Origin of the sequence: Pseudoalteromonas sp. Z9A5 (assembly GCF_011378875.1) — a bacterium.
In the GTDB taxonomy this organism is placed as follows: Bacteria; Pseudomonadota; Gammaproteobacteria; order Enterobacterales; family Alteromonadaceae; genus Pseudoalteromonas.
In genome coordinates this window covers 1-57671 of the sequence record NZ_WTLC01000023.1, presented here as the reverse complement: position 1 = coordinate 57671, position 57671 = coordinate 1, and the positions used below count along the sequence as shown (strand labels likewise).

50 protein-coding genes and 1 pseudogene are annotated in these 57671 nt (G+C 38.2%); 23 read left to right on the top strand and 28 right to left on the bottom strand.

The window, feature by feature from the left end; genetic code table 11:
* Positions 1-76: 76 nt before the first annotated feature.
* The 9 genes from ribBA to GQR56_RS12925 all read right to left on the bottom strand — a co-directional run bounded on the left by ribBA (position 77) and on the right by GQR56_RS12925 (position 10359).
* The gene (ribBA, locus tag GQR56_RS12965) at positions 77-1189 is read right to left on the bottom strand and encodes a bifunctional 3,4-dihydroxy-2-butanone-4-phosphate synthase/GTP cyclohydrolase II (protein ID WP_024612225.1); all 1113 of its coding nucleotides are present in this window, start codon (positions 1187-1189) and stop codon (positions 77-79) included.
* A gap of 29 nt (positions 1190-1218) precedes the next feature.
* On the bottom strand, positions 1219-1872 hold the full coding sequence (locus GQR56_RS12960; RefSeq protein ID WP_024612224.1) for a riboflavin synthase: 654 nt from the start codon (positions 1870-1872) through the stop codon (positions 1219-1221).
* Positions 1873-1889: 17 nt separating this feature from the next.
* On the bottom strand, positions 1890-3026 hold the full coding sequence (gene ribD, locus GQR56_RS12955; protein ID WP_166112161.1) for a bifunctional diaminohydroxyphosphoribosylaminopyrimidine deaminase/5-amino-6-(5-phosphoribosylamino)uracil reductase RibD: 1137 nt from the start codon (positions 3024-3026) through the stop codon (positions 1890-1892).
* A 2-nt stretch (positions 3027-3028) separates the two neighbouring features.
* On the bottom strand, positions 3029-3478 hold the full coding sequence (gene nrdR, locus GQR56_RS12950; RefSeq protein ID WP_002961761.1) for a transcriptional regulator NrdR: 450 nt from the start codon (positions 3476-3478) through the stop codon (positions 3029-3031).
* Positions 3479-3582: 104 nt separating this feature from the next.
* Positions 3583-4839, bottom strand: coding sequence for a serine hydroxymethyltransferase (gene glyA / locus GQR56_RS12945; RefSeq protein ID WP_024612222.1), 1257 nt, complete (start codon positions 4837-4839; stop codon positions 3583-3585).
* Positions 4840-5108: 269 nt separating this feature from the next.
* Positions 5109-6392: a threonine synthase gene (gene thrC, locus GQR56_RS12940; protein WP_166112158.1), complete on the bottom strand. Its 1284-nt coding sequence runs from the start codon at positions 6390-6392 to the stop codon at positions 5109-5111.
* An 11-nt stretch (positions 6393-6403) separates the two neighbouring features.
* On the bottom strand, positions 6404-7339 hold the full coding sequence (thrB, locus tag GQR56_RS12935; RefSeq protein WP_166112155.1) for a homoserine kinase: 936 nt from the start codon (positions 7337-7339) through the stop codon (positions 6404-6406).
* Between the two features lie 9 nt (positions 7340-7348).
* Positions 7349-9766 (bottom strand): bifunctional aspartate kinase/homoserine dehydrogenase I, encoded by a 2418-nt coding sequence (gene thrA / locus GQR56_RS12930; protein WP_166112152.1) that lies wholly within the window; start codon positions 9764-9766, stop codon positions 7349-7351.
* Positions 9767-9993: 227 nt separating this feature from the next.
* Positions 9994-10359, bottom strand: a complete 366-nt coding sequence (locus GQR56_RS12925; protein ID WP_197113554.1) for a response regulator — start codon at positions 10357-10359, stop codon at positions 9994-9996.
* A gap of 289 nt (positions 10360-10648) precedes the next feature.
* On the opposite strand from GQR56_RS12925, the gene GQR56_RS12920 reads away from it, so the two are divergent.
* Positions 10649-12415, top strand: a complete 1767-nt coding sequence (locus GQR56_RS12920; protein WP_166112149.1) for an ATP-binding protein — start codon at positions 10649-10651, stop codon at positions 12413-12415.
* Between the two features lie 80 nt (positions 12416-12495).
* Positions 12496-13413 (top strand): recombination-associated protein RdgC, encoded by a 918-nt coding sequence (rdgC, locus tag GQR56_RS12915; protein WP_166112146.1) that lies wholly within the window; start codon positions 12496-12498, stop codon positions 13411-13413.
* Between the two features lie 72 nt (positions 13414-13485).
* Here rdgC and GQR56_RS12910 read toward each other — a convergent pair whose 3' ends face one another.
* The gene (locus tag GQR56_RS12910; protein ID WP_166112143.1) at positions 13486-14325 is read right to left on the bottom strand and encodes an HDOD domain-containing protein; all 840 of its coding nucleotides are present in this window, start codon (positions 14323-14325) and stop codon (positions 13486-13488) included.
* A 298-nt stretch (positions 14326-14623) separates the two neighbouring features.
* Between GQR56_RS12910 and GQR56_RS12905 the strand changes: the two genes are divergently transcribed.
* Positions 14624-16333, top strand: a complete 1710-nt coding sequence (locus GQR56_RS12905) for a Zn-dependent hydrolase (protein WP_166112140.1) — start codon at positions 14624-14626, stop codon at positions 16331-16333.
* A gap of 41 nt (positions 16334-16374) precedes the next feature.
* Here the strand turns inward: GQR56_RS12905 and GQR56_RS12900 are convergent, their stop codons facing one another.
* Positions 16375-16779: an HIT family protein gene (locus tag GQR56_RS12900; protein WP_166112137.1), complete on the bottom strand. Its 405-nt coding sequence runs from the start codon at positions 16777-16779 to the stop codon at positions 16375-16377.
* A 111-nt stretch (positions 16780-16890) separates the two neighbouring features.
* Between GQR56_RS12900 and GQR56_RS12895 the strand changes: the two genes are divergently transcribed.
* Positions 16891-19116, top strand: a complete 2226-nt coding sequence (locus GQR56_RS12895; protein WP_166112134.1) for a S9 family peptidase — start codon at positions 16891-16893, stop codon at positions 19114-19116.
* Positions 19117-19262: 146 nt separating this feature from the next.
* Entirely contained in the window at positions 19263-20900 is a 1638-nt protein-coding gene (locus GQR56_RS12890; protein ID WP_166112131.1) for a methyl-accepting chemotaxis protein, read from the top strand.
* An 88-nt stretch (positions 20901-20988) separates the two neighbouring features.
* Here GQR56_RS12890 and GQR56_RS12885 read toward each other — a convergent pair whose 3' ends face one another.
* Complete coding sequence (locus GQR56_RS12885) at positions 20989-22524, bottom strand: leucyl aminopeptidase family protein (protein ID WP_166112128.1); 1536 nt, start codon at positions 22522-22524, stop codon at positions 20989-20991.
* 142 nt (positions 22525-22666) lie between these two features.
* Positions 22667-23719, bottom strand: a complete 1053-nt coding sequence (dinB, locus tag GQR56_RS12880; protein ID WP_166112125.1) for a DNA polymerase IV — start codon at positions 23717-23719, stop codon at positions 22667-22669.
* Positions 23720-24122: 403 nt separating this feature from the next.
* Here dinB and GQR56_RS12875 point away from each other — a divergent pair, with 403 nt between their 5' ends.
* From GQR56_RS12875 to GQR56_RS12865, 3 genes are all read left to right on the top strand, one after another.
* Positions 24123-24554, top strand: coding sequence for a thioesterase family protein (locus GQR56_RS12875; RefSeq protein WP_024612367.1), 432 nt, complete (start codon positions 24123-24125; stop codon positions 24552-24554).
* 12 nt (positions 24555-24566) lie between these two features.
* Entirely contained in the window at positions 24567-25619 is a 1053-nt protein-coding gene (locus GQR56_RS12870; protein WP_166112122.1) for an aldo/keto reductase, read from the top strand.
* Between the two features lie 129 nt (positions 25620-25748).
* On the top strand, positions 25749-26666 hold the full coding sequence (locus GQR56_RS12865) for an ABC transporter substrate-binding protein (RefSeq protein ID WP_166112119.1): 918 nt from the start codon (positions 25749-25751) through the stop codon (positions 26664-26666).
* On the opposite strand, the gene GQR56_RS12860 is transcribed toward GQR56_RS12865, so the two are convergent.
* The 6 genes from GQR56_RS12860 to GQR56_RS12835 all read right to left on the bottom strand — a co-directional run bounded on the left by GQR56_RS12860 (position 26623) and on the right by GQR56_RS12835 (position 33146).
* Positions 26623-27237 (bottom strand): fumarylacetoacetate hydrolase family protein, encoded by a 615-nt coding sequence (locus GQR56_RS12860; RefSeq protein ID WP_024612364.1) that lies wholly within the window; start codon positions 27235-27237, stop codon positions 26623-26625. The genes GQR56_RS12865 and GQR56_RS12860 overlap by 44 nt on opposite strands.
* 381 nt (positions 27238-27618) lie before the next feature.
* A complete protein-coding gene (locus GQR56_RS12855) occupies positions 27619-29586 on the bottom strand; it encodes a hybrid sensor histidine kinase/response regulator (protein WP_166112116.1) in 1968 nt (655 codons plus the stop codon).
* 10 nt (positions 29587-29596) lie between these two features.
* Entirely contained in the window at positions 29597-30058 is a 462-nt protein-coding gene (locus tag GQR56_RS12850; RefSeq protein WP_024612362.1) for a response regulator, read from the bottom strand.
* The gene (locus GQR56_RS12845; protein WP_024612361.1) at positions 30059-31543 is read right to left on the bottom strand and encodes a sensor histidine kinase; all 1485 of its coding nucleotides are present in this window, start codon (positions 31541-31543) and stop codon (positions 30059-30061) included. It lies immediately after the preceding gene.
* A 38-nt stretch (positions 31544-31581) separates the two neighbouring features.
* Positions 31582-31791 carry a hypothetical protein gene (locus tag GQR56_RS12840; RefSeq protein WP_024612360.1) on the bottom strand — a complete coding sequence of 70 codons (210 nt, stop codon included), beginning with the start codon at positions 31789-31791 and terminating at the stop codon, positions 31582-31584.
* Positions 31792-31805: 14 nt separating this feature from the next.
* Positions 31806-33146: a sigma-54 dependent transcriptional regulator gene (locus GQR56_RS12835; RefSeq protein WP_166112113.1), complete on the bottom strand. Its 1341-nt coding sequence runs from the start codon at positions 33144-33146 to the stop codon at positions 31806-31808.
* Between the two features lie 234 nt (positions 33147-33380).
* On the opposite strand from GQR56_RS12835, the gene GQR56_RS12830 reads away from it, so the two are divergent.
* The 3 genes and pseudogenes from GQR56_RS12830 to GQR56_RS12820 all read left to right on the top strand — a co-directional run bounded on the left by GQR56_RS12830 (position 33381) and on the right by GQR56_RS12820 (position 37472).
* Complete coding sequence (locus tag GQR56_RS12830; protein ID WP_166112110.1) at positions 33381-33896, top strand: NUDIX hydrolase; 516 nt, start codon at positions 33381-33383, stop codon at positions 33894-33896.
* A 220-nt stretch (positions 33897-34116) separates the two neighbouring features.
* Positions 34117-35493, top strand: coding sequence for an NAD-dependent succinate-semialdehyde dehydrogenase (locus GQR56_RS12825; RefSeq protein WP_166112107.1), 1377 nt, complete (start codon positions 34117-34119; stop codon positions 35491-35493).
* Between the two features lie 804 nt (positions 35494-36297).
* A pseudogene (locus tag GQR56_RS12820) lies at positions 36298-37472 on the top strand (IS3 family transposase).
* A 287-nt stretch (positions 37473-37759) separates the two neighbouring features.
* Here the strand turns inward: GQR56_RS12820 and GQR56_RS12815 are convergent.
* The 4 genes from GQR56_RS12815 to GQR56_RS12800 all read right to left on the bottom strand — a co-directional run bounded on the left by GQR56_RS12815 (position 37760) and on the right by GQR56_RS12800 (position 40705).
* A complete protein-coding gene (locus tag GQR56_RS12815) occupies positions 37760-38473 on the bottom strand; it encodes a hypothetical protein (protein ID WP_166112104.1) in 714 nt (237 codons plus the stop codon).
* Between the two features lie 435 nt (positions 38474-38908).
* Complete coding sequence (locus GQR56_RS12810) at positions 38909-39988, bottom strand: endonuclease/exonuclease/phosphatase family protein (protein WP_166112101.1); 1080 nt, start codon at positions 39986-39988, stop codon at positions 38909-38911.
* 23 nt (positions 39989-40011) lie between these two features.
* Positions 40012-40380, bottom strand: coding sequence for a hypothetical protein (locus GQR56_RS12805; RefSeq protein WP_024612354.1), 369 nt, complete (start codon positions 40378-40380; stop codon positions 40012-40014).
* Positions 40381-40456: 76 nt separating this feature from the next.
* Entirely contained in the window at positions 40457-40705 is a 249-nt protein-coding gene (locus tag GQR56_RS12800) for a TIGR03643 family protein (RefSeq protein ID WP_024612353.1), read from the bottom strand.
* Positions 40706-40827: 122 nt separating this feature from the next.
* Here GQR56_RS12800 and GQR56_RS12795 point away from each other — a divergent pair, with 122 nt between their 5' ends.
* From GQR56_RS12795 to GQR56_RS12785, 3 genes are all read left to right on the top strand, one after another.
* Positions 40828-41526: a transporter substrate-binding domain-containing protein gene (locus GQR56_RS12795; protein ID WP_166112098.1), complete on the top strand. Its 699-nt coding sequence runs from the start codon at positions 40828-40830 to the stop codon at positions 41524-41526.
* 33 nt (positions 41527-41559) lie between these two features.
* Positions 41560-42216: a YoaK family protein gene (locus tag GQR56_RS12790; protein ID WP_166112095.1), complete on the top strand. Its 657-nt coding sequence runs from the start codon at positions 41560-41562 to the stop codon at positions 42214-42216.
* A 74-nt stretch (positions 42217-42290) separates the two neighbouring features.
* Complete coding sequence (locus GQR56_RS12785) at positions 42291-44351, top strand: TonB-dependent receptor (protein ID WP_166112092.1); 2061 nt, start codon at positions 42291-42293, stop codon at positions 44349-44351.
* A 7-nt stretch (positions 44352-44358) separates the two neighbouring features.
* Here the strand turns inward: GQR56_RS12785 and GQR56_RS12780 are convergent, their stop codons facing one another.
* Entirely contained in the window at positions 44359-45162 is an 804-nt protein-coding gene (locus tag GQR56_RS12780) for a helix-turn-helix transcriptional regulator (protein WP_166112090.1), read from the bottom strand.
* Positions 45163-45267: 105 nt separating this feature from the next.
* Between GQR56_RS12780 and GQR56_RS12775 the strand changes: the two genes are divergently transcribed.
* A complete protein-coding gene (locus GQR56_RS12775) occupies positions 45268-46473 on the top strand; it encodes an MFS transporter (protein WP_166112087.1) in 1206 nt (401 codons plus the stop codon).
* On the opposite strand, the gene GQR56_RS12770 is transcribed toward GQR56_RS12775, so the two are convergent.
* The 4 genes from GQR56_RS12770 to GQR56_RS12755 all read right to left on the bottom strand — a co-directional run bounded on the left by GQR56_RS12770 (position 46453) and on the right by GQR56_RS12755 (position 49232).
* The gene (locus tag GQR56_RS12770) at positions 46453-46674 is read right to left on the bottom strand and encodes a hypothetical protein (RefSeq protein WP_024612348.1); all 222 of its coding nucleotides are present in this window, start codon (positions 46672-46674) and stop codon (positions 46453-46455) included. The two genes, GQR56_RS12775 and GQR56_RS12770, sit on opposite strands and share 21 nt — an antisense overlap.
* 78 nt (positions 46675-46752) lie before the next feature.
* Positions 46753-47199 carry a Rid family detoxifying hydrolase gene (locus tag GQR56_RS12765; protein WP_024612347.1) on the bottom strand — a complete coding sequence of 149 codons (447 nt, stop codon included), beginning with the start codon at positions 47197-47199 and terminating at the stop codon, positions 46753-46755.
* A 13-nt stretch (positions 47200-47212) separates the two neighbouring features.
* Entirely contained in the window at positions 47213-47626 is a 414-nt protein-coding gene (locus GQR56_RS12760; protein ID WP_024612346.1) for a GFA family protein, read from the bottom strand.
* A 307-nt stretch (positions 47627-47933) separates the two neighbouring features.
* Complete coding sequence (locus tag GQR56_RS12755) at positions 47934-49232, bottom strand: M20 family metallopeptidase (protein WP_166112084.1); 1299 nt, start codon at positions 49230-49232, stop codon at positions 47934-47936.
* A gap of 203 nt (positions 49233-49435) precedes the next feature.
* On the opposite strand from GQR56_RS12755, the gene GQR56_RS12750 reads away from it, so the two are divergent.
* The 8 genes from GQR56_RS12750 (at position 49436) to GQR56_RS12715 (ending at position 57516) form a co-directional block, all read left to right on the top strand.
* Positions 49436-49855, top strand: a complete 420-nt coding sequence (locus tag GQR56_RS12750) for a hypothetical protein (protein WP_166112081.1) — start codon at positions 49436-49438, stop codon at positions 49853-49855.
* Positions 49856-50227: 372 nt separating this feature from the next.
* Positions 50228-51217 carry a 3-oxoacyl-[acyl-carrier-protein] synthase III C-terminal domain-containing protein gene (locus GQR56_RS12745; RefSeq protein ID WP_166112079.1) on the top strand — a complete coding sequence of 330 codons (990 nt, stop codon included), beginning with the start codon at positions 50228-50230 and terminating at the stop codon, positions 51215-51217.
* Positions 51217-52191 carry an NAD-dependent epimerase/dehydratase family protein gene (locus GQR56_RS12740; RefSeq protein WP_166112076.1) on the top strand — a complete coding sequence of 325 codons (975 nt, stop codon included), beginning with the start codon at positions 51217-51219 and terminating at the stop codon, positions 52189-52191. The genes GQR56_RS12745 and GQR56_RS12740 overlap by 1 nt, the downstream gene beginning before the upstream one ends.
* On the top strand, positions 52184-53017 hold the full coding sequence (locus GQR56_RS12735; RefSeq protein WP_166112073.1) for an MBL fold metallo-hydrolase: 834 nt from the start codon (positions 52184-52186) through the stop codon (positions 53015-53017). The genes GQR56_RS12740 and GQR56_RS12735 overlap by 8 nt, the downstream gene beginning before the upstream one ends.
* Positions 53001-54287 (top strand): F390 synthetase-related protein, encoded by a 1287-nt coding sequence (locus GQR56_RS12730; RefSeq protein ID WP_166112070.1) that lies wholly within the window; start codon positions 53001-53003, stop codon positions 54285-54287. The genes GQR56_RS12735 and GQR56_RS12730 overlap by 17 nt, the downstream gene beginning before the upstream one ends.
* Positions 54280-55434 (top strand): ATP-grasp domain-containing protein, encoded by a 1155-nt coding sequence (locus GQR56_RS12725; RefSeq protein ID WP_166112067.1) that lies wholly within the window; start codon positions 54280-54282, stop codon positions 55432-55434. Before GQR56_RS12730 ends, GQR56_RS12725 begins: the two co-directional genes overlap by 8 nt.
* Positions 55424-56536, top strand: a complete 1113-nt coding sequence (locus tag GQR56_RS12720; RefSeq protein ID WP_166112064.1) for a hypothetical protein — start codon at positions 55424-55426, stop codon at positions 56534-56536. The genes GQR56_RS12725 and GQR56_RS12720 overlap by 11 nt, the downstream gene beginning before the upstream one ends.
* On the top strand, positions 56533-57516 hold the full coding sequence (locus GQR56_RS12715) for a Rieske 2Fe-2S domain-containing protein (RefSeq protein WP_166112061.1): 984 nt from the start codon (positions 56533-56535) through the stop codon (positions 57514-57516). Before GQR56_RS12720 ends, GQR56_RS12715 begins: the two co-directional genes overlap by 4 nt.
* Positions 57517-57671 lie beyond the last annotated feature (155 nt).

The following is a 57671-nucleotide window of genomic DNA, read 5'->3' as shown; positions in this document are numbered from 1 at the left end:
GCGGTTGCGATTGCGCAAAAATTGCTGCGCATCATACCATAAAAATAAAATAATAGACTAGTTAAAAGCAGAGCGCTTATTGCGGCTCAACGTAATCAACAACTTCTAAATGAAAGCCCGAAAGCGCATGGTACTTTTTAGGGCGACTCATTAATCGCATTTGTTTAATTCCAAGATCTGCAAGTATTTGCGAACCAACACCAACCGTACGAGAGGTACCTTTGAATTTACGTGGCGTAACATCTTCGCCAGCATCTGCGGCTGCAAATGCTTTTACAGTAGCTTCTAATTCTTCAGTGCTTTCTTGCTTACCTAAAATAACTAAAGCGCCTTCATTTTTAGCAATATAAGCCATTGCCTCAGAAAGCCCCCAACTACGGTCAGCACTTCTGTCTGAAAGCAAAATATCGTTAAAAGTACTCTGCAAATGTACGCGTACATTGGTAGGTTCTTGATCTTTAACTTCGCCTTTAAGCAGTACGTAATGTAATTGGCCGTCAATTGTGTCTTTGTAAGTAACTAAATCAAATTCACCATGAACAGTAGGCAACTTACATTTTGCAACTTGCTCAATAGTTGTTTCGTTGAGATTTCGGTATTCGATTAAATCAGCGATAGTACCAATTTTAATATCGTGCTGTTTTGCAAAAACTTCTAAATCAGGACGACGTGCCATGGTGCCATCGGCATTAAGTATTTCAACAATAACAGATGATGCTTCAAGCCCAGCTAAACGAGCCAAATCACAGCCGGCTTCAGTATGCCCAGCACGAGTTAATACTCCGCCTGGTTGCGCCATGATAGGAAAAATATGACCAGGCTGAACAATATCACTTGGTATTGCACCTTTAGCTATAGCAGCTTGCACTGTACGCGCTCTATCTGCAGCAGAAATACCGGTTGTAACACCTTTAGATGCTTCAATCGACATTGTAAAGTTAGTTGAAAAAGCAGCACCATTATTTTTAACCATTAGCGGTAAATCAAGTTGCTCACAACGCTCTTGCGTCATGGTTAAACAAATTAAACCACGACCATGAGTAGCCATAAAGTTAATCGCTTGTGCACTAATATGCTCAGCTGCAATAATTAAATCGCCTTCATTTTCTCTATCTTCATCGTCCATTAAAATAACCATTTTACCGGCTTTAATATCATCGATGATTTCTTGTGCGCTGTGTAAATTCATAAATTTGCTCGTGTAAGTTATCAGTTTCGTTATTTAATAAAACCCGCTTTAGCGAGTAAGCTCATCGAAATATCAGAGCCAGTAGGTTGCTCTGCACCTTTTATAAGGCGCTCTAAATAACGTGCAATTTGATCGACTTCTAAATTAACCTGAGTACCTACTTTAAAATGAGCAATCGTAGTTTGCTCACTAGTGTGTGGGACAATTGTTAATTTGAATTTATTACCTTCTACAGCATTTACTGTCAGGCTTATACCATCAATACATACCGAACCTTTGTACGGAATGTATTTCATTAAATTTTCGTCGGTTGTAAGCCAATATTCTGTAGCTCGCGCATTAGGAGTAATAGCTGTAATAGTTGCTATGCCATCAACATGACCAGATACAAGATGACCGCCCAAACGCGAAACCGGTTGCATGGCTTTTTCAAGATTAACCGTTTGCCCTAAAGCGTAGTGAGAAAAACCCGTTAAACCAATCGTCTCATTTGATAAATCAGCACTAAAACCATCTATGTGCTTATCAACCACCGTTAAGCAAACACCATTGGTTGCAATACTGTCGCCTAGCTTTACGTCTTTCATATCAAGGTCAGTACTTTGAATACGAATGGCTAAGTCGCCTTGTTTTTTTTGTAATAAAGCAATTTTACCTGTGGCTTCTATTATTCCAGTAAACATAGCACTACTCTTTTTTATTAAGTGGTTTTAATGAGTTTTTTTACCGCTGTAATACGCAAATCATCGCCAATACGCGCACACTCATTAAATGTTAAATCGATTGTATTTTGCATACTCATCAATTCAGGAAAATTTACTAAACCTTTTGCATCATGACCCATGAGTTTAGGCGCTAAATAAAAAACAAACTCATCTATTAAATCAAGCTCTGTCATTTTACCAGCAAGTGTTGCGCCAGCCTCAAGCCACACATTATTAAACTGTAGCTGACCAAGTTTTTGTAAAACAGCCAACAAGTCAACCTTACCGTTACTTTCACTCACTTGTATATGCTTTACAAAGTGCGGCCACTGTAGTGATTTATCAAGCTTAGTTGTAAATATTATTACATCGCTTTGAATTTTAAATAAAGCTAGGTTAGGCGTTAAACGGTTACGAGAGTCAATTATAACACGCACGGGCTGGCGAAGCGGTAAATCAGTGGGAAGTGCATTCGGTAATTCGCTTAATCGTACATTGAGTTTAGCATCGTCTACTAATACGGTATCAGCTCCGGTTAAAATAGCGCAGCTTTGCGCTCGATATAATTGTACGTCTTGGCGAGCAGCGGGACCGGTTATCCATTTACTTTGCCCATTTTTAAGCGCTGTTTTACCGTCAATACTTGCTGCCATTTTGCAGGTCACATAAGGTAAACCTTGCTCCATTCGCTTAAAAAAGCCAACGTTAAGTGCGCGAGCTTGTGATTCTAGTAACCCGTGAGCAACCTCAATACCAGCATCAGCTAATATTTTAAGACCCTTGCCTGCAACTTGTGGGTTTGTATCAACCATAGCGGCAATTACTTTTACCACGCCCGCCTTTTTTAAACCTTCAGCGCACGGCGGCGTACGCCCATAATGACTACAAGGCTCAAGCGTTACATAGGCAGTTGCGCCTTTTGCATTATTGCCAGCTATTGCCAGTGCATTTACTTCAGCATGACCTTGGCCAGCTAATTGATGAAAACCCTCACCAATTATTTGATTGTTTTTAACTAATACACAGCCAACATTAGGATTAGGCGTTGTAGTAAATCGACCTTTTTTGGCAAGCTCTATGGCGCGTGCCATATACATTTCGTCATGTTCGGTAAAAGTAGTTTGGCTTTGCATTGTTACTCCCCTAAGCGGGCAATTTCTTCGCCAAATTCACGTATGTCTTCAAACGAGCGATAAACAGAGGCAAATCTTACGTACGCTACTTTATCAAGCTTTTTGAGCGCTTCCATAATGCATTCACCAACCAAATGGCTTGAAATTTCTCGCTCACCCGTTGCGCGTAGTTGCGATTTTATTATATTCACTACTTCGTCTACTTGCTCGGTGCTCACTGGGCGTTTTTCGAGCGCACGGTTTAATCCATTTAAAAGTTTATCTTCGTTAAATGGTTCGCGGCTGCCGTCTTGTTTAATAACACGAGGCATAACCAATTCAGCGCCTTCAAATGTAGTAAAGCGCTCGTGGCAGTCGTTACACTCACGACGCCTGCGAACTTGATGGCCTCCGCCAACAAGGCGTGAGTCAATAACTTTAGTATCTTTTGCGGTACAAAATGGACAATGCATAACTCGGTACTTCCGTTTTAAAACAAAAAAGACCGCTAAATAGCGGTCTTTTATCTTAGCAAAAAACTAAGCTTATGTGATCTAAATTACTGCTGCTTATGCAATTAAGCGTAAACAGGTAATTTTGCACAAATTGCTTTTACTTTTTCTTTAACTTGCGCCTGTACAGATTCATCTGAGATGTTATCTAGTACGTCACAAATCCAGCCAGCAAGCTCTTTTGATTCTACTTCTGTAAAACCACGACGAGTTATTGCAGGTGAACCAATACGCAAACCAGATGTAACAAACGGTGAGCGAGGATCGTTAGGCACTGAGTTTTTATTAACGGTGATGTTAGCGTTGCCTAGGGCAGCGTCTGCATCTTTACCGGTGATATCTTTATCGATTAAATCAAGTAAAAATAAGTGGTTTTCAGTTTTATCAGATACGATTTTGTAGCCACGTTCTTGCATAACTGCAACCATTGCTTTTGCGTTTTTAACAACTTGTGTTTGGTATACTTTAAACTCTGGTTGAAGCGCTTCTTTAAATGCCACTGCCTTTGCTGCAATAACATGACATAAAGGACCACCTTGACCACCAGGGAACACAGCACTGTTAAGCTTTTTATAAATAGCTTCGTCGCCACATGCAGAAATAATTAAACCACCACGAGGACCAGCAAGTGTTTTATGCGTAGTTGTAGTAACAACATGAGCATGAGGTACTGGGCTTGGGTAAACGCCTGCCGCAATTAAACCAGCAACGTGAGCCATATCAACAAACAGGTAAGCACCGATTTTGTCAGCAATTTCACGGAACTTAGCCCAATCAACAATACCTGAGTACGCTGAAAAACCACCAATGATCATTTTTGGTTTATGCTCAAGTGCTAATGCTTCAACTTGTGCGTAATCAATTTCACCCGTTGCTTCATCTAGTCCGTATTGGATTGCATTGTAAAGCTTGCCAGAGAAACTTACGTGAGAACCGTGAGTTAAATGACCGCCATGAGCTAAGCTCATACCTAGTACAGTATCGCCAGCATCTAATAATGCTAGAAAAACAGCAGCATTTGCTTGCGAACCAGCGTGTGGTTGTACGTTAGCGTAGTCAGAACCAAATAATTCGTTAGCACGGTCAATTGCTAATTGCTCAACAACATCTACATGCTCACAACCGCCATAGTAACGCTTACCTGGGTAACCTTCTGCGTATTTGTTAGTAAGCTGTGAGCCCTGTGCTTCTAGTACGCGTGGGCTACAGTAGTTTTCAGATGCAATTAGTTCAATGTGCTCTTCTTGGCGAGCAGTTTCTTTAGTGATTGCGTCAAATAACTCTGGATCAAAATCCGAAATATTCATGCTACGTTCTAACATTGGGGTCTCCTAGGGCAACGTGTATGGTGTTTTTTAGAGGCTTTATTGTACGCTTTAAACGACTCTTTGCCTACGCTCTTAAGTTGAGGATATTTAAACAGGGATTGAAACTATTTCACAGCTCTTTTAAGATGATATTTTTTAATAAATACATAATTATTTTAAATGCATTTTATTTTCTACATTTAATTAACTAATGAAAGCCCTTCTTTTTTATAATTAAAACTCATAAAAAAAGCGGCCTAAACCGCTTAACTTTCTATCTTGTATTAACCTAACTTAGCGAGCATTTCAGTGCGTAACGCGTCGTAATCGGCGTTTATATCACTTGCTAAGCATGGTTTTGCTAATGCATCGCTAAGTGGTTTTGGCATATCTAACTCAATGTTTAAAATACCTTCTACGCTCTCTTTAAACTTAGCAGGATGAGCTGTCGCTAAAAATATACCAGCGGCACCAGGTGCTCGGTTTTCAACAAGACCTTGGTAAGCAATCGCGGTATGAGGTTCTGCCACATAGCCAGTTTGTTGAATTTTTTTCATCACGGCTTGCGTGTCTTGCTCGTTTACGCTGGTTGAATAAAAATTATCGTAGCTAAACCAGTTATTATCTAACATTGTTTGCACACGCGGCCAGTTGTTTGGCTTACTCACATCCATTGCATTTGAAAGCGATTCAAGCGTTGCGTTTGGCGTCCAGTTTTTATCAAGCATAAAGCGCGGCACAGTATCGTTTTGGTTTGTTGTTGCACTTAATTTGCCAACAGGTAAACCAATAACAGCACCAATCATTGCGGCGCATACATTACCAAAATTACCACTAGGTACTGATATATGTGCCGTTGCGCGTTTTTCTTTTGGTAGCTGTGCAATTGCCTCAAAGTAATAACAAACCTGAGCAACTAAACGGCTAATATTAATTGAGTTAGCTGAGTTAAGCCCAAGTGTTGATTTAACTTCTTCATCTAAAAAGGCATTTTTAACAAGCTCTTGGCAATCATCAAAGCTGCCCTCAACTGCATAACAATGAATATTATTACCTAGCGTAGTAAATAGCTTTTGCTGAGCAAGTGAAATCTTGCCTTTAGGATATAAAATTACTACGTCGATATTTGGTTTATTGTAAAAAGCATGCGCTACAGCTGCACCAGTATCGCCTGATGTTGCTGTTAAAATAGTTACTTTTTCATCTTTATTAAATTGCGTTAAACACTCAGCCATAAAGCGACCGCCAAAGTCTTTAAACGCAAGTGTAGGACCATGAAACAGCTCTAAACAATATGTGTTCTCTTCAACTTCCACCAGCTTAACTGGAAAGTTAAACGCGTTTTTAACCATTTGTGCCACGGTGTCACTTGGTAGCTCATTACCAATTAGGTGGGATAATATTTTGCCACTGCGCGTAACGAAGTCCATATCAAGCAATGCATCAACATCTGTTAATGGGGCTAGTGACTCTGGAAAAAACACACCTTGGTTACGACCCAAACCTGTTTTTACGGCTTCAACGAACGACACTTTTTGTGAGCTATCTTTTAAATTATGTAATTGCATGACTACCTATCCTATAAAACTGTTAATTGACGCGTGCCGTCGTTATCTAACTTACAAATGTGGCAAAAGCCTTGCTCGTTAATATAATTTGCTTCTAACCATTGTGCGCATTGCTGTGCAGCTTCAAGTGTTTTACACACAGTAAATAAGGTTGGTCCTGCGCCCGAAATACTCACTATTTCTGCGCCTAACGCTGGCAAGCTTGCTTTTGCTTCGCTAAAACCATTAATAAGTGGTGCACGGTAAGGTTCTGCTATTTCATCTTTCATTATGCTTAGCGCATCGTCAAAACGGCTAGTTAACAGTAAGCTGCTAAATGCTGATAAGCGCTGAGCAAATTCAACGCTTGCATGCATGCTCAATTCTTTAGGTAAAACAGAACGCGCTTTTGCTGTATTTAGCGAAAAACCAGGAAACGCAGCTACGTAATACCAGTTTTCATCAACCGGCAGTGCAATCGATTTATCAGGAATTAAATCACCTGTTAGCTGCAAACCACCTAAATAACATGGCGTGATGTTATCGTAATGACGACCGCCGCTTACTACAGCTTCAAAGTCAGCCATAAGCTCAATTAGCTCAACCTGGCTTAAATTAGTTTGTGCAAACTTATCAAGGGCAGCAAAAGTAGCCACGACCGAACATGCGCTAGATCCAAGCCCTGAGCCAATTGGTAAATTCTTTTTAAGCTCGAGCTTTACGCATGGCATGTTAGGCGCAACATGCGCTCTAAAATGTACTAAACACTGGTACGCTAAATTCTCATTAGGATCACTTGGTAACTTATGAGCGTATTCGCCTGTGCAAATAAATTCATCGCTTGATGCTGCGCTCACAACAGCTACATCGCCTAATAAACTGCCATCAATTGGCGCAAGCGCTGCGCCAAGGGCATCAAAACCCACTGCAAAATTACCAATAGACGCCGGAGCATATACTTCAATCATAGTCTGCTCCTAACGCGATAGCGTTTTTAAAATATCAGCAAACACACCCGCTGCTGTTACTTCAGAGCCAGCGCCATAACCACGAATTACAAACGGACGTGGTTGGTAATATTGGCTTAAAATAGCAAGTGCATTTTCACCATCGCGAATGACACTAAGCGCATGTTTTGCATCTACTGCTTCAATACCTACTTTACAATGACCTTCTTTAATTGTGCCTACATAGCGAAGTACTTTGCCTTCACTCGTAGCACTTTGAATAAGCTTGTTAAAATCAGCATCTAGGCTTGGTAGCTTTGCCATAAACTCATCAACGCTGTCTCCCTGTGCAAAACCTGGTGGTAATACAGACTCAACTTCAATATCGCTAAGCTCTAGTTGCATACCCGATTCACGGGCAATGATCAGTAACTTACGCGCTACATCGGTACCCGATAAGTCATCACGAGGGTCTGGCTCTGTAAAGCCGCTTTCTTTGGCTTTAATAGTTGCCTCAGAAAGTGATAAACCATCTTGTAATGCGCCAAACATGTACGAAAGAGAGCCTGATAAAATACCGCTAAACTCAAGCAACTCATCGCCAGCACCAAATAATGACTGCAAGTTATCGATTACTGGTAAGCCAGCACCTACGTTTGTCTCGTATAAAAACTTGCGGTTATTTCTTTGTGTTGCTGCAATTAAATCTTGGTAATAAGTATATGAGCTTGTTGTTGCCTTTTTATTGGCAGCCACAACATGAAAACCTGCATTTAAAAAATCTACATATTGCGCAGCTAGTGCATCTGACGATGTACAATCAACAAGTACGGGATTCACTAAATGATTTTGCTTAACAAACTGCTCTACTAATTTTAAATCAAATGCTTGCTCAGATGAGCCTAACTTTTGCTGCCAATCACTAAAAGCAATACCTTCACTATCTAGGTGTAATTGGCGAGAATTAGCAACGCCATACAAATTAAGTTTAATATTACGCTTTTCAAGCCAAGCTTGTTGACGCTCAAGCTGATTAATAAGCTCTTGACCAACTAAACCGCAACCTAGTAAAAACACATCAATTGATGGAACATGTGTGAAAAAGTTTTCGTGGCATACTTTTACCGCACCATTACACCTTTCACCATCAATTACAGCTGAAATAGCACTTTCGGTAGAGTCTTGTGCAATTGCGACAATGTTAACCTGTGCTTGTGCAAGGGATGCGAAAAACTTAGCAGCTAAACCTCTATGCGCACGCATATTGTCGCCAACTAAAGTAACAATAGCTAAATTACGTTGCACTTGTACCGGCTCAATTAATCCTGCCTTCGACTCAAGCTCAAACGCTGTTTGTAGTGCATCTAGCGCTAATGCTAAATCACTTTCATGTACACAAAAGCTGATGCTAAATTCACACGATGACTGCGTAATCAAAACAATAGAAACATTATCGTGCGCAAGTGCGTTAAATACCTTAGAAGCCATACCTACTTTGCCCTTCATGCCAGGGCCCGAAACTGTCAGCATAGCAAGGTCTTGTAAGCTCGAAAGGGCTTTTACAGGGTCGTTCGACGGGTAGTCATTACCAATTAACGAGCCTTGTGCATCTGGGTTATGTGTATTCTTAATTTCGCAAGGTACGCCCGCTTTAGCACACGGTAAAATTGTTTTAGGATGAAGTACTTTAGCGCCAAAGTAAGAAAGCTCCATTGCTTCTTTATAAGATAAAAAATCTACCTTTGTCGCTTTTTTAATATAACGGGGATCAGCGCTATATACGCCATCAACGTCTGTCCAAATTTGGCAAATTTCAGCTTCTAAACATGCAGCAGCAATTGCTGCCGAGTAATCAGAACCGTTACGACCAAGTGTTGTAAGCTCGCCCTTGTCATTACTAGCTGTAAAACCAGGCATAATATATATAGTGGCTGGATTTTCTTTTAACATAGCTTGAAAGCGCACTTTGCTTGCTACTAAGTCTGCTTCGGCATCAATATAACCACCTGTTGATGCAATACAGCTTGTTGCTTCTAAGTACTTAGCGTTATGTGAGCTTAATAAACGCTGCATAAGCGAGACACTTACACGCTCACCAAAACTAATTATAAAAGCACGAACCTGCTCTGGGCAGCACTTAATTAATGCAACACCATCAAGTTTATTTTTAAGTTCAGTAAAGTTTGGCCAGTTTTCAATAGTACCGTGATCTTTTTCTACAGCTGCTTTTAGTTCTTCGCATCTACTCACTAAAGCTTGCCATAACTCACTAAAGTCATGCCCTTGCTCAGCTTCACTTGCTAGAGCAACTAATGAATCGGTCATACCGCCTGGTGCTGAAAGTACTAATAGTACTTCGTCTTTTAATTGTGCTTTAACTAACTGAGCTACTTGTTGTAGGCATGTAAAGTCGGCAAGCGATGACCCACCAAATTTTAAAACGCGCATTGTTTATGTTCCTCATCCCATAAAACGAAAAAGGCCTGTGTTCTAAGTGAACACAGGCCTTTAAATTTGTTGCACCGACCTATGCCACTATCCAGTAAGAATGGTGGTTGTAATAATAATGGTCAGTACGCGATTAATTGTTTTCATAGGTTAAGACTGCCTCAACAAAGGCTATGCTGTCAACCCTAAATTAAAAGATAAAACAGCCTTTTTAAACATGAAAAAACCTAATGAATGCCAAATTTATGCAAAACATCACTTAAACTAGTTTTATCTATAGGTTTATTTATGAAGTCTATAGCACCTAATTGAGTAACTCTGTGTTTCATTTTATCTTGTATATCAGCAGAAATAACGAGTACAAAGCATTCAATTTTTTGCGCTTTTATATGTTCAAGTACCTCAACGCCATCTACTTCTGGCATAGTTAAATCTAGGCATAATAAATCAAAGTTATTAGTTTTAAATAGCTCAATAGCTTGGGCGCCATTTACAGCTTGCTGAATGTTCGCATCGACACATTGCTGCAAGCATCTAATTACTTGCTTACGCGCAACGGCAGAGTCGTCACACACTAAAATAGAAAAAGTCATAATGTTTACTACTAAATGAGCATAATTAAAGCTGTTAAGAAATAGCCATCCATAGCGACTTGTTCTATTCTACCACGGTACCTATATACGTAACAAAGCATCTAAGAATTTTCTGAGTAAAAAGAATTCTCTTAAATTCACAAGTTTGCCAAAGTACAAATTTAAACTCATTTGAGATTAAAATAACGCTTAAAATAAAATGTTTTTTATTTATTTTTAAGCATTTATTGACTAACTTTTATGTAACTAAGCAATCTTGTACTAAAACCAAAGGAACCATAAGCCACTTATGTTACAACAAAGCCTTTCTAAAAAGTTGCTGACCAGTGTTTTATCGGTCTATTTCTTGCTAACCTTTGTGGTCACTTGCGGGCAAGTCCTTGCTGAATATGTAAATACAAAAGACTATATTAGAGATGAATTAGCCACCTTACAAAAAACTTTTAGTCGTAGTTTAACCAGAGCCATTTGGGAGCTAAACACCAAGCAAACTATCACCACGGCAGAAGGTCTATTAGCTATCCCTATGATTGAAGGCATAATAGTGCGCGACGATAGCGGCGAAATAATCTCGCAGCTTGGGCGTTCTCTCGACATACATAAGTTGTACAGCCAACAATTAGTACAAGAAGAAGTTATTTTAGAAGATTCTAAGTCAGGTTTATTTGGATATACCTTTCCGCTTATATTCGAATTTTCGGGTAGAGCAACACAAGTTGGCGACGTTACTTTATTTTCTAGTCGAGAAGTCGTATTTAGTCGCATTATGGTTTCAATCTATTTTTTGATTGGTAATGCGATGATAAAAACAACATTTTTGATTATTTTGTTTTTAATGGCGTTCAGAAAATTACTTACCGATCCCCTATCTCAATTTATAGAACAAATAGAAAATCTTGAATTAGACGAACTTGAAGGTCAGCACATAGAAATAGAAACAGAAGAGCATAACGAGCTCAAAGTAATGGAGGAGTCATTTAACAATCTGATAGATAAAGTTGTTCAATACCGCCTAGAGCTTGAGCATGCGCAAAAGCAGCTAATAATAAGTAACGAAAAACTAGATCAACATAATGTTCAATTAGAGCAAGACGTAGCTCGTAAAACATCAAATTTAAGCCAAGCAATGATGGATTTACAACAACAAAAATATGAATTAGAAAAACAAAAAATTGTATTAACTGATGAAGTCGATCTTCGTCGCAGTACCGAGCAAGAGCTACTAACAAAACAAACCGAGTTACAACGTTACGTAGATGAATTAAGCCTTGCACAAGAGCGCCTACTCGGCACTGAAAAAATGGCCGCATTAGGTGGGCTAGTTGCAGGAATAACTCACGATATAAATACACCAATAGGTATTGGCGTTACCGCAATCTCATTTTTACAAGAGCGTTTAAATCAACTTGAAGCTGCCTATAAAGAAAAAACCCTGTCGCCTAAAGCCCTCGAAAATTTTATTAATGATGCTCAACAAAGTACTAGTTTACTAACAACAAACCTTGATAGAGCCTCAGAGTTAATTGCCAGTTTTAAGCAAATAGCAGTTGATCAAGCAAGCGAAGCCATAAGAACCATTAATTTTAAAGATTATGTAAACGAGGTTATTCGCTCACTTCATCCACAACTAAAAAAAACAGCCCATACTATTAAATTAGAATGCCCTGATGATCTTGTTTTAAATTTGCCTGCGGGTGCAATAAGCCAAATTTTTACTAACTTAATTATGAACTCACTTATTCATGGTTTTGAAGGCAAAAATAACGGCATTATGGATATTAAAATAACCAGTGACGAAACAAACCTAACCATTGATTACAAAGATAATGGTAATGGAGTGACAAATGAGCAGCTTAAAAAGTTGTTTGATCCGTTTTTTACTACCAAACGAGATCAAGGCGGAAGCGGACTTGGCACACACATAATGCTCAATTTAGTTAAACAAACTTTAAGCGGATCTATAGATGCAAGTAGCGAAGCTGGTAAGGGTTTACGTTACTATATTAAATTTCCAAAAAACATGCCTAAACCACTGCCTATTTTTAATCAAAATTAAACAGCCAGTAACAAATCAGTCATTTCGAGATACTGATTTTATTGTTATGATTGGATAAATTTTCAAATGGATCAATCCCCATGTGGTTTAGTAACCTTATTTGTTACCGCTTTAAGCAAGACGTTTCGTATACTCAAGAAGATTTCGATAAAGCATTAGAGCAAGACTTGTTTCGTCCATGTACAGGTCAAGAATTATCGACATTTGGCTGGACAAAAGCATTTGGAAAACACGGCGACACATTATCGCACTTTTCACAAAAAAGTATTTTAGTGTGTGCTAAGCGTGAAGAAAAAGTATTACCTGCTTCTGTTATTAATGAACTTGTTGCTGAAAAAGTTGATTTAATTGAAGCAGAAGAAAATCGTCCAGTTAAGAAAAAAGAAAAAGACGAATTAAAAGAAAACATTCTTCATGCTCTACTTCCACAAGCGTTTAAAAAATCTAGTTTACAATTTGCGTTTATCGACCAAGAAAACGGTTGGGTTGTAGTAAACAGTGGCAGCTTTAATAAAGCAGAAGAGTTACTTGCCCTACTTCGTAAATCACTGGGTACATTACCTGTAGTACCTGCATTTGCAAATTACGACCTTGATGTATTTTTAACAGATTGGTTAACTAACTTCAGCACACCTGAAGGCTTTGCAATAGGCTCAGATGCCGAACTTGAAGAAGCAGACGACAGTGGCGCACAAGTTAAACTCAAAGGTCATGACTTATCATGTGACGAAGTGAAATCGCATCTTGAAAGTGGTAAACGTGTAACTAAACTTGCACTTGATTGGCAAGAGCGCGTTAAGTTCATGCTGCAAAATGATGGCTCTATTAAACGTTTAAGCTATTCAGAAACGTTAAAAGAAGAAAATGCTGATATCCCAAAAGAAGATATGGCAGTAAAACTAGATGCAGACTTTATTCTCTCTTCAGAAGAAATTAAACAATTACTTGAAGAGTTAACGTCTGGCTTAGGTGATGCAGACGATTTAGTAAAACCTTAAAGTTAAAACTATTTTAAGTATAAAAAAAGCACGATTCACTCGTGCTTTTTTATGCTTAAAATTTAAGAGAACTTAACTAAACATATCTTTCACATCAACTAACATATCGTTGTACTCATCACTAGAGAACAACTGCATAGACGGAATAACACCTTTATCTATGTATACCTGTAATGCAGCTGATTTATCAGATACCTGTAATGTCCCCTCTAAAATAGCGCCAATGCGGATAAAGTCTACATAGCCAATTTGAGCTGGTTTATAACTCGGATCCGCCCAACTAAGTGCCACATCAGAAAACTCGTCAGGAAATTCCCATGCACGCATAATAGAAAAACCTATTTTACCGCTAAGCTTTTGAATTGCATGAGCTAGAAAGCTAGGATTAGCAAACACCTCAGGGTGACGTTCAGCTTCAGTCAAAATAGGTAATACACCAATATTATAAACAAGTGCAGCGAGGGTAATAGCATCGCGATTTAACGACGTATGCTTGTTATTTTTTAAATAAAATTCCATCAACGATATAGAATGACTCGCAACGGTCAGCGTTTTTTGCCACGCTTTGCCCATATACCCTTTAATGAGCTCATTATTTGAAACAAACAATTGCTCCATAGCCATAGCCGTTGCAATATTTTTAATTTGGCGCAAGCCAATACGTGTAACCGCCTGATGTAAATTAGATACTTTTACAGAGCGTCCCATTATTGCGCTATTAGCTACTTTGATCATACGAGCTGATAAAGCGGGATCTTGTGAGATAACGTCCGACATTTGCATTAAATTCACATCAGGGTTATCAGCAGCATAACGTACCTTAATAGCAACCTCAGGTAACGTTGGTAAAACCAGTGTATCGTTATTTATTCTATCGACTAAAATCGTTAAAAGTGCATTTTCTGTAGACATAAAGCTGTCATCCTTTTGTTCTTAGGTTGCAATGCAAATGCAAACCACGACAATTAATTTTTGATATTAGTAATACAATTAGTATTGTCTAACTTACCGCTAAAGTTAAGGAAATTATAGAGATTTATTTTTTATTCACGCTATTTTATCCCGACCATTTGCCTTACAACGCCTAACACTTGCTATTTACCATTCAGTTTTGGTTTAATGCAGTCACAATAAGGAAGCGTTTGTGCATTTTTAGCTACTTTGTTAGCACGTACAAAATATTAAACTTACTTTTTTAACAGGCAAAATAATGATCTTAAATAAAATTAGCCAAGCAATTATGCTCTCTGGTGTCGTTTTTCTTAGTGCATGCTCAGAGCAAGCTCCCTCTTCTACCGACAACACAACAGCAAAAACCGAGCAATCTTCAAAAGCAGAAAATAAGCAAATGGGTCCACAACTCATAAATGCTGACCAGCAACGTTTAGATATTTATACCGACTTTAGTTTACAAAGTGATTTGTCGCATTTAAGTGATAATCAAAAAGCCATGATTGTTAAACTTATTGATGCTTCAAAAGTAATGGATGAGTTATTTTGGAAACAATCATTTGGTGAAAGTAAAAGTGCATTTTTAGCAAAGTTAAACGATGAAAAAGTTCGTACATTTGCCGATATTAACTATGGTCCATGGGATCGTTTAAATGGTGATGAAGCTTTTTTATCTGGTTATAAAGAAAAACCACTTGGTGCGCAGTTTTACCCTGCAGACATCACTAAAGAAGAATTAAACAATGCCGACGTTGAAGACAAAACAGGTCTTTACTCTGTTATTAAACGTGATGAGCAAGGCAAACTTTACAGCGTACCTTACTCTAAAGAGTATGCCACTGAACTTGCAAAAGCAGCCGACTTGCTACGCGAAGCAAGTAAGCTTGCTGACGACAAAGAATTTGCAAGCTATCTAAACCTTCGTGCTGATGCACTGCAAAAAGATGATTTTCAAGTATCTGATTTTGCATGGATGGATATGAAGAATAACCCTATTGATGTGGTTATTGGTCCTATTGAGACTTACGAAGACCAGTTGTTTGGTTACCGTGCTGCTTATGAGTCTTATGTATTAATTAAAGATCTAAAATGGAGCGAACGCCTAGCTAAATTTGCAGCATTTTTACCTGAGCTTCAAAAAGATTTACCTGTTGATGCTAAGTATAAACAGGAAGTACCTGGCTCTGACGCCGACTTAAACGCTTATGATGTTGTTTATTACGCAGGTCACTCTAACGCTGGTAGTAAAACAATAGCGATTAACTTGCCAAACGATGAGCAAGTACAACTAGAAAAAGGTACTCGCCGCCTACAACTTAAAAATGCAATGCGTGCTAAGTTTGACAAAATTTTAGTACCAATTGCTGATCAGCTGATTGTACCTGAACAACGTAAGCATATTACTTTCAATGCATTTTTTGCTAACACCATGTTTCACGAAGTGGCTCACGGTCTAGGTATTAAAAATACCATTACAGGTAAAGGTACCGTTCGCCAATCTCTACAAGAACACGCAAGTGCACTTGAGGAAGGCAAAGCCGATATACTTGGTTTATATATGGTTGAACAGTTGCTTAAAAAAGGCGAGATTACTGAAGGTACACTTGAAGATTACTACACAACCTTTATGGCTGGTATTTTCCGCTCAGTACGTTTTGGTGCATCAAGCGCACATGGTCAAGCAAACATGATTCGCTTTAACTTTTTTGCACAAGAAGGCGCATTTTCTAAAAATGAAGCTGGTTTATATCGCGTTAATATGGAAAAAATGAGCATTGCAATGGCTAAGCTTTCTCGCTTAATTTTAACCTTACAAGGTGATGGCGATTACGAAAAAGTAGACCAGCTAATTGCAACTCATGGCGACATTAAAGAAGAACTTGCTAAAGACTTAGAAAAACTAAGCAAAGCAAATATTCCTGTAGATGTAACGTTTAAGCAAGGTAAAGAAGTACTAGGGCTTAAATAAGCTTAGTTAAACTTAGCTAAACCCTAAAAAAGCGTTGCAGTTTAAAACTGTAGCGCTTTTTTTAACTCTGTAATTTGTAACTCTGTATACGGAACTGCTGGATACTTACCCCAAACTGGCGCAGGCCAGGCAGCATCAGTCGTAAAACGTGCTATATGATGAATATGTAATTGCGGTACCATGTTCCCCAAAGCAGCAATGTTTAACTTATCAGGCTTAAATACATTCATAATCAACTTGCTTAGCTTTGCAGACTCTTTTAAATACACAATTTGATCACCCTCAGATAAATCAATAATCTCTTTTAAGGCAGGTTGCCTTGGTACTAATACAAACCACGGATACTGACTATCGTTCAACAAAAGTACTTTACACAGCGACCAATCGGCAAGGTCTATACAGTCGCGTTTAAGCTCTGGGGCTAATTCGAATTCAGGGTTAGTCATTATAATGTCCTGCTTAGTCTTTAATAATTGACACTTTATAGCATTTAGTTGCAGTTGCACACGCTTGGCTTTACCATTCAAAGTAATATTTATAAAAGCGAAGGCAATCTTGTGCTAAAAAAAATAAAACACCTTTCACTTGCCCTGCCATTAATAGTTGGCGCTATTAGTGCTCAAGCAAAACCTTTATCGCTGGAGCGTATTTTTGACGATCCTAGCCTGTCGGGTAAGTCGCCGGTACAACTTAAATTTTCGCCGGATGGCAGCCGAGTAACTTATTTACAAGGTAAAAATGATGACTACAACCGCTACGATTTATGGGAATACAATTTAAAAGATAAAAAAAATCGTATTCTGGTTGATTCAGCTAAATTATTTTCAGGCCCAGAAAATCTATCTGATGAAGAAAAAGCACGCCGTGAACGCCAACGTATTTTTGGTAAAGGCATACTTGAATACAAATGGTCTAAAGATGGTAAAGCGCTTTTATTTCCACTTAACGGCGACCTTTATTATTACGAACTAACATCAGGTAAAAGTAAAAAACTAACCGACACTGAAACATTTGAAACCGATGCACGTTTTTCACCTAAAGGTAACTATGTATCGTTTATTCGAGAGCAAAACCTTTATGCTTTAGAGCTTGAATCAGGCAAAGAAATTCAGCTTAGCAAAGACGGTGGCGGCGTTATTAAAAACGGCATGGCCGAGTTTGTTGCTCAAGAAGAAATGAGCCGCATGACTGGCTATTGGTGGTCAGGTGACGAATCTAAAATTGCTTACACTCGTGTTGACGAAACCCCAGTAAAAGAAGCCATACGTAACGAAATTTACGCTGATGAAGTAAAACTATTTAATCAACGTTACCCATTTACAGGTACCGATAATGTCAAAATTCAACTTGGCGTAGTAAAACTAAACGATCAACAAGTAGATTGGATTGATTTAGGTAAAGACGAAGATATTTATATTGCCCGCGCTAAGTGGTTAAAAGATAGCGATACACTGTCGTACCAGTGGCAAAACCGCTCGCAACATAAACTAGAACTTCGTTTTTATAACAGCGAGTCAAAAACGCAAAAGGTAGCACTTACCGAAAACAGCGATACGTGGATTAACCTACACTTTGATCTTGAGTTTTTAAAAGACAAAAAACACTTTGTATGGGCATCTGAACGCGACGGTTTTAAACACTTATACCTATATCGCACAAATGGTCAGCTTGTTCGCCAAATTACAGCTGGTGATTGGACTGTTGATAGCTTAAAAGGCATTGATGAGAAAAAAGGCGTTGTGTACTTTGCTGGTCGTAAAGATACCCCTCTTGAAAGCCACCTATACAGCGCTCCTTTATTCAAAAAGGGCGAAACAAAACGTATTACCGAAAAAGGTCAGTACCATAATGTTGTAATAGCAAAAGACAGCAAAACCTTTATCGATAATAGCTCGTCTGACAATAAACCAAATTCAGCAGCACTTCGCAAAATAAATGGCGAATTTATTACGTGGCTTGAAGAAAACAAGCTAGACAGTAATCACCCGCTTACACCTTATTTAAGTGACTTAACAAAACCAGAGTACGGCACAATTAAAGCCGAAGATGGTCAAGTTATGCATTATCGCCTATTTAAACCAAGCAACGTAACTGATGGCAAAAAACACCCTGTTATTGTTAACGTATACGGTGGTCCGCATGCACAACGAGTAACGAATAGCTGGCGTAGTAAAAACTTGTATTTTCAGTACATGGCGCAACAAGGTTACGTGATTTTTCAACTCGACAACCGTGGTTCTTATAACCGTGGTAAAAAGTTTGAAGATGCTATTTACAAGCACTTAGGTGTGGTTGAAGTGGGAGATCAAATTAAAGGCGTAGAGTTTTTACGTACTCTTGATTTTGTAGACCCACAACGCATTGGTGTTTATGGTCATAGTTACGGCGGCTACATGGCACTTATGACCATGTTTAAAGCGGGTGATTACTTTCAAGCAGGCGTGTCAGGTGCACCTGTAACCGATTGGGCACTATACGATACACATTATACTGAGCGTTATTTAGGTCACCCTGATACAAATGCTAAGGGCTATGAAGACAGTGCTGTTTTTCCTTACGCAGATGGCTTAAAAGGTCCATTAATGATTTACCATGGCATGGCAGACGACAACGTGTTGTTTACTCATTCCACTAAATTATTTAAGCAGCTTCAAGATAATGAGAAACAGTTTGAAATGATGACCTACCCAGGCTCTAAACACAGCTTACGTGGTAAACAAGTACAAACGCACTTACATCAAACAATTACTAACTTCTTTAATCGTCATTTTGATGTTAAATAGTTAAACAAGTTTAAAAAGTAGACTAAAGGCTGATTGATAAATCAGCCTTTTTTTTGCCTTAATGGTTATTGAGCCTAGATTAAATATACTTTTTAGCTACGCTTATTCTATGCACCTATCAGTGCAAACTTATAAAGGATAAATGTATGCCCAACCTTCGTCGTTTTAGTATTTTTCAACGGTTTGCCATTTTGGTGGGGATTGTTATTTTTGGTTTGATTGTATTAAGTATTTCTAGCTTAAATCATCAATATGACGCACTCAAAAATGAACAATATATAAAAACACAAAATGTAGTAGAAACTGCCTACAGTATAATCACCCACTTTCATGAGCTTGAACAAAACCAAACTCTTACCCAACAACAAGCGCAATCACAAGCAATGCAAGCTATTCGCGCACTCAGATACGACAATACTAATTACTTTTGGATTAATAACTACCAACCAGAAATGATAATGCACCCCATAAAACCGGCACTTGAAGGGAAAGATTTAACCAATAATAAAGACCCAGACGGTAAAGTATTGTTTGTTGATATGGTAAATATTGTCAAAAGTTCTGGTGAAGGTTTTATACCGTATAAATGGCCAAAACCCGGAAAAGATAAGCCAGTCGATAAAATTGCGTTTGTTAAAGGATTTAACCAATGGCAATGGATTATTGGATCTGGTGTTTACCTCGATTCGATTGATACCGCATTTGAAGAACAGCGAAATTTAATAATTATTAATGCCGTTGTAATGATATTTGCCATTATTTTATTTAGTTACTTTATAGGCAAAAGTATTGTCGCTCCTACACGGCTTGCTGCCGATATGATGAAAGATATATCGCAAGGTGAAGGTGATTTAACACGTAGTTTAAATGAAGAAGGAAATGACGAAATTTCAGAGCTCTCTCATTCATTTAACTCTTTTATATCAAAAATGCGTGAATCTTTAGTTCATGTATCGCAAAGTGCAACTGATGTGGGTGAACATGCATATACAGTTGATGAATCAAGTAAAACGAGTCACTCATACATTGAACTACAAAACGACAGTTCAACACAAGTAGCAGCCGCTATGGAACAAATGACCCATCAAATACATGACGTAAGCCGCAATGCAGAAGCCGCTGAGCAAGCAGCAAACGATGCAGCTAAAAATGCATCTACTGGCAAAAATGTAGTCGCTAAAACCATTACCGCAATAGAAACGCTCTCTAGCAATATAGAAACGGTGAGCCGTGTAACCGAAGACCTAGCAAACGAAAGTCACAATATTGGTTCAGTACTTGATGTTATTAGGAGTATTTCGGAACAAACCAATTTGCTCGCATTAAACGCAGCAATTGAAGCGGCACGTGCGGGCGAACATGGTCGTGGTTTTGCTGTAGTTGCCGATGAAGTCCGTACTTTAGCAAGCCGTACAGGGCAAAGTACTGATGAAATTCAAGCTATGATAACCAAACTTCAAGAAGGTGCGAAAGCGGCTGTAGAGGCTGTTAAATCAAGCCAAGCACTTTCTATTTCTACAGTAGATCAAGCCTCATTAGCTAATACCTCTCTTAATGAAATTGAAAGACTCGTATCAATAATCACAGAGATGAATAGCCAAATAGCTCGCGCTACAGAACAACAAACTCAAGCCGCCGATGAGGTTAATTTACGAATAAACGATTTGTCGCATTCAACCGAAAAGTCGCTAGATAATACCAAGCAGTTAACTAGTGCGAGCGATAAACTAAAACAAAGTAGTGTGCAGCTATCAAGTGTTGTTAATCGATTTAAACTAGATTAAGCGATAACTTATTGAGTATTCATTAAAAAGCCCCAAATTATGACTTATAATTTGGGGCTTTCATTTTAAAGCGATAACTTATTAAGTATTACAAACAATAACGTGCAAACAAGCTAGTTACAGACGCAGCAGTTGGCTTACCATGTTGCCAATCACCACCTTCAACACCGCTACCTGCAATATCCATATGAACATATGGTAAAGGTTGCGCAGAGTCGTTACCGTGCTTATCTAGCCCGCCTACAATAGCCATAAACGCCATTGGGAACTGATGCCCACGGGCTGTAACTGCAGATGCGGCATTATTACTAGAAAGTACATCGTCAGCTAACGTACGCGGTTTAATAAAGTCATAATCTTCACGGCGTGAACGCGATACTTCTGCGCCATCTGCCCATAAATCGCCGCAATCGGCTATTTGACGTGAAACACCTGCACTACGAGCTGGACCATTTTCAACGTATGCACCGTAAGGACCCATTGCACGAGCAGCGTGCCCCGTTAATGTAGCAACAGTAAATAACGTTGGATTGATTTCGCCTTTAGCTAAATCTTTCATTTCGCTAAGTAAGTCGCCCATAGCTAAACGCCCTTCTGCATCAGTATTACCAATGCGTACACGTACACCCTCGCGGCTAGTGATTATTTCATCTGGTACAAAACAATCAGAACCAATAGAGTTACGAACAACGGCTAAGTACGATACTACTTTTACGCCTTTAGGCTGATAATCTGCAACGGCTTTCATAAACCCTGCAACAGATGCTGCGCCACCTTTATCGCGGCTCATACCTGCCATGTGTCCGCCAACTTTTAAATCTGCACCGCCGGTGTCATATACAAGACCCTTACCTACAAACATAAGCGTACGAGTAATTTCGCCCTCTGGTACATATTCAAGCTTAACAACACGTGGATGATGACGCTCAACTGCATAAGATGCACGAGCAACAATACTTAACATTGGATAATTTTTATCAATAGCTGCAATATCGTCAATTACGTCAACCGCAATTTTTGAGCCTTTAAATAAATCAACGCAGTAATCTGCAAAGCGAGGCGGAGCCATACGCTCAGGCTCAGTACCACATAAGTCACGTGCAGCATATTGACCCGCAGCAATTGCATTAACGGCTTTAATTGTTTGATCACTAGCTCCAACTAAACCAATATTTATTACTGGTTCAATTCCTTCACCATGAAACTCGCGCGCTTCTAATGGTTGCCATAAAGCCTGACAAGCGCCTAAATAAGCAACTTCTAGAGCGTGTTGGTAACGGCTATCGCCATTAAGATTTGGTAAAAATATTGCAGGGTTAACACTGCCCGATGCTTTCGCTTCATTAATTGCTAGTTTAGCGGCATCAAAGTAACGACGTACGTCGTCGTAATCTCTGTTTAACGGACCTGTTGGAGCAAGTATTACACGCTTGTTTTCAATTACTAATAAAGTAACTTGCTTACCAATGCGAGAGTCTACTTTTGATAGTGCTAGAACAGCATCGCGTAATGGGTTATTTGGTAATTGAGAAAAATCATCACTGATAATGATCAATGCATCATGAGATGTGCATTCAAGGCTAGTACTTACTGGCTGAGCCAGCACAGCTTTTGGATATGCCATAAATAAAGGTCCTGTTAAAAAACATAAGCCTCTATTATCGTCGATTTAAATATTGAAGACCAGTAAGCTGCAACGACTTTGCCATTTAAGATATTGCTAACACCTTACTTTATTGGCAACTTAAAGTTACAACTTTACTTAACTAATCAAGAATACTGAGTTGTTGGTTTTGTTCTGGTTTATTTTTAATACCAACGCCAATCCCTAATAATCGTACTGGTTGCTGGAGCCCTCGCTGGTGGGCTTTTGTAAGCAATTGAGCAAAAATTTCAGTATTTAATTGATGATATGCCTGATCCGCAGAGGTCACTACAAAGTTTGCAAACTTTACCTTAACACTCAGTTTATTAATTCGGTTTTCTAATTGCTGCTTATTCAAACGTATTGTTAATTCGTCTAGTAATTTAGGAAGCTGATCAAGGCATTCTTGTAAGCTATTTTTATTATACTCATAGGTATGCTCAACACTTAGCGACTTTCTAATTCGGTTAGTAGACACCTGACCAACATACTCACCAGCACATTTTTGATAAAGCGACACACCAAAATTACCCACATGTTGCTGCATCCAGTTTACGCCTTTTTCGCGTATATCTTTACCGGTATATAACCCTTTTAAGTTGAGTTTTTCGAGCGTAACTTTACCCACTCCCGGAATTTTACCTAATGGTAACTGTGCTAAAAAGTCATCTACTTCATTGGGTAACACAACAAATTGACCATTGGGTTTATTTTCATCACTGGCTATTTTTGCAATAAACTTAATAGGCGCAATGCCTGCTGATGCAGTAAGCCCCGTTGCATTATAAATATCAGCACGAATTTGTTGAGCTATAAGTGTGGCACTGCCTTTACAAACGGTACTGTCTGTTACATCAAGATAGGCTTCGTCAAGAGAGTGAGGTTCAATTAAGTCTGTGTAACGGTTAAATACTTCACGTATTTGATTTGAGGCTTCTTTATAAACAGCCATACGCCCAGGTACAATAACTAAATCGGGGCACAGTTGTTTGGCATGATAATTCGACATAGCCGATCGCACACCATATTCTCTTGCAATATAGTTCGCCGTGGAAAGAACCCCACGACGACTATTCCCCCCAATTGCCAGTGGAACACTTGCAAGCTTAGGGTTATCGCGCATTTCTACGGCTGCATAAAAGCAATCCATATCTATGTGAATAAACTTTTTCATCACCACAATAACAACTGTTTATTTATACAGCCATTATTATGTAATCACTTTTAATTAGCAAGTATCTGCGCAATGAACTAATTATTTAATCACTTGTGTTTTATTAGAACAGTGCATCCAAAAGGCAAACTCTGTTAAAAAACCTATCACAAGTAACGTAACTGCGCCCGGTGCATTACCCATCGCAAAGCAGGTAAAAGACGCAATAAAAATCAAAGAAGCCAAAGCCCAACTAATTATATTTTGCAATGTGTGTGTCCTATTGTGTACTACAGTGTGTAATTTAACTCTAGTCTCAAAATTAATTTCATTCAACTAAAATTATTAAAACGACGATTGATATCTTGAGGTAGTTACTTCATATTGATAATCTAAGTACTTTAAAACTAAGAGCTATAAGTGCATGCAAGCGTTTAAAGAACAGCACCCTATTCATACCGATATAACCGTAGCTTGGGCAGATATGGATGCCCTTCAACACGTAAATAATGTCGTTTATTTACGTTATTTTGAAATAGCCCGAATCGACTTTTTAAATAAAATAAACTTATTTGATACCATTAGCCCAAATAGTACTGGTCCTGTTATAAGCGAAAATAACATTCGTTATAAGCGCCCAGTTACTTTTCCAGATACGCTTACTGTAGGCGTTACAATTACAGATATTAAAACCGATCGCTTTGTGATGAATTACACCGTATTTAGTCACGCACAAAATGCCGTAACTACAACCGGCAACTCAAAAGTGGTTATGTTTGATTTTACAACAGGGAAAAAAGCCCCTATTTCAGAACCTCTTTTATCAGCTTTAATTAGCTATGCTCAAGACGACTAATAAGGAACTTTCATGCAATACAGTCCACTAGGTAGCAGTGGTATTAATGTTTCTCGAGTATGTTTAGGCAGCATGACATGGGGTAAGCAAAATACACAAAGCGATGCTGATGAACAAATAACTTATGCTCTTGCCCAAGGCGTAAATTTTATTGATACAGCCGAAATGTACGCTGTGCCACCGTCTCCTGAAACTTATGGTAAAACAGAGCTAATTATTGGCGATTGGTTATCACGAAATAAGCAAAAACGTAGTGAGATCGTACTCGCGACTAAAATTGCTGGTAACGGTTTATCGTGGGTTCGTGATGGCGGCAATATTACTCGCCAAACAGTTATCGAAGCAGTCGATAGTTCTCTAAAGCGTCTACAAACTGATTATATTGATTTATACCAATTACATTGGCCAAACCGCTCTACTCCACACTTTGGTAGGCAATGGCCCGGTACGCTCAAATTTACTGATGTAAATACACAAGAGCAACAAGCCAGCATGCTTGATACTTTAGAAGGTTTAAATGACTGCGTAAAAGCAGGAAAAATTAAGCATTGTGGTTTGTCTGACGATACACCATGGGGTATAAGCCAGTTTTTAAGCTTAGCCAAAGAGCACGATTTGCCGCGCATGGTGTCTATTCAAAACGAATTTAGCTTAGCCCACGCTAAAGATTGGCCATATTTAATTGAGCAATGTGTTCATGAGGATATAGCTTATTTACCGTGGTCACCTTTAGCTGCTGGTTTATTGACGGGTAAATATTTAAACGGTGCCCGACCAGAAGGCTCTCGCTGGACCTTTATGCAGCGTAACGGTATTTTTAGAGATACACCAAACGCAGAGCAAGCAACAAAGCAATATGTAGAGCTTGCTCGTGAAAATAATATTACCCCAGCACAGCTTGCGCTAGCGTGGTGTAATCAGGTTGATGGGGTTACTTCTTCAATTATTGGGGCAACATCTATAGCTCAATTAAAGGAAGACATAGACGCATTTAGCATAACGTTGAGCGACAAAATTTTAGCCGATATAAATGCTATTTTTAGAAACTTTCCGATGCCATATTAAATTCGTACTTCGTTAATAGGTAGTGCTATTATGGCTACTTATTAACAATAAACTTTTTGTAAAAATTTATTCGCTAAACGACTAACGCTATACTTTAATTAACTTTTGTTATGTTAAGAGTCATTGACTATGCCAAAAAACGGATACTTTGTACTTTCATTATTTATAACATATAACGTATGCGCTTCTGAGCAAGAAAAACAGCCTTTACAAGAAATCATTTGGCTACAAAGCCATACTGCCCCATTTCATATTGCTAAAAGTGAGCGCTCACCACAAGGTGGCTTATGCGACAACTTAACAGAGCAACTTATAAATAATATCCCTGGGGTAAAACATACTCGTTTAGCAGTTCCGCAAGCGCGAATTCATAAATATTTAGCTGAAGGTAAAAATATCTGCTTGCCGTGTACTCTTTATAAAAACCACTCTAATCAGATGTTTAAATACTCAAACCCAACAGCTGTGTACCCGCCGTTTTCTGTTATTACAACAAAAGCACTTAAGCCTATACTTACTAAAAAGTACGGTAACCCTATTCATTTAATTAGTTTATTAACTGATCAGAACTATATTTATGGTCAAGCTGCAACTAGAAGGTTTTCACCAAACATAAATACAATTATTAATAATAGAGTTCTGCATATTAACGCACCTTTAAATTTGAGTAACGAAAACCAAACAATGACTACGCAGCTAAATTACGGTTTTTTAGATTATGTAATTGATTACCCATTTATGATTAACTATTTTAAACAACAAAATAAGTTTAATAACCTTGTAAGCATACCAATCGAAGAAAATTACAATACAGTTATTCAAGGTGCTGTGGGTTGCGCAGTTAATGCACCTAATAACTTTGCCGAACAAGCTATAAATAAAATTAACTTCGCATTAAAAAATAAAATATTACAATCTTATGAATATCAACATACTCAATATGACTGGCTAAACAACGGTACTAATAACTTTAGACAGCACTATAGTGACTATGTATTAAATTTTAATTCGCACACCACTGCTGCTCAAGCAAGCATTGTTCGTTAGTGTAAAGTGCTACTTTAAAAATACAATCAGCAGTCACCTCACCTACTCCAGCAGGCGTACCTGTCATAATAATATCGCCATCTTCTAAGCTCATAAATTCACTAATTTCTTGCAAAATTGATTCAGGCTTATAAAGCATAAAATGAGAATCGCCTTGCTGAATGACTTCATTATTAATTTTAAGTTCGAACTTAAAGTGCTGCATTTCATCAGTTAATTCTACAAAGTCACTTAAAATAACAGAGCCGTCAAACGCTTTAGCTCGCTCCCATGGCAGCCCTTTATTTTTTAATTTACTTTGTACGGTACGTTTAGTTAAATCTAAACCTAGCCCAACCCCAACAAATTTTTTATTTTTAACGACAAAACATAACTCAGTTTCATAATGCAGCGTATCGCCGTTATGAGCTGCAAATAACGTATCCGTAATCGCGCTGTTTGGTTTGTTAAATAACACCATTTGGTCTGGCGTTTCGTTGTTTAGCTCTGCAATGTGTGCGGTATAGTTACGACCAACACACACTACTTTTGATGGTGTTAATTTTTCAGATACTAACTTTATTGAATGCATATAAATAACGTCTCAGTTAATAGGACCTGTTGACCTTTCAGGATTAAAATTTGTTCAATCTAGGGCCTATTTAATCGCGGCGCGATGTTTGTAACCTAGTGGGCTCGATAACTGCTCCTGCGTTATTCTACTGACTTACATCCATGTAAGAATAAGTAAAAACCGAGCAAAGCTTCCGCGTCCTGCTCACGCCCCTTACCGACATCAATGTAGGCAACAAAGAGTAAATAGTCCCTGGGCAGAACCCTTCGGGCAGCGCATGTCTTGCCTTTATGCTACGTTATTGCCTATTTATGGGGAATAACCACACTACACAGGCTCTGCCTTAACCTAAATACCAAACATACTGCTGCAAATTTAACCTCGAAAGATAAACAGGTCCTAGCTAATAAGCGTTTCAAGTAAGCTCAAATTAATAGGTTTAAGTAAAACTCGGTCAATATTTAAATCTTTTATTTGCCTAGGATCGGGTTCGGCACCACTTACGATCACCAAACGTAGATCTGGATAACGCTCATTGACTTTTTGCCCTAAGTCAATGCCGCTCCCATCGGGTAAATGCATATCTAGTAATACTTTATTAAATTGTTGGTCGTGATTGAGTATTTGCAAACACTGCGCGCAACTCGATGCTATCACCGTTTCAACACCTAAACTCTCTAAAAGTAACTGTGTAATTTGCGCTGCATCGTGATCGTCTTCTACGAGTAAAAAGCGCTGTTTTTTCTCAGTTAAACCCTTAGTACTGTTTATATCTTTGGCCTGTGGTGCATACTCTGGTGCGACTAAGTAATCTTGTAAACACTGATATAAAGCAGCACTATCTACAGGCTTTGGAATAACATCGTTAAAACCAAGTGCAGCTAGTTCCTCATGTATGCCTTTCATAGTAGCGGCAGTAAGCGCGATTATTGGACCTTTATAACCCATTTTCCTGAGCTCTATAGTCGCTTCTTTACCACCCATTACAGGCATATGAATATCGATAAAAATAATATCGTAAGGCGCTTTATATGCATCTGCAATTCGTACTTTTTCAAGTGCTTGTTGACCGTGCTCAGCGTAATCTACTCGCGCGCCACAGGTACTGATCATATGACCAACTAGCATGCGTAAATCACGTAAATCATCAACAACCAATACTCGCCCGTGTACTTTGCAAGGAGCCAATTTATTTTGTAACTGCGGAGCACTACTAAAATTAAGTACTTGTCGCTCTACTTCGCTAATATCACCCGGGTAAACCGAAATAGTAAACGTAGAGCCTTTACCAACTTCAGAGTGCAAACTAATATCACCGCGCATACGCGCTAAAAGCTCAGCACATATTGCTAAACCAAGACCAGCTCCACCTACAGAGCGTGATTCTACATCAGCTATTTGCTCAAACGGTTTAAATATCAGTTCTTGTTTTTCAGGGGCTATACCCATTCCTGAATCTTTAATACTAAAAAACAGCATTTCGGTGTCATCAACCCACTGCGTCCACGCATTAACAACAATTTCGCCTTTATCGGTAAACTTAACCGCATTATTTATTAAATTTATTAAAATTTGGCGAACTCTTGTTGCATCAAGTCGTGCAACTAAAGGCAATGGCTGATGTGATTCAAATCGCAACGTAAGCCCCTTATCAAGCACCGATACGCGCATTAACGTGTATACATCGGCAAGCATGCTATCAAGGTTAACTTCGCTTAGAGTCAGCTCTAGTTTATCGGCTGCTATTTTAGATAAATCGAGCACATCGTTTAATAGGCTCAATAAGTGTTTACCGTTTCGATAAATAACACCCAATTCATTTTCTGCTTGCTGACTAAAGTCGCTCTGCATCAATAGTTCGGTGTAACCTAAAATAGACGATAGAGGGGTTCTTAATTCATGGCTCAAATGGGCTAAAAAGCGGTCTTTTGAACGGTTTTCTGCTTCGGCTTTTAAACGCTCTACTCGCTCACCTTCAACATCTTTACGCGCCAAAGCATAGCGAATAGCACGCGCAAAGCGGCTAGAGCTCATTTCTGTTTTTATTAAGTAATCTACTGCACCGGCATCAAGCGCTGCCGAGTCTAACTCGTCGTTTGACTGCCCGGTAAGCATAATAATTGGGCCGCTAAAGCCATTAGCAATGGCTTCTTTTAATACATCTAAACCATTAGATGCACCCAAGCGGTAATCGAGCAGGCAAATGTCATGCTCATTTTTACTAAGCGTTGCAATTGCCTGCTCTGGAGAGCTTATCCATTGAATGTTAAACGTGTGTGAATCCAATTGGTCCAAATAGTCGCAGGTGAGTATGTAATCATCTTCATCATCTTCTACAAGCAGCAACTGAGTCACTTTATCTAACATAAAATCTCCATTAATCGTTAAATGTTGTCGGTAGCTCTACAAACTCTACCCAATATTTTCCTAGGGTTTTCATCAAATCAACCAAACCGTCAAATGTTACTGGTTTGGTTATGTAAGATGCTGCACCTAAGTTATACCCTTTAACCATGTCTTCTTCTTGCTTAGACGTAGTTAAAATAACAACCGGAATACCCTTTAAGTTAGGGTTTGCTTTAATTGCTTCAAGCGCCTCTCGACCATCCATTCTTGGCATGTTTAAATCAAGCAATATCAAGCCTGGTCGTGGCGATACAGTTTTGTCTTCAAACTTACCTCTACGCTCTAAGTATTCAAGTAACTCGACGCCGTCTTCAACAAAATGAAGTTCGTTAAGTACACGGCTTTCGGCAAGGGCATCTTGTGTTAACAAACGATCATCTTCATCATCGTCTGCCATTAAAATAGTAATAGGTTTTACTTTTGAATAGGGCATTTAAGCCTCTCCTTGCAATGTGAAAAGCGCAGCTTCCACAGGTAGTTTTATAATGAAGGTTGCACCTTCACCGTCTGTACTTTTTGCTGTAATTGTTCCGCCATGACGCTCCACTATACGCCTACAAACAGAAAGACCAATACCAGTGCCTTTATATTGTGAACGACCGTGCAAACGTTGAAACGGTACAAATATTTTATCGGCGTAGTCTTGTGAAAAGCCAATGCCGTTATCTGTTATCGTAATAACTTGAAAACTTAAATGTGCATTATGATCAGCACTAAAAATATCTTCATCCTGATAACTAATTTTTATATGTGGGCTTATATCTGGGCGTCTAAATTTAACCGCATTAGACAACAAATTTAAAAACAGTTGCTGCATTTGGCTTTTATCAGCCTGAATAACCGGTAGGTCTTCTACGTCAATTTGTGCATCAGACTCTTTTATCGCTATTTCTAAATCACTTAATATATCGGCTACCACTTCGTTTAAATTTGTGTCATCAAAGTCTTTGCCGCGTGTTGTAATACGCGAAAACTCTAATAAATCATTTATTAAATTAGACATACGTTGCGCTGCATTTTTCATGCGCCCAATGTAATCAATCCCCTTTTCACCTAGCTCATCTTTAAACATGGTTTCGAGGCGATCACTAAATGCCTGAATTTTTCTAAGGGGTTCTTGTAAATCATGGCTCGCCACAAAAGCAAATTCTTCTAGCTCTCGGTTACTTCGGCTCAGCTCATCAGAGTACAACGTTAGCTCTTGCGTACGTTCAGACACTTTAATTGCTAACGTCTCGTTTTGTTTTTCAAGCTCAAAACGATACTGTGCAGCGTTTCTTAAATTAAGGCGCGTCATCACAAACATGCCAATAATAAGCAAAGCGCTTGTGATTGCAGTGATAGCAAACGTAATTTTAGCTTCGTTTTTTATATTAGCTAATTTAGAAAAATGACTTACTTTAAAGAGTAACTCACGGTCTTGAACTTCATTAACATGCTCAAGAATTTGCTTATAAAGCTCTCGTCCCTTGTGCGTATTGAGTACATAAAGTGCTCGTCGCTCTTTATCATCTAAAGCAAGATTAACCGTTTGTTTTAGCTCTTTAATTTTACTCTCTACAAGCACTAACAGCTCGGCAATACGCTCTGCTTGACCGTCGATTTCAGAATGAAGCGACTTAACATGATTTGTTTGAGCCTCAATTTGCCCAATAGCATCATAATAAGGCGTTAAATAATCAGTCTCTTCTGTTAATAAGTAACCGCGCTGACCCGACTCAGCCTGCACTATTGATAAATGCAGTTGCTCAATTGCTGTAGTCAGCATATTAGTGTTGTCTAAACTCTTTTGGGTTTGCGTTAAACCTTGAATGGTGTTCAATGCTAAAAATGCGTTCCCCACAATAATACTCAACACAACAACTATAAAAGCTGCCCAAGTAATATTCGCTTTACTTTGCTGTTTTTGCTTGCTCATTTAGCTTCCCGAATTAAAGTTTATACAACACTTACTATTTATTGAGAGTCTGATATTTTTTGTAAACTTGCACTGCACTGCTGGCAGTTATTAATTATTTTATTGAGCGCATCTAACGCTTTTTCTTTTGGCATATCATTTTCAAGTACCAACTTAATAAGCTCTGCATTCATCGATATACGATTAAGCGGCGCTCTTGCATCGTGTACTAATTTATTTAGTTGCTCTGTTTGGTTTTCAGATGTCATACCCTTCCTTAGATCTATTTATATTCGCCAATACCGCCGTATGCATTAAGGCGGTTATAAAGTGTTTTAGTACTAATACCCAACATTTGCGCAGCGAGTGTTTTATTACCTTGCACTTTATCAAGCGTTGCATGAATAAGTTCTTTTTCAACTTCTTCAATGGTTTGCCCTGCCGACACAGGCTTATCTGCGGTTTGATTATTAACACGCGAAAAAGGCGACTCTAAATTATCAGGTAAAATAATGTCGCTGGTTTGCGGGTCACTCATAATAAATGCTCGGTGTATTGCGTGGCGAATTTCGCGCACATTGCCCGGCCACTCATAGCCTTGAAGCTCTTTAAGTTGCGCTGGTGTCCAACTAAATGCAGTGCCATTTTCGTCATTAAGCTGATCTAAAAACGCTTTAGCTAGTAAAGGAATATCTTCTTTCCTGTCGCGAAGTGGCGGTATATCAATAGGAAAAACAGCCAGCCTAAAGTAAATATCTTCACGAATAATATTATTTTGCGCTAAATCGATAAGTGAGCGGTTAGTTGCTGAAATAACGCGGCAGTTAGTGGCTATTTCTCTGTTACCACCTACGCGTGTTACTTTTTTAGTTTCAAGCACTCGCAGTAAATTTGGCTGCATATCAATTGGCATTTCGGTTACTTCATCTAAAAATAAAGTGCCGTTATTTGATTGCTCAAATACACCTTCTTTGCGTGCAATAGCGCCCGTAAAGGCACCTTTTTCATGACCAAATAATTCACTACCAATTAGCTCTTTTGAAAGCGCACCACAGTTACTTGCAACTAGTGGTCCTTCGCATTGGCTTGCATTATGAATAGCCTGAGCCACCACTTCTTTACCCGCACCACTTTCACCCATAAGCATTACGTTAGCATTTGTTTTAGCTACGCGTTCAATCATGTTGTAAAGCTTATGCATTACTTCTGATTCACCAATTAAGCCACCAAAGTGGCGCGTAATTCCGCTCGACTTGGCTTTTTTAACTGCTTTTTTAGGACCGTTTAAAACTAGCTCTAAGTCTTCGCGTTGTAACGGTTTTAATAAATGCCCTACATTTGGCTCACACATTTCAGCTAAAATACCTTTAACTGAAGGATGACCCGATATAAGTGTAATTTTTGGAGATTGCCCAATCGTTTTTAAATGATCGAGTAAATGTAAACCACTACCATCCGGTAACATAAAATCAAGCAACACATGGTCAAAGGTATTATTCTCAAACCATTGGTGTGCTTCTTTTAAACTGGTAGCGGTGTTTATATTGTGGCCGAGGAATTCGACTATGTGGCAAACAACGTCACTAAACTCAACGTCATCGTCTACTAAAAGTATATTTAACATGATAAATCCCTATGCTTTTTTGTTATTCTACGCATCATAAATACTAATTTAAAGGCACACTCAGAATCTAATTATTTAAATTAACTGAAGTGGTTAAATACTTCTGATATTACCAACCTAATATTTACGTATGCTTAAAAAAATCGATCATAAAATATAAAAAATAATTGAAATCGTTTTTATTTATAGAACGGTAGCTACTGCTATTATTAAAAACTCAATAAAGGAGACTAAATGAAGCAATTAAAAACCTTAGTTCATTCAGGTATTAATATTGATCAAGGTAGTCAATTTACACGCTTAACAGCTCGCGCCATTGTAATTAAAAATAACAAAATATTATTAATGTACACAAACCGTTATGAAGACTACAGCTTGCCTGGTGGTGGAGTAGATGAAGGTGAAAGCATTGAACAAGGTTTAATACGTGAACTCAATGAGGAAACCGGCGCACAACAAATAAATGTAATTAAAGCCTTTGGGCTCTATGAAGAGTATCGTCCTTGGTATAAAGATGACTTTGACATTATTCACATTAAATCGTATTGCTATATATGCAATATTGCTGACGAGTTTGGCAAAGCACAATTAGAGCATTACGAGCAACAAAATGGCATGACCGCTAAATGGGTTAATATTAACGATGCAATTGCACATAACGAACGCACGCTGGCAAACAGCGAAAAACAAGGGCTCTCTATTTTACGAGAAACCTACTTACTAAAGCGCATTGCCGACGAGCTAATATAAAACTAACTATTGCTGTACCTTGCGGGTGTTGTAAATTTTGCAACACTCAGAAAATTTTACTGCATTAAACACTTCATGCCTTATATTAAAAAGTAACCCACCAGCAAAAAATATAAAATTAACCAACAAAATCAATATAATAAAAACAAAAAGCAGTAATTTAAAAAACTGGCTTTAGCCTTGCACCCTTTCAAACCACTAAATTTGTAAGGAGATAGAAATGAGTAACACAGTTAAAACGATTAATCCAACAACTGAGAAAACCATTGAAACCTATACACTACTTTCTCAAAAAGAAGCTGAGCAGGTAATTGAAAAATCTCACGAAACATATTTAAAATGGCGCTTAACGTCATTTACCGAACGTGCAAAATATCTTAATAAATTAGCTTCACTTTTTGAAGAACAAAAAGAAGCTATCGCAAAACTCATGACCGAAGAAATGGGTAAAGTGTACAAACAAGGTTTTCAAGAAGTTGAGTTGTGCGCTAACATTTGTCGTTACACTGCTGAAAACGGTCCACAAGTACTTGCTGACGAAGAACGCGATATGGATGGTGGGCGAGCAATCATTAGCTACCAACCAACAGGCGTACTATTAGGCATTCAGCCGTGGAACTTCCCGCTTTATCAAGTGATTCGCTACAGTGCAGCCAACATCATGGCTGGTAACACTACCGTATTAAAGCATGCTGGTAACGTATTTGGCATGGCTGAAAAAATTGAAGCGCTATTTAAACAAGCCGGTTTCCCAGAGTACTGTTTCAGCAACTTACTCATCGACGGTAAAACCGCCAGCTCACTCATTGCGCACAAAGCAATTAGCGGCGTAACCTTTACGGGTAGTGATGCCACAGGTAAAAAAGTAGCTGCAGAAGCGGGTAAACACGCTAAAAAAACAGTGTTAGAACTGGGTAGCAACGATGCATACTTAGTACTTGATGACGCAGACTTAGAGCTTGCAGTTAAAACCTGTGTAACAGGTCGTATGATCAATAACGGCGAAACGTGTGTTTCAGCTAAACGTTACGTAGTGGTTGAGTCACTTTATGATGAGTTCAAAGCGCAAATAAAAGAGCAATTTGAAGCCATGAAAATGGGCGACCCAATGGCAGACGAGACTGACTTAGGTCCGATGGCACGTAAAGATTTACGCGACGGCATTCACGACCAAGTTATGGAATCGGTTAAAGCAGGTGCAAACATAGTAACGGGTGGCGAAATACCACAGCAAACAGGTTACTACTACCCACCAACGCTACTCGATAACTTATCACCGGGTATGCCAGCCTACGACGACGAATTATTTGGTCCAGTTGCTTCACTTATTAAAGCGAAAGACAACGATGATGCAATGCGTATCGCCAACGACTCTCGCTACGGTTTGGGCGGTGGTATTTTCTCAAAAGATGAGAAAAAAGCCATTGAGCTTGCTAAAAAGTATTTCGACACCGGCATGATCAACATTAACGGCTACGGTTTAGCACAACCTAACTTACCGTTTGGTGGCGTTAAAGGCAGTGGCTACGGACGAGAACACGGCGGCTTTGGTATGCGCGAATTTGTTAATGTTAAAAGCATTATGATCGCCAGCTAATTTAGCTGCATAAATGAAATAAGTGTTTTAAATAGATGTTTTTAATACGTGTTTAAAATACAAAATTACTAAGCCTAAAAGTGGGTAACCGCTTTTAGGCTTTTTTATTACTTTTAAAAAGTAATTTTCAGGAGGCAGTACTTAGTTTTTAGTAAGAGATAGTACCGAGTTTTGGATATATTCGTAGGTGCGATTTTACATCGCGCTTTTAAAAATTAAATATCCTTCAAAATAAAAAGTTACAAACTAACCATTACTACTTCATTAAATTTTAATAATTTAAAACTCAATTCACAATTTAGCTTATTTAATAAAAATGTAAGCACGCTACTTTTATCGCTATTTTAAATTGCGCTTACAAACCTGTTAAGCCGTGTATTTAAAGACATAAATAGAGTGAGCACTATTACAGAAAACATCACAAATATAATGCTTAAACAGAGCGAGACCAAGTACGATTAAACCCAGAGCTAACTATGAATATGTAGAAGCTAATACCTGAAACCTGACAGACAAAAATGAGCGATAAGCAGACGGTCGGGTAAACTCGTTTTTGGACAGAAATGCGTTTCGAAAAACCTACTATTAGTAATTGATGAATTAACTTAAGTATGGAAAAGTCAAATCACTCTTCATGCATACCATTCTTAGCTTGGAGTTAGCAGGTTGTGTGGGCGAGCTTAGATTATTGTGGTTCCTACCACATTACGATCAGATATACTTACCCTGTAGTGGTAGAGTAATTTTGGTCACCCATTAAGAAAGAAATGTTATGCTATTTGCATACAAATTTGGGTGAAAAAAATGACAAAATTAAACCGTGCAACGTACTCCGCTGCAATCAAATTAGAAACGGCTCAACTTGTAGTTGACCAAGGTTATACACAAGAAGAAGCAGCCAAAGCGATGGGTGTTGGTAAATCAACCGTAAATAAATGGGTTGCTCAATTAAAGCAAGAACGTAATGGCCAGTCACCATTGGCTTCACCAATGGCACCCGAACAAATTGAAATCCGTGAACTTAAAAAGCAAATCCAACGCATTGAATTAGAAAAGGATATATTAAAAAAGGCTACGGTGAATTCAATAGGTCAATGCAACACCTTATAATTGAGAAATTAAATCAACGAGAGCGTTACCCAATTAGTGTGCTATGTAGTGTATTTAATGTGCATCGTAGCAGCTATAAATACTGGGCTATACGCGATAAAACGCCAACGCCAGAGCAAGTAAGGTTAGAGGCTGAAGTTAAAGCAATACATACAATGAGTGGGGGCTCAGCAGGTGCGAGGACAATCGCGGCAATCGCAACGAATAACGATTTTGAATTAAGCCGTTATCGTGCTGCTAAGCTAATGATTAAATTAAAGCAAGAAAGCTGCCAAGTACCTCAACATTCATATAAACGCGGCGGTAATGAACATCTTGAAATCCCAAACCTGCTTGATAGGCAGTTCGATGTTGTTTAACCGAATACCGTGTGGTGCGGTGATGTGACGTATATTTGGACAGGCAATCGCTGGGCTTATTTAGCGGTCGTTATTGATTTATTTGCCCGCAAAGTGGTTGGTTGGGCAATGTCATTGTCGCCGGATTCTAACTTAACGCTAAAAGCGCTTGAATTAGCTTACGAAAGCAGAGGCAGACCAAGTGGATTGATGTTTCACTCAGACCAAGGAAGCCATTATACGAGCTTAAAGTATCGCCAACGTTTATGGCGTTATAAAATTACGCAAAGTATGAGCAGGCGTGGAAACTGTTGGGATAATGCGCCAATGGAGCGATTTTTTAGAAGCTTTAAAACAGAATGGATGCCAAAGGTTGGGTACGAAAATTTTATAGACGCTAAATATAGCGTTAGTGATTATATCAACGGATATTACAACAATGTTAGACCGCATCATTATAATGCTGGTTTAGCGCCAAATGAATCTGAGATTAGATACAAAGACTCTAAAACTGTGGCCAAATTTTATTGACCACTACAATCTAAGTTTATTCCAGTGTAACAACAACTCATATTTTAGTCGATATTAGTCAATAGGTTAGTGAATGGTGGCTAGAAACACTATCTAACAATTCATGGAGGACTGAGGGCTAAGCTCACGTCGATATTCTTGTAAACTCTCACATCACAAGACACCACAACGATTAGAAAAAGCATTCGTAAAGTGCAAAGAAAAAGTGTACTAGCACACAATGGGGCAAAGGTGAGCCAGCTAGGAAGCAGCTGACTCTAAACTGGACTAATTAAGTTAGTTAGCATTTAGCTATAGTTGTCATGATAACCATCAATTGCTGGGCAATACTGTATATCATCTCCGAGGTCTAACGCTAAATTTCTTTCATCATCGATGTGGTTATTTACATATTTTCCATCGATGAAAAAGAATTCACGGTAGCAAGAGCCAAATTTAGATCCTATGCGTTCTTTTGCAATTTTATTAGCGTCTTCAATAGTCCAAGGGTTGTTTTTGTTTCGCAAGAACTCAACACAGATGTATCCCCACTCGTGTAATCTTGAACCGTAACCTATATCCAAGTTACGGTGCTTAACTTCAGCGAAACTTAGTATCCTTGCACCTATATCAGTTGCAAAACCTTTATCGAGATACTCGGTCTTAAAGTTACGTCTAATAAGTTTGGGAGTCGTGCCTTCATACTCTAACTCATTGACCATTAGATCATCATCAAATGTCACCAATAGAGAGCTGTACTGATTCGGATTAAGCTGCGTACCTCTATTGCCTTGAGCCATCGCGAATTCTTTATTAACACCATCCATACCTTTATTTGCATTAACTATGTTAGCTTTGTGGTTGTTAGCTTTTTTAGAATGCTGTAATAGTGCATAGTAATTTGGAAAACCAGCTTCTTTTGCAGCTAATTCAAGTGCTTGGGTATGCTTAATATCTGAATCAACTTGAATTTTTTTAGCTCGTTTTTTGATATTTGAAATGAAAGATTTAGTAATATTCATGTTCTTAGATCCCTAGACGAAAAGCTAAGTAAATCCACTCCTAATTTTCTTCTTCCCGCCGAAACAAATAAGAACAAAATATACAATTTAGGATTATGGTTCTCGAAAGAGTTTGCCTTATTGGAGTGAGCAGGCTTCCATCTAGCCTCAAGTCAATAACTTATCTCATGCTAACTCATTAGTCAACCTGACAAAGCCTATACCTTTGAGGCACCGCATGGATGATAAAATCTATGTCAAACTTTCATAACGAGACTGAGCGAATCGTCGTTGCTAACAAATTTTGGGGCAGAAGCGAGTTACGCCTCAAGGTCCGCTTATGGCACTTATGAGACTGTCAGGTTTGATTAAATATTATTAGTCAAACACCTGACAGTTAAGGTCTGAGCTAGTGCAAGTTAAGACTTATTGGCGAATAGTTAGAACTAGCAGCTATCACTTCTTCTCAAACCTCGGTACTTTTTGCTTATCTGCTTTACTCATTGCAAGCTCTTGGATTTCTTCTTGCTTATGCTCTGCCGATTTAGTTTCTAATGACTGCTGATTGGCATTCTCAAAAGAAAGCTCAGTAAGGAGTGCAAAGTGATCAGACCCATATTTAGCTAGGCGCTTAATACGCTTTACTTTAAAGCCTTCGCTGTGAAATAAGTGATCGAGCGGCCAGCGCATAAAAAAGTAACTTGCATGAAATGTATTGTAAAAACCGCGACCTTTTCGTGGGTCTAATAAGCCGCTAATTTGCATAAATAAACGCGTGCTACGCGACCATGCTACGTCGTTTAAGTCACCGGCAACTATGGTAGGACGAGTTGGATTTTTAAGTGCTTTAGCCACCATAATTAGCTCAGAGTCGCGCGGACGCGACGAGTCTTCTTCCGTTGGGCTTGGCGGTGCAGGATGAATAAAGTGCCCTTGCATTTGCAGACCGTCGTCGTTTTCGAACAAAATATGAATTGAGGGAATATCTTCCTCTATTAGCTCACATATTTGTGCATCAAGTATTTTAAACTTACTGTATAAATGCATGCCGTAGCGATTATCTTTAGGGCATTCTATGTAATACGGGTAATTTTTTTTAATGACTGATAATTTATTTTCCCACCAGCTATCGCTCTCAAGCGTAATAAGTAGGTCGGGTTGGTGCTCGTTAACCAAGCTAATTAACTGCTCACTTTTGTGGTTCGACATGAGTACATTTGCCGACATAATTCTTACGCTATGATCTATGTGCTTTGGTGCGCTTTGCACTTCTTTTTTAGCAAGCCACGTATACGGGTAAATCCATTTACCTTGTAAAACCATTATAAGCAATGAGGTTAAGGCTATAAAGACATAACCTATTGCGCTACTTTTCCATAATAAAAACAACGAAGTAACGGCTACAAAGCTGGCAATGTAAAATACTTGTAAGCGCACAAAGTCGCAGCTACGCACTAAGTAGTGTTGGCTGTACGACATTGGTAACAAGGTAACCAGTAAAAAAAAGCCAATAATTATAGCCAGCGCAATGAGCATTTTAATATCCTTATAAAGTTAATTTAGCGACTTAAAATTGAAAGTATTTGTCGGGTATCGTGCACCATGTGGATTATTGTACGGTCTATTTCAATACTTACTGTACCATTCGCTTTAGAGCGTTCAATCACTCTACCTCGTTTGTATATGTCGCGTTCTAAAAAGTCGCCCTTGTGGTAACTTTTACTCAGCCCTGGTGGCGTCCAGCCTGCGCGAATTAACTGCTTTGCTTCTTTTTTAGAAAGGTAGTCATTATCGTTGTGCTTATTACTGTGCTTATTACTATGTTTATTGCTGTGCTTATTACTATGCTTATCTTTATGTGGATTTGCATCTGCGCTTATTGAAAATAAAGCCAATGCTACCAATGCTGTATATATAGGTATTCTCATAAATAATCTCTAATATAGTTAATAGCTAAAGATTAACAAACATGGCTGAACATCGTATGAAACAACCAATACCTACTTAACGTTGTTTATATTGTGTTTTGCAGTGGCTTCGCATAATTGCGGGGTCTCGCAGTTTTAAATGTTTTGTTTTTCGACCTGCGTGTCGCTTGCGCCAAACTTTAAAACTGCCTTTAGAAACGTTGTCTCGCATAAAAACCACCAGCTGCGGATACTTTAATCCGTATAACTGCTCTATTGCCTCGTAAGGGGTTCTATCTTCCCACGCCATTTCAATAATGCGGGACTGCTGCTCTGGGTTAAACATGGTGTATCTCACAAAATTTAACTTATACGCTAGGTAAAAATACTTAGATCAATACAATTAAGCCCAGTAGCTGTATAATTAGCATTCAGGTTACAAACTCAAAGGGAATTAGATTTATAATTATGCGTATAATATTACTTTTTTTAGCTTTAAATTTTTCCTCGTTATTACTTGCTGCTCCAAGCAAAACTCTGCGCTGCGTAACAACTCACTACCCGCCTTTTACTATATATGATGAAAAAACAGATACATTTACGGGTTTAGATATTGAATACTTAACGTTTATTGAGCGTAATTTAAACTTAAAAATTGACGTTGTTCACTTACCTTGGGCACGTGTAAAAAAAGAAATGACGCTAGACTATTACGATTGCTATTTCTCCTTGGCTAATAATCAAGAACGTGCAAAATATTTAGATTTTACCAGTGAACCTTTGCATACCACTAAGTATGGTTTATTTACTTTAAACAACGATAAACTACACACTGACGATTTATCACACGCTACAATAGCTATGCTACGCGGTGTTGATGTTCCTGAGGTTATTGCTACAAAATATAATCTTAATGATAATAATTTTATTCACTCGCTCTCAACAAAAGATACCTTTGGTCTACTAGAAAAAAACCGTGTTGAATACGCGATAACTAACTATCAAGCAGGTTTATGGTACTCAAAAGAATATAAGAATATTTATTCTCGGCAATTAAATGAGTTTACATTTCCTACTTACATTGCTTTTAAGCATGGTTTAATTGATACAAAATTAGTTGATGAACAAATAAAGCGCTTTAAAGCTCAACAGCATAAAAATAACTAAATTTATAAGCTATTAATACTTACGGAATAACGCATGTTTAAAAAACTACCAAAATGGGTTGAGTACGGCGCTTTCACACTCGCATTTATAGCGGGCATCGTTAACGCGGTAGGCTTATTAGGATTTGAACATCAGGCTATTTCGCATGTATCGGGCTCCGTTACTTTACTTGGTATTAAAGCAATAACAAACACCAGCACAGCCTTGTTGCTACTCTCAATAATTATTAGCTTTATGTTGGGTTCTGCGCTGTCGGGCTTATTGCTCTCTGGTGGCTCATTAAAACTTGGTCGTCATTACGACACCTTACTGTTTATTGAAGGACTGCTGCTACTGACGAGTGCTTATTTGCTTAAAAACACATTCGTTTACGGTATTATTTTAACGTCTGCTGCGTGTGGACTACAAAATGCGCTAGCAACTAATTACAGTGGTGCAGTTATACGTACCACACATTTAACCGGTATTTTTACCGACCTTGGTTTAATGATTGGTAAAGCATTAAAAGGTGAGCAATTTGATACTCGTAAGTGCGTTATATTTTTACTCATTATTAGCGGTTTTTTATTAGGTGGAATTGTTGGTTATATTTTATTTGAGTACTTTTTAGTGCTCGCGTTATTATTTCCGGCGGCTGCGTGCTTTGTATTATCTTTTATATACAAAATATATAGGTTACGTACGCTTTAACGCAACGAGTTTAAAAGCACAGAAAAACCGCATATTATAGAGGCAATGCAATATAGATCACTTTCAAGGAATGTATGAAACCTTATTTTTTGCCGCTGATATTACCCTTTAGCCACGCTGCGTTTGCCAACAATCAAAATAATGATGCAATAGAAACCATAACAACCACGGCATCACGTATTGAAGCGTTGTCGACCCCACTGCCTTTATCAATAAGTACACTAACGCAAGCGCAGCTAAATAGCATTGCGCCTACACATATTGAAGAAGCCCTGCAACGTGTAGCAGGTGCTAATATTCAACGCGGAAATGGTCAAGAGTATTTACCCGCATTGCGCTCTCCGGTACTTTCGGGCGCAGGCGCATGTGGTGGCATATTAACCTTAGAAGATGGTATACCACTGAGAGCCGCTGGGTTTTGTAACATAAACGAGTTATTTGAAGCGCACAGCGAAATGGCGCAGCGTATTGAAGTGCTAAAAGGCCCTGGCTCTGCACTTTATGGTTCAAACGCTGTGCATGGTGTTATTAATGTAATAACACCCGACACTACTCAAGGCGGTGGTTTAGTTGGTTTAGACTATGGCTCGTACGGATATACTCGCTATAAATTACGCGCAGGGCAAGATTACGGCAACAGCGGCATAGGCATTAACGCAAGTGTTACCGACGATAGCGGTTACCGCGACGACGAAAGCGTAGAACAACAAAAAGTAAATATTCGCCATCGCTATTCAAATAATAATTTATTACTTACCTCTGGGCTTACTTACACAAACCTAGATCAGCAAACTGCGGGATTTATTACAGGCTTTGAAAGCTATAAAAACGAAGACCTAGCGCAAAAAAACTTTGACCCTGACGCATTTAGAAAAGCACGTGCATTTAGAGCATGGAGCAACGCAACATGGCAATTAAATAACGATGATGTGCTCTCCACAACGTTATATTTTCGTGACCAAAGCATGGACTTTTTTAAGCATTTTTTACCCGGCACACCGCTTGAAAAAAACAGTCAAACTGGCTTTGGTGTGCAATCGCTTTATCAACATAATTTACAAAGTAATGTAAAAGTAAACCTAGGGCTTGATGGCGAATACACGCAAGCCGACTTTACTCAAAGCCAAAATGAGCCAACTCAGGGCTCTGCATTTTTAGTTGCTACAGTGCCACAAGGTAAACATTACGATTACGATGTAAACGCGACGCTTTATGCGCCTTTTGCATCTATTGATTGGCAATTAAATAAATGGTTACTTACTGCAGGTGTACGCTACGAGCATATGCAGTACGACTACACCAATAATATGCTAGCTGGTAGAACAAAAGACGATGGCACAGAATGCGGCTTTGGTGGCTGCCGATACAGTCGCCCTGAAAGTGGGAAAAATAGCTTTAGTAATTTATCGCCAAAGCTTGGGTTGAGTTATCAGTACAATACAAATAACACGCTTTATGCGAACTTTTCTCGCGGTTACAGAGCGCCACAAGCCGCTGAGCTGTATCAATTAGAGCGCATGCAAACGACAGCTAATTTAAGCGCTGAAATAGCCAATAATGCAGAACTGGGAATTAAAGGAATTTACGAAAAGCTACGTTATGGCGTGTCGGTTTACACTATGAGTAAACACAACACAATTTACCGCGATAGTGACTTTTTTACGGTAAATAATGGCAGCTCTCGCCATCGTGGTATTGAACTTGAGCTTGACTACCAGCTAACGCAGTCGCTTGCACTTAACTTTGCTGGCACTCACGCAAAGCATACTTATACTAACAACCAAGTACTTAATGGTTTAAATATAAATGGCAACGACATAGATACCGCGCCGCGCAATATTGCTAATCTTGATTTAACATGGCAAGCACTCAGCAATACACAACTTGCTTTGCAATGGCATCGTGTTGGTAACTACTACACCGACCCAGAAAACTTAAATAAATACCAAGGGCATGATGTTTTAAGCTTGCGCGCACAGTGGCAAGTTACTAGTAATCTTGAAGTGCTTGCCCGCATTATTAATTTAACCAATGAGGCTTATGCAGAGCGCGCCGATTACACCAGTTTTACCGGCGACAGGTACTTTCCTGGCAAACCACGTAATGCCATGCTTTCGGCAACTTATACGTGGTAGTGCTTATTTAAAGACTAAGCTTATTTAACTGATTTAAGTCGCTCATGTATTTCATGGGCGACTTTTTCATCACTTTTTTAAACATAGTAATAAATGCACTCACCGACTCATACCCAAGTAACTCCGACACCTGCTGCACACTTTGCTTATCAGAAAGCGCCTTTAAGGCTGTAATTATATGTAATTGCGTACGCCATTTTCCAAATGTCATACCGGTTTCTTTTTTAATTAACCGCGCTAATGTGCGCTCAGTTAATGCAAACTGCTTAGCCCATTGTGGTAGTGTTTTTCGATTGTTTGGCATGTTTATAAGGTGATCGCTCATTATTTGAATTACCTCGTTTTTAGATAATACAAAATCAAGTGGCTGTACGGGCATATCGATAAGTTGATCAAACAACACCTGCGCTAAACGTGCTGTTTTACTATTTAAAGCATAGTGCTGATTATGCGCAGCCAACTCACACATTAGCTCTTTAACCAGTGGCGTAATAGCTAACGTACAGGTATTTAGTGGCATACCATTTTTGCTACTATCAATAAATAAATGACAGAGCTTTGCGTTATCAGATGCCCTATTACTGTGAATCTTTTTTGCAGGGATCCAAATTGCACTGTGCGTAGGCACCATCCACATTTTTGCCGACACTTCACATGTTACATAACCATGCAGCGCTAAAATTAACTGCCCTTTTGGATGAGTGTGCAGAGGGATTTCGTGACTTGCATGGGCGTGCTCTATTTTGGCTATTATGGACTGCGCCATAGTTTCAAAATTTTTAATGTCGTCCCAACCAATTGCATCAAACATAGTTTTGTCTGTTTTTAGTTATTTAATGTCATTATATCTAAATTATAGTTTTTGCTAAGCCTTTATACTAGCGCCCATTAAATATTAGCTTTAATGGCATCTTTTTTGTTAAATAACACACCCAAATCACGCTTTGCTGGCATATTACTTGTGCTTGGCATATTACTTATTGCTGCAAATTTACGTGCCACATTTACAGGTATTGCACCTGTGCTTGAACAAATTATTAATCACTTTGGGCTTAGCGCATCACAAGCTGGGTTTTTAACAACATTACCACTCATTGCCTTTGCGGTTGTATCGCCAATGGCTGCAACTCTTGCTAAAAAGCAAGGGCTAGAGCGCACCTTGTTTGTAGCTTTGTTATTTATACTTGCAGGGGTTGCGGCGCGGGTAATAAATACCTCAGCCATGCTTTTTGTAGGCACCGCTATTATTGGTGTAGGTATTGCTATAGCAAACGTATTATTACCAAGCCTAATTAAGCGCGACTTTCCTGCTAAGATTGCGTTAATGACCTCTGCCTACGTACTTACTATGGGCGTTGTATCGGGTGGATTTTCTACTTTAGTATTCCCCCTTAGCCAACTAAACGGGTTAGGATGGCAGCTTGCACTGGGTTCATCAGCCATTATTACCTTGGCGAGTATTATTGTATGGATGTCGCAATTAAGTAAGCATACAAAACCTGCGAATATTGCTCAGCACTCTGACACTTCTAAAAGTGTATGGCGTTATTTACTAGCATGGCAAATTACCTTGTTACTGGGTTTAAACTCTTTTTTAAATTATATAATTATTACGTGGTTACCAAGCATATTAACCGAAACCGGTCACTCAGCTACCCAAGCGGGTGCTTATCATGGTGCTTTTCAAATAGCGACTGCATTGCCTGGTTTAATATTAATTCCGCTACTTGCCAGATTAAAAGATCAAAGCGCGCTTAGCTTTATTTTAGCCATGCTGAGTGCACTTAGTGCATTGGGGCTACTTTACATGCCTAACTTTGCCTTTGTGTGGACCTTAATGCTGGGTTTTTGCTCTGGAGCGTGTTTTATATTGGGGCTGTCGTTTATTAGTTTACGAACCGATGATTCGCAACAAGCGGCTTCGCTTTCGGGCATGTCGCAAAGTGTAGGGTATTTACTTGCAGCAATTGGACCTATGCTGGCTGGTGCATTAAACACAACTACGGGAAGCTGGAGTGCGCCATTGTGGTTATGCGCTATTGCTGGAGTATTGTGTGCATTATGCGGTTTAGGCAGTGGTAAAAATACCACTTTGGCTAAATCAGCTAACGAGTTGTTGTAACCATGAAAATAAACCAGATGAAGGTTTACTACTCGCGTGCTTTTGCTCATAGCGTTTATTCGTCGCTTCGCGCTGCTCACGACGCTCTTGCGCTAAATTAGCTTTTGCAGCAAAACGTAAACGTTGCTCTTGCGTTAACTCGTCATTAAAATTTATTACTGTTTTATTTACTGCACGGCTGCTTTTTGGTGAACTACACATGATCTTTCCTCTGTTGTGTAACTATTCAAATAGACAGCCGTTTAACTAATAAAATTTCAGAAAAACTCACTTTTAAATTTAAAGTGCGCCTATACACTCAACTTCTACTAACGAATCAAGCGCTAACGCATTAACAGCAAAAGCACTACGAGCAGGATACGGCGCATTAAAATACTGGGTATAAATAGCATTAAACGCTTTAAAGTCGTTTATATCAGTAAGCATAACCGTACACTTAACTATATTACTCATACTGTAGTTATGCTGCTCTAAAGTACGTTTAATATTTTCAAGCGTTTGCTTAGTCTCACCTTCAAAACCGCCTGTAGCCAACTTACCTGTTGCAGGGTTTATACCTATTTGCCCCGACATATAAAGTGTATTACCAGATTTTACTATTTGCGAAAATGGTAAGTTAGGGTTCGCTTTACCTGTATTTAAAAATTCGACATTACTCGATGTTGCAAAAGCATTACAGGTGATTAGCGAACTTGCTATAAAAACTGTTTTTATCAGTGTGTTCATTATTTGATTCACTTTACTTTTGTGGTGTGGTTTCAAAAGCAGGAACTTCGTGTAAATTATTTAACCATGTAAGCGTTGATTTAGACCAAATTTGTGCAGACGGTTTAAACTCATCGCGCTGATCAACCGCACCAATACGCAGCCCATAAACACGACCTTCTTTTTCTGCATTTGTAGCATAAAGTGTTGTACCACAATTGCCGCAAAAACCTTGAGCGCGCTTGTTACCGCTTTGCGCCGTTTTTACATACTCTTTAGGCTCGCCATGAGTAAACACAACACTATCTGGATCTGCAACTATAACGGCTCTAAATGGACCGCTCGACATACGTTGGCAATCGCTACAATGGCACACTAGTGCATTATTGTTCTGCGTTGTAGCTTGGTATTTTATATCGCCGCAGTAGCAGCTTCCTGTAATTTTCACTATTTAGACCCTTAATGCTTATGATGATTAAATATACTTTAAATATTCTGAATGATTTTCATGTAAATTGCTGCGCATTTGAGCCACAAGCACTTACAAAGATTGAACTCGGATATAAAGACCGGCAATAACGATTCATTATTTTTAATAATTTATAAAAACATTTACCGCTTCTTTATATCTTCGGTTGGTTTTTTAATGCCTTATAATGTTTTTAAAATTTGAGCAGCCGCTAAAAACATGATGAAACCTTTTAAATAAAACAGCAATACCACGTTAGGCTAATGCGTAACGTGGTGCATTAAAACTATTTTTTATGGGTGTTTAGATAGTCAATAGCTAATAAGCTAAGCGCTTTGGTTCCTACTTTAAATGATGATTCGTCGGCATAAAAATACGGAGAGTGGTTACTTGCAACGGTTGCTAAGTCTTGTTCAGCAGGAGTACCGCCTAAAAATACAAATACACTTGGTATTTCAAGTGCATAAAACGAGAAGTCTTCTGCGCCTGTTATTTTATCCATTTCGATTACGTTATTCTTACCTGCTGCTCTCTCTAAGGTTGGTAGCATTTTTGCCGTTAACTCTGGGTTGTTAACTGTTACAGGGTAACCTTCGTGAATATGTACATCAGCTGTAGCACCTGATGATTTAGCGATATGTGTTGCTGTAGTTTTAATTTTTTCAAATATTTGCGCGCGATTGTCCATATCAAAGTTACGAATAGTGCCTACCATTTCAACTTCTTCAGGAATAATATTATTACGAACACCACCAGCTATTTTTCCAAATGAGATAATTGCCGGCTCTTTAGTGATATTAATTTGACGACTTACAATATGGTTTACGCCCGTTACTATTTGCGCAGCGGCTGCAATAGGATCAACCCCTGTCCAAGGTGCAGAGCCATGCGCTTGACGTCCATGCACAGTAATTTCAAAACTATCAGCGCTAGCCATTGCTGGACCACTTCGATAGCCAATTTGCCCGCTGTGCAGACCTGACGTTATATGTAGACCAAATGCAGCATCGGGTTTATATTTTTTAAATATTCCCTCTTTTAGCATAAGCTCAGCACCACCTTCCTCCCCTTGTGGTGCGCCCTCTTCTGCCGGTTGAAAAACAAACATAACGTTGCCATGTAATTCGTCTTTCATATTGGCAAGTACTTCTGCGGCGCCCATTAACATAGCTACGTGGGTATCGTGCCCACACGCATGCATAACACCTACATCAACGCCGCGATAATTAGTCGTTTTGATTGATTTAAATTCTACATCGGCTTTTTCGGTTACTGGAAGTGCATCCATATCGGCGCGTAACATAACGGTTGGACCTGGTTTACCGCCTTTTAAAATACCAACAACACCAGTATAAGCAATGTCGGTTTGTACTTGCATACCGAGTGCTTTTAAATGTTTAGCGACTATACCGGCGGTACGCGTTTCGCGATTGCCAAGCTCTGGATTTTGATGAAAATCGCGTCGCCACTTTATAACTTGCTGCTCCACGCTTTTTACTTGCTGGTCTAAGTTTGCGTTTGCGTTTGCGTTGAAAGTACTAAATGCGGCGAATCCTATTGCGAGTGAAATTAATGAGCGTTTCATGTTCCATCCTTTATTTTTATTGTAATTAAGCCAGCAACGACTTTTGTATTTTTAATATATGCGTACAAATTAAAAAAGTAAATTGAGATTCTCATTAAGAAAAATATTAACTTTTGTACTTTTCAAGTATGTTCAGCCAAACCTCTTTATAATCGCACTATAAATAGCTATTTGAACTACCGTATTATTTATTGGAATTATTAATGCCTTCATCACCAGCTCAAAAAAACAGTTTATTAATTGATATTTGGCAATCATTTTTAACATTACCTAATTGGGTGAAAATTTGGGTAGGGTTATGGCTTGCACCTATTAATATGCTTACCCTTTACTTTATTAACAACACTTCTGGTTTATTAATAACATGCCTTGCTTACGCGGGCTTACTGCCTAATTTATTTGTAATGATTTATAACCGAGGCTTCTCGAGATTGATGGCTTTACCGCATTTATTGCCATGGACAATAATGCTGGGGGTTATTTACAGTGCGCTGCCTTTAAGCGATGGGATTTATAGTGCTTTTTTATGGGCACTATTTATTACTAATTTTGTATCTTTAGTATTTGATTACCCAGATACCTACAAGTGGTTTAAAGGACAAAAAGAAGTCGCTGGTAGGTAGTTAGTAGATAAATTTATAAAGCGATAACACTGTTATCGCTTTATCTCATTGTTATTAAAAATTTATATCTCTATATTTCCTCTTAAATTCAAATAATTTTAAGTCCTTTATCCCCGCGTAGTTATTAACACTTACATGGTTATTTATATAACTCTATTGCCATATCACTTTCGCATCTCGATATTTTCAATTTATTTTATTACGCAGTGATATGCCTTCAAACACAGAGCGGTTTTAACCCACTTTATTTAATGTATAAATCTGGTATCGTGCTTTGTCATTGTTTTATAGTCACAATGTATTTTTTAAGTGATAGCTAAGTGCTCAATCTGTAGGTAAGCACTTATTGCACGAACCTGTAATGAGTAAAATATGATTGGTGTAACGATAAAAGGAATTGGGATCGCTAACCCAAGTAGGATTGTGAGCTCTTGCGAAATTGACACTTTTCGGGGTGAACCGCTAGGTACAACCGAAATAAGAACAGGTATAAAGCAAAGGCGTTATTCAAGTAACGAAACTGCGGGCGAGCTTGGCGTTAAAGCAGTTAAAGAAGCACTCACACATGCTAATTTTGATTTGACTGATATTGATTGCATCATTTCAGCCTCTGGAACTATGGAGCAAGCCATTCCCTATAATGGCGCTAATCTTCATCGGTTACTTGGTTTAAAAGCCCCCATTCCCACGTTCGACATTAATATGACTTGCCTCAGTGCTGTTGCTGCAATTAATGTTGCTAATGCTTTAATTCAAAACGCGACGTATAAAAACATTTTATTAGTTTCATCCGAAATAGCGTCTGTTGGTATAGATTGGAATGACTCCGAAGTTGGCGGAATGTTTGGTGATGGTGCCGCAGCTATCATCATTGGGCAATCGAGTAACACAAGCCAAAGAGTACTAGGCAGCCACCTTGAAACCCATAGTGAAGGTTATGAGTCGTGCCAAATTCGTGGTGGTGGCAGTACGTATCATCCGAGTAAAATTATTGACGAAGATTATAAAAAATACGGTTTATTTGAAATGCATGGAAAAATTGCATATCGCTTAACAGCAAAAGTTATGCCTGCATTTTTAAATAAGCTGCTGGGTAAAGCAAATGTTGAATTAAACGATATAGATTGGATAGTCCCACATCAGGCAAGTAACTTAGCATTAGAGCATTTAAAAAAGCGCTTAGGTGTGCCAGAGCATAAATTAATTAATATTTTGAGCGAAAGAGGAAATCAAATAGCGGCATCTATTCCCACTGCAATGAATGAGCTATTTAAACATCGAGCGGTTAAAAGTGGCGACAAAATATTAATAATTGGCACGTCTGCAGGATTAAGCCTTGGCGGGCTTATTATGGAGCTTTAATGAAAGCGATTATAACTGGCGGTACCGGTTTTTTAGGAAGCCACTTAGTTAAAGTACTTACAGCATTAAATTGGCAGGTAATTGTTTTAGCTAGAAACGTTTCGCACATAGCCCACACCTCATCAACCAATCTTGAATATAGATCCGTAGACATTGCAGATAGCAAAAGCTTAGATGTAGTATTTGAAAACGCCGATGTGGTTTTTCACTGCGCGGCTTTATCATCGGTTTGGGGGAAATACACAGATTTTTATAGTGTTAATGTGCAAGGCACTAAAAATATAATTACATGCTGCGAAAAATATAATATTAAAAAGTTAGTGTATGTTTCGTCAACGAGTGTTTATTTTGAATATAAAAATGAAGTAAACATTAGTGAAAATCACCCTGTTGCTCGTTGTTTTGCCAACGATTATGCAAAAACAAAATACCTTGGTGAACAAGTCGTTTTAAAAGCAAAAAATAAAGTTAATGTTGTTGTAGTAAGACCAAGAGGGATTGTTGGTGATGGTGATGAATCAATAATGCCACGCTTGCTTCGCGTTGCAAAAAATGGCTATTTTCCGCTACTTAATAACGGCGAAGCCATTGTTGATGTAACCTACGTTAAGAATGTTGTTAAAGCCTTAATATTGTGTGCAACTGTAGATAATTTAAATGGTGAAATTTTTAATATTTCGAACGACCAGCCCATGAAAGTAAAAGATTTACTTAACCTAGCACTTAAAAACAAAAAAGTTAAATATATAAAATTACCCTATAAGTTAATTTTTGCAGCTGCATGGTTACTCGAAAAAAATGCAAAATTAATGAACAAAGGTGAACCAAGATTAACAATGTACGGCGTTGGTTTATTGGCTCACACCCAGATATTAAATATTGATAAAGCAAAAAGCAGGCTTGGATATAAGCCGTCTTATTCAATTGAAGATGCTGTAGATAATTACCTAAAATGGGAGGCTGATCGTGCTTGAGTTATATAAAGTGGGCCATTGTTGGCACCCCGAAGCGATGGTGCTTGGCAATTGTAATTTAAGTAAAATGAAGTTTCCGGCGCATGTTGGATTAATAAGGCACCCTACAAAGGGGCTTATATTATTTGATACAGGCTATGCTAAACGCTTTAGCAATGTAACAAAACGCTTCCCCGAAAAGGCTTACAGTATACTTACACCGATGAAACTAGGCTGTAAAGAGCAATTAACCGAACAATTAATTAGTAACGGAATACATCCTTCAGATATAAAATATATTTTTATCTCGCATTTTCACGCTGATCATATTGCAGGGTTATTAGACTTCCCAGATGCTAAGTTTATTTGTTCTAAGGTCGCATTTACCGAAATTATGAAACTAGGAAAGTTAAGCGGTTTAATTAAGGGTTATTTAAAAAAATTAATTCCTACTGATTTTCATAAACGCTGCTCTTTTATTGAAGATTTAAAACCAACTGCGTTAACTCAAAAGCTGCGCCCATTTCACAGTGGTTTTGATATTTTTAATGATGGGTCTTTATTTGCGATAAATCTGCCAGGTCATGCTGCAGGACATTATGGATTATTTTGTACTGGTACAAAAGCAGGCACCTTTTTGGTAGGCGATGCTGCTTGGACAAAAGATGCATACGAGAAAAGCTTATACCCCAATCCATTAGCTTATTTAATTATGGATAGCCGCAAAGCGTATATTGAAACACTTGATTCTTTAGGGCAGCTTTACGGTAATAGCAAAGATATAAAAATAATCCCTTCTCATTGTGAGCTTTCATTTAAAGAGTATTGCCGTGATCAACAAAGTTAAAAGGCTACTCGCTTTTTTAAAAGGGTACATATTAGCAAAAAGAGGGAAGCATTTATCTCGAGAAAAAATTGATAAAATGCAATTAAAAGCATTTAACGCTTTTCGACGCAATGTGCTCGTTAAATCGAGTTTTTACTCATTATATTCAACAGATAATTTAGCTCAGTTTCCTGTTATTAATAAAGCTATTCATATGAATAACTTTGATACGATTAATACACAAGAATTGGTAAAAGAAGATGCATTAAATATCGCTATTCAATCAGAGCGTTCTCGAAACTTTAAGCCAGAATACAAAGGATTTAGCGTTGGATTATCGTCGGGTACTAGTGGTAACAGAGGCTTATTTGTAGTTAGTGAGCAAGAACAAGCGCAATGGGTTGGATATATTATTGGTAAAATGTTGCCTTTATCGATTAAAAAACACCGCGTTGCATTTTTTTTAAGAGCTAATAATAACTTGTATCAAAGTGCTAATGGATTAATGATTAGCTTTCAATTTTTTGATTTAATAAATGGCATTAGCGCAAACATTGATGAACTTAATAATTTTTCTCCGACACTTTTAATAGCCCCAGGCAGTGTATTAAGACGAATTGCACAAAGCCCTACCCGTATTTCACCAAGCAGAGTAATAGCCGTTGCAGAAGTACTTGAGCATGAAGACAGGCAAATTATTGAGCAACGCTTTAATATTAAGGTAGAACAAATATACCAATGCACAGAAGGTTTTTTAGCCGCGAGTTGCTCCGCTGGTAATTTACACTTAAATGAAGACACCTGCATAATTGAAAAACAATGGCTTGATAAATCAACAGGTCGCTTTAGTCCCATAGTGACGGATTTAAGAAGGACAACACAACCGGTTGTTAGATACTTACTTGATGACGTATTAATTGAAGACACTACACCTTGTGAATGCGGCTCTGCAATGACCCGAATCAAAAATATTGAAGGCCGTTGTGATGATGTACTAAAGTTTAAAGGGATTACAGGTGCCGACGTCGATGTGTTTTCTGACTATATTCGTAATACTATTATTTCTAGCTCCAATGAGATTGAACATTACAAGCTTACACAAACAGATAAAAATAAAGTACTCATTGAGATTCATCCATTAACACCAAAAATAATTAATAATATTACTCAAGGTTTAGATAATCTTTGCCTACGGTTATCAGTAATATCCCCAGAATATACTTTCAAAGCAATACCACTCAAAGTAGGTATGGAAAAGCAACGCAGAGTAGTGAGGTTGTTTAATGGCTAACTTTTTAATTACCGGTGCCAGAGCCCCTGTCGCTTTAGAGTTAGCTAGAAACTTATTTCGTGATGGACACATTATTTACATGGCTGACTCTTTAGCATTTCCACTTGCTAAGCACTCAAAATGTGTAAAAAAAACATTTCGTATTACGGCTCCAAAAGCGTCACTGCTGCTATTTAAAAACGACATAAAATCTATTTTAAAACAATATAATATCGACGTAGTAATACCAACATGCGAAGAAGTATTTTATATTTCGGCAGTTAAACCCGACTTAGAACCTCACAGTACTATTTTTTGCCCTGATTTTAATTTAATAAAAAAGTTACATAGTAAGCACGCTATTTATTGTGCAGCTAAAAATACAGGATTCAGCAACCCAAATACTAAAATATTAAGTGGTGCAGCTTTATTAGCTAAAAAAATCTACAAGGAGCAAGTAATTAAAAAAGAGTTTTGTAGGTTTGGTACTGGCGTATTAATTGAGCCTAATTTTTGTGACGTGCTAACCCTTGTTGATAAGCAATTAGAACAGCAATTTATTATTCAAAATAAAGTTAAAGGCATTGAATATAGCTCTTACGCTATCGCTAATAATGGTGTCGTTTTATTTGATAGTATCTATACCTCAAAGCACAAGGTAAAAATGGGAGCGGGTATTTATTTTACGCCTGTTATTAATAAAAAAATTTCGGTGGCAATAAAAGCATTTTGTAAAAAAAATAATATTACAGGACAAATAAGTTTTGATGTAATTGAGAATGCACAAAATATTTATCTATTAGAATGCAACCCTCGGGCAACTAGTGGGCTGCACTTACTATCAGCAAACTCTTTATCGTCTGCCTTTTTGGAGAAAAGACATACACCTACGTGTGAAAATGAATTTAAAACACCTAAAATGATCACACTTGCCATGTTATTAATTGGTTTGCCTATCGCTTTAAAGAACGCGCAATTCAAACAATGGAAAAGCGATTATCAAGCAGCGACTGATGTTATATCTGTAAAAAACGATCGTTCATTTATTTTATTTTCATTGCTTTCATTATTTGAAATTATAACCATATCTATTAAAACACTCACATCACTAAGAGCGGCTTCTACGTTTGATATAGAATGGGATGGAGAAGACTTTGATGATCAATAAAACGCCTCCCCTTTATTCAAAACAAGCTGTTAGCCATTATATTTCAAGTTTTAACAACCCGTATTTATGCCATATTAGTAATGTTGTAACAAAAATGGATGAGCTAAGCGTATCAAGTAGCCTTGCATTACCGATAACAATTAACGACTCTGATTATCAAAATAGTTATGTTTGCTCTCCTTACACTGCATTAGTACCTTATTGCAAAGAAGAGCTAGAAAAAGTCGATTCGATTTTTATTCAATACGCTGTAAATGGGCTAATTTACATTTTTGATATCATTTTAAAAAAGTCAAAAATAAATAAAATTTGTCAGGTTAATAATTGGCTGCTTTCTACCAATCTATTTCCTGCATCGTTAAAAAAAACACATATTAATGAATCAAAAAAAACGCTAGTAGCTAACTACCCTACTCATTTATTAATGTATCGCTCTTTAAACTATTACACGAATAGAAATTTAATTGAGTACTTTTTAGAGCTGGGCTTTGAGCTTATACCCACACGCCAAGTATATATTTTTGATAAGAGAATTAACGACTTTTCGAAAACTCATAATTACAAAATGGATAGAAAGCTTTTAAATAAAACAGACTATTGCTATGTGCCTCAAAATAAAATACTACCTAGTGACATACCCAGAATTGTTGAACTTTATAATGCACTGTATATAGAAAAGTACTCGCAACATAATCCTAAATTCACCCACTCTTATATCGAAATGATTATTGAGCATCCAAACTTTTACATTGAAGGTTTTCGTGACAAGAATGGGGTTTTAGATGCGGTTGGCGGACGATTTGAAATAGATGGAGTCGTTACTTTACCTATCGTTGGGTATGATACAAAAAAACCAACTAAATTAGGTTTATATCGATTATTAGTAATATCTACACTGCAATATACAGAAGACAAAAACCTCGTTTTTAACGCAAGCTCTGGCGCATCAAAATTTAAATTATTACGTGGTGCCACTCCTTATATTGAATATTCAGCAATCTATTCTAAACATCTATTATTTGGTAGAAGATTGATTTGGCAAGTATTACAAGTGCTGTTAAAGCATATATTCATCCCTATCGTAAAACGTTACAAATTATGAAACACAAAACAATATTACCTGTTGCAGTATCTAAAGAGTTAGGAGAAAGAAAACCTATAAGAGTATGTTTTGATGAAAGTTATGTTGTATTGTTTCGTACATCACAAGGCATAAGTGCATTTTTAGATGCGTGTCCGCACAGAGGCGTACCTTTATCGAAGGGGTGCGTTAAAAAAGGAAATATAAAATGCATGTATCATGGCTGGCAGTTCAACGATAAAGGCGTATTAATTGATGTACCAGGAGATCCTAACTTTAAGTCTTATTCATCCCCAGTATTAACTTTATTCTATGCTAAGGAATACGATGGGCTAATATGGCTAAGTCGCAATAAATTCAGCTGTAGTGAACTGTTTACCCCTATGCTTCCCCCTACTCATGAGCATGCAACAGTAGTAAAAACAATTAACGCTAATAAAATAGAAATAGCCGAAAACTTTTTAGACGCGCTGCATACTCACTCTATTCACACCGGCATAATCAGATCGTCAAAACTAAAAAACCGATGCACTGTAACCGTGCAAAATGTAATTGATGGTTATGAAGCTAGCTATATAGAAGATAGACAGCAAACGGGTATTTTAAGCCGCTTGTTTGGGAGCCAGATTACCAAAGGTATTGGTCGAATAAGGCAACCAGGCATAATTGAACTTGAATATATTACTGCAGATAACGCGATTGAGATGTCGGTTGTAATCTATATTATTGAAGAGAGAGAGGGAGCATGTAAATTAATTTTGCGGACCTACCTTAAAAAGTCGAAAGTTCCTTTTATAGTAAAAGCATTACTTTTAGCTCCATTTCAATTTTTAGTATTACATCAAGATAAAAAAGTGCTTGAGTTGCAGCATAAATCGCTTACTGAAAATCCCAACTTTAAACCTATTGTTAGAAAAACAGATATTATGCGACGCTATATCGAAAAAACGTACGAAGGCACTATTGAAGAATGTAATGTTAAATTGGAAATTATGCTTTAACGTAATATATAAATTTTAAACGAAGTAGTAGGCAAGTAAATAAAAGAATCAAAGTATTAATCAGGGCAAGATCACGAACTTTACCTTGACTTAAAAGTATGATCTTATACTCCTTTTTTCAAGGAGCATTCTCATGCTTGATATTCAGCTATTTA

Bases quoted from the DNA above. Each gene is read 5' to 3' on its own strand.
- ribBA (WP_024612225.1), bottom strand. From the start codon at position 1,189: ATGAATTTACACAGCGCACAAGAAATCATCGATGATATTAAAGCCGGT.
- GQR56_RS12960 (WP_024612224.1), bottom strand. From the start codon at position 1,872: ATGTTTACTGGAATAATAGAAGCCACAGGTAAAATTGCTTTATTACAA.
- ribD (WP_166112161.1), bottom strand. From the start codon at position 3,026: ATGCAAAGCCAAACTACTTTTACCGAACATGACGAAATGTATATGGCA.
- nrdR (WP_002961761.1), bottom strand. From the start codon at position 3,478: ATGCATTGTCCATTTTGTACCGCAAAAGATACTAAAGTTATTGACTCA.
- glyA (WP_024612222.1), bottom strand. From the start codon at position 4,839: ATGTTAGAACGTAGCATGAATATTTCGGATTTTGATCCAGAGTTATTT.
- thrC (WP_166112158.1), bottom strand. From the start codon at position 6,392: ATGCAATTACATAATTTAAAAGATAGCTCACAAAAAGTGTCGTTCGTT.
- thrB (WP_166112155.1), bottom strand. From the start codon at position 7,339: ATGATTGAAGTATATGCTCCGGCGTCTATTGGTAATTTTGCAGTGGGT.
- thrA (WP_166112152.1), bottom strand. From the start codon at position 9,766: ATGCGCGTTTTAAAATTTGGTGGGTCATCGCTTGCCGACTTTACATGC.
- GQR56_RS12925 (WP_197113554.1), bottom strand. From the start codon at position 10,359: ATGACTTTTTCTATTTTAGTGTGTGACGACTCTGCCGTTGCGCGTAAG.
- GQR56_RS12920 (WP_166112149.1), top strand. From the start codon at position 10,649: ATGTTACAACAAAGCCTTTCTAAAAAGTTGCTGACCAGTGTTTTATCG.
- rdgC (WP_166112146.1), top strand. From the start codon at position 12,496: ATGTGGTTTAGTAACCTTATTTGTTACCGCTTTAAGCAAGACGTTTCG.
- GQR56_RS12910 (WP_166112143.1), bottom strand. From the start codon at position 14,325: ATGTCTACAGAAAATGCACTTTTAACGATTTTAGTCGATAGAATAAAT.
- GQR56_RS12905 (WP_166112140.1), top strand. From the start codon at position 14,624: ATGATCTTAAATAAAATTAGCCAAGCAATTATGCTCTCTGGTGTCGTT.
- GQR56_RS12900 (WP_166112137.1), bottom strand. From the start codon at position 16,779: ATGACTAACCCTGAATTCGAATTAGCCCCAGAGCTTAAACGCGACTGT.
- GQR56_RS12890 (WP_166112131.1), top strand. From the start codon at position 19,263: ATGCCCAACCTTCGTCGTTTTAGTATTTTTCAACGGTTTGCCATTTTG.
- GQR56_RS12885 (WP_166112128.1), bottom strand. From the start codon at position 22,524: ATGGCATATCCAAAAGCTGTGCTGGCTCAGCCAGTAAGTACTAGCCTT.
- dinB (WP_166112125.1), bottom strand. From the start codon at position 23,719: ATGAAAAAGTTTATTCACATAGATATGGATTGCTTTTATGCAGCCGTA.
- GQR56_RS12875 (WP_024612367.1), top strand. From the start codon at position 24,123: ATGCAAGCGTTTAAAGAACAGCACCCTATTCATACCGATATAACCGTA.
- GQR56_RS12870 (WP_166112122.1), top strand. From the start codon at position 24,567: ATGCAATACAGTCCACTAGGTAGCAGTGGTATTAATGTTTCTCGAGTA.
- GQR56_RS12865 (WP_166112119.1), top strand. From the start codon at position 25,749: ATGCCAAAAAACGGATACTTTGTACTTTCATTATTTATAACATATAAC.
- GQR56_RS12860 (WP_024612364.1), bottom strand. From the start codon at position 27,237: ATGCATTCAATAAAGTTAGTATCTGAAAAATTAACACCATCAAAAGTA.
- GQR56_RS12855 (WP_166112116.1), bottom strand. From the start codon at position 29,586: ATGTTAGATAAAGTGACTCAGTTGCTGCTTGTAGAAGATGATGAAGAT.
- GQR56_RS12850 (WP_024612362.1), bottom strand. From the start codon at position 30,058: ATGCCCTATTCAAAAGTAAAACCTATTACTATTTTAATGGCAGACGAT.
- GQR56_RS12845 (WP_024612361.1), bottom strand. From the start codon at position 31,543: ATGAGCAAGCAAAAACAGCAAAGTAAAGCGAATATTACTTGGGCAGCT.
- GQR56_RS12840 (WP_024612360.1), bottom strand. From the start codon at position 31,791: ATGACATCTGAAAACCAAACAGAGCAACTAAATAAATTAGTACACGAT.
- GQR56_RS12835 (WP_166112113.1), bottom strand. From the start codon at position 33,146: ATGTTAAATATACTTTTAGTAGACGATGACGTTGAGTTTAGTGACGTT.
- GQR56_RS12830 (WP_166112110.1), top strand. From the start codon at position 33,381: ATGAAGCAATTAAAAACCTTAGTTCATTCAGGTATTAATATTGATCAA.
- GQR56_RS12825 (WP_166112107.1), top strand. From the start codon at position 34,117: ATGAGTAACACAGTTAAAACGATTAATCCAACAACTGAGAAAACCATT.
- GQR56_RS12815 (WP_166112104.1), bottom strand. From the start codon at position 38,473: ATGAATATTACTAAATCTTTCATTTCAAATATCAAAAAACGAGCTAAA.
- GQR56_RS12810 (WP_166112101.1), bottom strand. From the start codon at position 39,988: ATGCTCATTGCGCTGGCTATAATTATTGGCTTTTTTTTACTGGTTACC.
- GQR56_RS12805 (WP_024612354.1), bottom strand. From the start codon at position 40,380: ATGAGAATACCTATATATACAGCATTGGTAGCATTGGCTTTATTTTCA.
- GQR56_RS12800 (WP_024612353.1), bottom strand. From the start codon at position 40,705: ATGTTTAACCCAGAGCAGCAGTCCCGCATTATTGAAATGGCGTGGGAA.
- GQR56_RS12795 (WP_166112098.1), top strand. From the start codon at position 40,828: ATGCGTATAATATTACTTTTTTTAGCTTTAAATTTTTCCTCGTTATTA.
- GQR56_RS12790 (WP_166112095.1), top strand. From the start codon at position 41,560: ATGTTTAAAAAACTACCAAAATGGGTTGAGTACGGCGCTTTCACACTC.
- GQR56_RS12785 (WP_166112092.1), top strand. From the start codon at position 42,291: ATGAAACCTTATTTTTTGCCGCTGATATTACCCTTTAGCCACGCTGCG.
- GQR56_RS12780 (WP_166112090.1), bottom strand. From the start codon at position 45,162: ATGTTTGATGCAATTGGTTGGGACGACATTAAAAATTTTGAAACTATG.
- GQR56_RS12770 (WP_024612348.1), bottom strand. From the start codon at position 46,674: ATGTGTAGTTCACCAAAAAGCAGCCGTGCAGTAAATAAAACAGTAATA.
- GQR56_RS12765 (WP_024612347.1), bottom strand. From the start codon at position 47,199: ATGAACACACTGATAAAAACAGTTTTTATAGCAAGTTCGCTAATCACC.
- GQR56_RS12755 (WP_166112084.1), bottom strand. From the start codon at position 49,232: ATGAAACGCTCATTAATTTCACTCGCAATAGGATTCGCCGCATTTAGT.
- GQR56_RS12750 (WP_166112081.1), top strand. From the start codon at position 49,436: ATGCCTTCATCACCAGCTCAAAAAAACAGTTTATTAATTGATATTTGG.
- GQR56_RS12745 (WP_166112079.1), top strand. From the start codon at position 50,228: ATGATTGGTGTAACGATAAAAGGAATTGGGATCGCTAACCCAAGTAGG.
- GQR56_RS12740 (WP_166112076.1), top strand. From the start codon at position 51,217: ATGAAAGCGATTATAACTGGCGGTACCGGTTTTTTAGGAAGCCACTTA.
- GQR56_RS12725 (WP_166112067.1), top strand. From the start codon at position 54,280: ATGGCTAACTTTTTAATTACCGGTGCCAGAGCCCCTGTCGCTTTAGAG.
- GQR56_RS12720 (WP_166112064.1), top strand. From the start codon at position 55,424: ATGATCAATAAAACGCCTCCCCTTTATTCAAAACAAGCTGTTAGCCAT.
- GQR56_RS12715 (WP_166112061.1), top strand. From the start codon at position 56,533: ATGAAACACAAAACAATATTACCTGTTGCAGTATCTAAAGAGTTAGGA.